Annotated in this window: 52 protein-coding genes and 1 pseudogene (2 of these 53 only partly in view); 37 read left to right on the top strand and 16 right to left on the bottom strand. The window is 63.7% G+C overall.

Annotation, left to right across the window (positions count from 1 at the left end; translation table 11 throughout):
* The 14 genes from ACNFCI_RS03190 to ACNFCI_RS03125 all read left to right on the top strand — a co-directional run.
* Positions 1–232: the final stretch of an AAA family ATPase gene (locus tag ACNFCI_RS03190; protein WP_368829316.1), read on the top strand. It extends 749 nt beyond the left edge of the window; the window shows 232 of its 981 coding nt (coding positions 750–981); the start codon falls outside the window, past its left edge; the stop codon is at positions 230–232.
* 9 nt (positions 233–241) lie between these two features.
* Positions 242–1,189, top strand: a complete 948-nt coding sequence (locus tag ACNFCI_RS03185) for a DUF58 domain-containing protein (RefSeq protein ID WP_324812886.1) — start codon at positions 242–244, stop codon at positions 1,187–1,189.
* Positions 1,186–1,692: a DUF4381 domain-containing protein gene (locus ACNFCI_RS03180; RefSeq protein WP_368829315.1), complete on the top strand. Its 507-nt coding sequence runs from the start codon at positions 1,186–1,188 to the stop codon at positions 1,690–1,692. Before ACNFCI_RS03185 ends, ACNFCI_RS03180 begins: the two co-directional genes overlap by 4 nt.
* Entirely contained in the window at positions 1,679–2,680 is a 1,002-nt protein-coding gene (locus ACNFCI_RS03175; protein ID WP_324812483.1) for a vWA domain-containing protein, read from the top strand. Before ACNFCI_RS03180 ends, ACNFCI_RS03175 begins: the two co-directional genes overlap by 14 nt.
* A 1-nt stretch (position 2,681) precedes the next feature.
* Positions 2,682–4,280 (top strand): VWA domain-containing protein, encoded by a 1,599-nt coding sequence (locus ACNFCI_RS03170; RefSeq protein ID WP_416767395.1) that lies wholly within the window; start codon positions 2,682–2,684, stop codon positions 4,278–4,280.
* Positions 4,277–5,584, top strand: coding sequence for a hypothetical protein (locus ACNFCI_RS03165; protein WP_368829313.1), 1,308 nt, complete (start codon positions 4,277–4,279; stop codon positions 5,582–5,584). The genes ACNFCI_RS03170 and ACNFCI_RS03165 overlap by 4 nt, the downstream gene beginning before the upstream one ends.
* Before the next feature lie 39 nt (positions 5,585–5,623).
* Positions 5,624–6,637 carry an HAD family hydrolase gene (locus ACNFCI_RS03160; RefSeq protein ID WP_084858889.1) on the top strand — a complete coding sequence of 338 codons (1,014 nt, stop codon included), beginning with the start codon at positions 5,624–5,626 and terminating at the stop codon, positions 6,635–6,637.
* 96 nt (positions 6,638–6,733) lie between these two features.
* A complete protein-coding gene (locus tag ACNFCI_RS03155) occupies positions 6,734–8,311 on the top strand; it encodes an arylsulfatase (RefSeq protein ID WP_084858888.1) in 1,578 nt (525 codons plus the stop codon).
* A 163-nt stretch (positions 8,312–8,474) separates the two neighbouring features.
* A complete protein-coding gene (locus ACNFCI_RS03150) occupies positions 8,475–10,949 on the top strand; it encodes a fused MFS/spermidine synthase (RefSeq protein ID WP_368829312.1) in 2,475 nt (824 codons plus the stop codon).
* Between the two features lie 68 nt (positions 10,950–11,017).
* Positions 11,018–11,608: a paraquat-inducible protein A gene (locus ACNFCI_RS03145; RefSeq protein WP_368829311.1), complete on the top strand. Its 591-nt coding sequence runs from the start codon at positions 11,018–11,020 to the stop codon at positions 11,606–11,608.
* On the top strand, positions 11,605–12,231 hold the full coding sequence (locus tag ACNFCI_RS03140) for a paraquat-inducible protein A (RefSeq protein ID WP_070573549.1): 627 nt from the start codon (positions 11,605–11,607) through the stop codon (positions 12,229–12,231). The genes ACNFCI_RS03145 and ACNFCI_RS03140 overlap by 4 nt, the downstream gene beginning before the upstream one ends.
* On the top strand, positions 12,231–13,871 hold the full coding sequence (locus ACNFCI_RS03135; RefSeq protein WP_368829310.1) for an intermembrane transport protein PqiB: 1,641 nt from the start codon (positions 12,231–12,233) through the stop codon (positions 13,869–13,871). The genes ACNFCI_RS03140 and ACNFCI_RS03135 overlap by 1 nt, the downstream gene beginning before the upstream one ends.
* An 18-nt stretch (positions 13,872–13,889) precedes the next feature.
* Positions 13,890–14,444 carry a PqiC family protein gene (locus ACNFCI_RS03130; RefSeq protein ID WP_084858884.1) on the top strand — a complete coding sequence of 185 codons (555 nt, stop codon included), beginning with the start codon at positions 13,890–13,892 and terminating at the stop codon, positions 14,442–14,444.
* 36 nt (positions 14,445–14,480) lie between these two features.
* Positions 14,481–16,391, top strand: coding sequence for a diguanylate cyclase domain-containing protein (locus ACNFCI_RS03125; protein WP_368829309.1), 1,911 nt, complete (start codon positions 14,481–14,483; stop codon positions 16,389–16,391).
* A gap of 71 nt (positions 16,392–16,462) precedes the next feature.
* Here ACNFCI_RS03125 and ACNFCI_RS03120 read toward each other — a convergent pair whose 3' ends face one another.
* Positions 16,463–16,867 carry a MerR family transcriptional regulator gene (locus ACNFCI_RS03120; RefSeq protein WP_368829308.1) on the bottom strand — a complete coding sequence of 135 codons (405 nt, stop codon included), beginning with the start codon at positions 16,865–16,867 and terminating at the stop codon, positions 16,463–16,465.
* A gap of 73 nt (positions 16,868–16,940) precedes the next feature.
* On the opposite strand from ACNFCI_RS03120, the gene ACNFCI_RS03115 reads away from it, so the two are divergent.
* From ACNFCI_RS03115 to tcuB, 4 genes are all read left to right on the top strand, one after another.
* Positions 16,941–17,996: an SDR family oxidoreductase gene (locus ACNFCI_RS03115; protein ID WP_084858881.1), complete on the top strand. Its 1,056-nt coding sequence runs from the start codon at positions 16,941–16,943 to the stop codon at positions 17,994–17,996.
* 76 nt (positions 17,997–18,072) lie between these two features.
* Positions 18,073–18,993: a LysR substrate-binding domain-containing protein gene (locus tag ACNFCI_RS03110; protein ID WP_368829307.1), complete on the top strand. Its 921-nt coding sequence runs from the start codon at positions 18,073–18,075 to the stop codon at positions 18,991–18,993.
* A gap of 148 nt (positions 18,994–19,141) precedes the next feature.
* Entirely contained in the window at positions 19,142–20,596 is a 1,455-nt protein-coding gene (gene tcuA / locus ACNFCI_RS03105) for an FAD-dependent tricarballylate dehydrogenase TcuA (RefSeq protein ID WP_416767390.1), read from the top strand.
* Positions 20,577–21,758: a tricarballylate utilization 4Fe-4S protein TcuB gene (tcuB, locus tag ACNFCI_RS03100; RefSeq protein ID WP_368829305.1), complete on the top strand. Its 1,182-nt coding sequence runs from the start codon at positions 20,577–20,579 to the stop codon at positions 21,756–21,758. Before tcuA ends, tcuB begins: the two co-directional genes overlap by 20 nt.
* Before the next feature lie 48 nt (positions 21,759–21,806).
* On the opposite strand, the gene ACNFCI_RS03095 is transcribed toward tcuB, so the two are convergent.
* Positions 21,807–22,700 carry a LysR family transcriptional regulator gene (locus ACNFCI_RS03095; protein ID WP_084858877.1) on the bottom strand — a complete coding sequence of 298 codons (894 nt, stop codon included), beginning with the start codon at positions 22,698–22,700 and terminating at the stop codon, positions 21,807–21,809.
* 147 nt (positions 22,701–22,847) lie between these two features.
* Between ACNFCI_RS03095 and ACNFCI_RS03090 the strand changes: the two genes are divergently transcribed.
* The 5 genes from ACNFCI_RS03090 (at position 22,848) to ACNFCI_RS03070 (ending at position 28,813) form a co-directional block, all read left to right on the top strand.
* Entirely contained in the window at positions 22,848–23,927 is a 1,080-nt protein-coding gene (locus ACNFCI_RS03090; RefSeq protein WP_084858876.1) for a 4-oxalomesaconate tautomerase, read from the top strand.
* A 63-nt stretch (positions 23,928–23,990) separates the two neighbouring features.
* Positions 23,991–25,304, top strand: a complete 1,314-nt coding sequence (locus tag ACNFCI_RS03085) for a dicarboxylate/amino acid:cation symporter (protein ID WP_084858875.1) — start codon at positions 23,991–23,993, stop codon at positions 25,302–25,304.
* Between the two features lie 122 nt (positions 25,305–25,426).
* Complete coding sequence (locus ACNFCI_RS03080) at positions 25,427–26,731, top strand: CitMHS family transporter (RefSeq protein WP_084858874.1); 1,305 nt, start codon at positions 25,427–25,429, stop codon at positions 26,729–26,731.
* 59 nt (positions 26,732–26,790) lie between these two features.
* Complete coding sequence (locus tag ACNFCI_RS03075) at positions 26,791–28,044, top strand: OprD family porin (protein WP_368829304.1); 1,254 nt, start codon at positions 26,791–26,793, stop codon at positions 28,042–28,044.
* A 133-nt stretch (positions 28,045–28,177) separates the two neighbouring features.
* Positions 28,178–28,813: a LysE family translocator gene (locus ACNFCI_RS03070; protein ID WP_368829303.1), complete on the top strand. Its 636-nt coding sequence runs from the start codon at positions 28,178–28,180 to the stop codon at positions 28,811–28,813.
* 60 nt (positions 28,814–28,873) lie between these two features.
* On the opposite strand, the gene gstA is transcribed toward ACNFCI_RS03070, so the two are convergent.
* On the bottom strand, positions 28,874–29,479 hold the full coding sequence (gstA, locus tag ACNFCI_RS03065) for a glutathione transferase GstA (protein ID WP_368829302.1): 606 nt from the start codon (positions 29,477–29,479) through the stop codon (positions 28,874–28,876).
* Between the two features lie 311 nt (positions 29,480–29,790).
* Complete coding sequence (locus ACNFCI_RS03060) at positions 29,791–30,762, bottom strand: GlxA family transcriptional regulator (protein ID WP_084858871.1); 972 nt, start codon at positions 30,760–30,762, stop codon at positions 29,791–29,793.
* 138 nt (positions 30,763–30,900) lie between these two features.
* Between ACNFCI_RS03060 and ACNFCI_RS03055 the strand changes: the two genes are divergently transcribed.
* Entirely contained in the window at positions 30,901–31,542 is a 642-nt protein-coding gene (locus tag ACNFCI_RS03055; protein ID WP_084858870.1) for an HD domain-containing protein, read from the top strand.
* 127 nt (positions 31,543–31,669) lie between these two features.
* Here ACNFCI_RS03055 and ACNFCI_RS03050 read toward each other — a convergent pair whose 3' ends face one another.
* Genes ACNFCI_RS03050 through ACNFCI_RS03040 form a run of 3 tightly spaced genes read right to left on the bottom strand, consistent with a single transcriptional unit; the run spans position 31,670 to position 34,544 of the window.
* The gene (locus ACNFCI_RS03050) at positions 31,670–32,914 is read right to left on the bottom strand and encodes an MFS transporter (protein WP_368829301.1); all 1,245 of its coding nucleotides are present in this window, start codon (positions 32,912–32,914) and stop codon (positions 31,670–31,672) included.
* Positions 32,911–33,120 (bottom strand): hypothetical protein, encoded by a 210-nt coding sequence (locus ACNFCI_RS03045; RefSeq protein WP_084858869.1) that lies wholly within the window; start codon positions 33,118–33,120, stop codon positions 32,911–32,913. The genes ACNFCI_RS03050 and ACNFCI_RS03045 overlap by 4 nt, the downstream gene beginning before the upstream one ends.
* Positions 33,117–34,544 (bottom strand): amidase, encoded by a 1,428-nt coding sequence (locus ACNFCI_RS03040; protein ID WP_416767386.1) that lies wholly within the window; start codon positions 34,542–34,544, stop codon positions 33,117–33,119. Before ACNFCI_RS03040 ends, ACNFCI_RS03045 begins: the two co-directional genes overlap by 4 nt.
* Before the next feature lie 188 nt (positions 34,545–34,732).
* On the opposite strand from ACNFCI_RS03040, the gene gcvA reads away from it, so the two are divergent.
* The gene (gene gcvA / locus ACNFCI_RS03035; protein ID WP_084858867.1) at positions 34,733–35,608 is read left to right on the top strand and encodes a transcriptional regulator GcvA; all 876 of its coding nucleotides are present in this window, start codon (positions 34,733–34,735) and stop codon (positions 35,606–35,608) included.
* Positions 35,609–35,630: 22 nt separating this feature from the next.
* Here gcvA and ACNFCI_RS03030 read toward each other — a convergent pair.
* From ACNFCI_RS03030 to ACNFCI_RS03015, 4 genes and pseudogenes are all read right to left on the bottom strand, one after another.
* Positions 35,631–35,798 (bottom strand): annotated as a pseudogene (locus ACNFCI_RS03030) (DUF3363 domain-containing protein); the annotation flags it as partial.
* Positions 35,799–35,993: 195 nt separating this feature from the next.
* Complete coding sequence (locus ACNFCI_RS03025) at positions 35,994–36,554, bottom strand: dihydrofolate reductase family protein (protein ID WP_416767385.1); 561 nt, start codon at positions 36,552–36,554, stop codon at positions 35,994–35,996.
* Between the two features lie 52 nt (positions 36,555–36,606).
* The gene (locus ACNFCI_RS03020; RefSeq protein ID WP_416767384.1) at positions 36,607–37,113 is read right to left on the bottom strand and encodes a GNAT family N-acetyltransferase; all 507 of its coding nucleotides are present in this window, start codon (positions 37,111–37,113) and stop codon (positions 36,607–36,609) included.
* A gap of 20 nt (positions 37,114–37,133) precedes the next feature.
* On the bottom strand, positions 37,134–37,610 hold the full coding sequence (locus ACNFCI_RS03015) for an Lrp/AsnC family transcriptional regulator (protein WP_416767383.1): 477 nt from the start codon (positions 37,608–37,610) through the stop codon (positions 37,134–37,136).
* Positions 37,611–37,717: 107 nt separating this feature from the next.
* On the opposite strand from ACNFCI_RS03015, the gene ACNFCI_RS03010 reads away from it, so the two are divergent.
* A complete protein-coding gene (locus ACNFCI_RS03010) occupies positions 37,718–38,086 on the top strand; it encodes a hypothetical protein (protein ID WP_416767382.1) in 369 nt (122 codons plus the stop codon).
* A gap of 20 nt (positions 38,087–38,106) precedes the next feature.
* Here the strand turns inward: ACNFCI_RS03010 and ACNFCI_RS03005 are convergent, their stop codons facing one another.
* A complete protein-coding gene (locus ACNFCI_RS03005; protein WP_416767381.1) occupies positions 38,107–38,808 on the bottom strand; it encodes an EthD domain-containing protein in 702 nt (233 codons plus the stop codon).
* Between the two features lie 286 nt (positions 38,809–39,094).
* Here ACNFCI_RS03005 and ACNFCI_RS03000 point away from each other — a divergent pair, with 286 nt between their 5' ends.
* Entirely contained in the window at positions 39,095–40,474 is a 1,380-nt protein-coding gene (locus tag ACNFCI_RS03000) for a purine-cytosine permease family protein (protein WP_084858863.1), read from the top strand.
* Between the two features lie 218 nt (positions 40,475–40,692).
* Here ACNFCI_RS03000 and ACNFCI_RS02995 read toward each other — a convergent pair whose 3' ends face one another.
* Complete coding sequence (locus tag ACNFCI_RS02995; RefSeq protein WP_084858862.1) at positions 40,693–41,523, bottom strand: alpha/beta fold hydrolase; 831 nt, start codon at positions 41,521–41,523, stop codon at positions 40,693–40,695.
* 117 nt (positions 41,524–41,640) lie between these two features.
* On the opposite strand from ACNFCI_RS02995, the gene ACNFCI_RS02990 reads away from it, so the two are divergent.
* The 5 genes from ACNFCI_RS02990 (at position 41,641) to ACNFCI_RS02970 (ending at position 48,272) form a co-directional block, all read left to right on the top strand.
* A complete protein-coding gene (locus ACNFCI_RS02990) occupies positions 41,641–42,117 on the top strand; it encodes a MerR family transcriptional regulator (protein ID WP_368829297.1) in 477 nt (158 codons plus the stop codon).
* 57 nt (positions 42,118–42,174) lie between these two features.
* On the top strand, positions 42,175–43,401 hold the full coding sequence (locus ACNFCI_RS02985) for an NADH:flavin oxidoreductase/NADH oxidase family protein (RefSeq protein ID WP_368829296.1): 1,227 nt from the start codon (positions 42,175–42,177) through the stop codon (positions 43,399–43,401).
* 134 nt (positions 43,402–43,535) lie between these two features.
* Positions 43,536–44,255 carry a TorF family putative porin gene (locus ACNFCI_RS02980; protein WP_324812575.1) on the top strand — a complete coding sequence of 240 codons (720 nt, stop codon included), beginning with the start codon at positions 43,536–43,538 and terminating at the stop codon, positions 44,253–44,255.
* A gap of 348 nt (positions 44,256–44,603) precedes the next feature.
* Entirely contained in the window at positions 44,604–45,953 is a 1,350-nt protein-coding gene (locus ACNFCI_RS02975) for a hypothetical protein (RefSeq protein WP_416767379.1), read from the top strand.
* Positions 45,954–46,067: 114 nt separating this feature from the next.
* Positions 46,068–48,272: an OsmC domain/YcaO domain-containing protein gene (locus tag ACNFCI_RS02970; RefSeq protein ID WP_368829295.1), complete on the top strand. Its 2,205-nt coding sequence runs from the start codon at positions 46,068–46,070 to the stop codon at positions 48,270–48,272.
* A gap of 132 nt (positions 48,273–48,404) precedes the next feature.
* On the opposite strand, the gene ACNFCI_RS02965 is transcribed toward ACNFCI_RS02970, so the two are convergent.
* On the bottom strand, positions 48,405–49,526 hold the full coding sequence (locus ACNFCI_RS02965; protein WP_084858856.1) for a sensor histidine kinase: 1,122 nt from the start codon (positions 49,524–49,526) through the stop codon (positions 48,405–48,407).
* Positions 49,527–49,682: 156 nt separating this feature from the next.
* Entirely contained in the window at positions 49,683–50,696 is a 1,014-nt protein-coding gene (locus ACNFCI_RS02960; protein WP_084858855.1) for a helix-turn-helix transcriptional regulator, read from the bottom strand.
* A gap of 208 nt (positions 50,697–50,904) precedes the next feature.
* On the opposite strand from ACNFCI_RS02960, the gene ACNFCI_RS02955 reads away from it, so the two are divergent.
* The 3 genes from ACNFCI_RS02955 to ACNFCI_RS02945 all read left to right on the top strand — a co-directional run bounded on the left by ACNFCI_RS02955 (position 50,905) and on the right by ACNFCI_RS02945 (position 52,979).
* Positions 50,905–51,237, top strand: a complete 333-nt coding sequence (locus tag ACNFCI_RS02955; protein WP_084858854.1) for a hypothetical protein — start codon at positions 50,905–50,907, stop codon at positions 51,235–51,237.
* A 2-nt stretch (positions 51,238–51,239) separates the two neighbouring features.
* Complete coding sequence (locus ACNFCI_RS02950; protein WP_368829294.1) at positions 51,240–51,884, top strand: Dabb family protein; 645 nt, start codon at positions 51,240–51,242, stop codon at positions 51,882–51,884.
* 114 nt (positions 51,885–51,998) lie between these two features.
* The gene (locus tag ACNFCI_RS02945) at positions 51,999–52,979 is read left to right on the top strand and encodes an NADP-dependent oxidoreductase (protein WP_324812585.1); all 981 of its coding nucleotides are present in this window, start codon (positions 51,999–52,001) and stop codon (positions 52,977–52,979) included.
* Positions 52,980–53,060: 81 nt separating this feature from the next.
* Here ACNFCI_RS02945 and ACNFCI_RS02940 read toward each other — a convergent pair whose 3' ends face one another.
* Complete coding sequence (locus ACNFCI_RS02940; RefSeq protein WP_368829293.1) at positions 53,061–54,440, bottom strand: DUF1329 domain-containing protein; 1,380 nt, start codon at positions 54,438–54,440, stop codon at positions 53,061–53,063.
* Positions 54,441–54,685: 245 nt separating this feature from the next.
* On the opposite strand from ACNFCI_RS02940, the gene ACNFCI_RS02935 reads away from it, so the two are divergent.
* Positions 54,686–55,549: a diguanylate cyclase domain-containing protein gene (locus ACNFCI_RS02935; RefSeq protein ID WP_368829292.1), complete on the top strand. Its 864-nt coding sequence runs from the start codon at positions 54,686–54,688 to the stop codon at positions 55,547–55,549.
* A gap of 89 nt (positions 55,550–55,638) precedes the next feature.
* Positions 55,639–56,589, top strand: partial view of a potassium transporter Kup gene (locus ACNFCI_RS02930; protein ID WP_368829291.1) — the 5' portion only. The gene runs 951 nt beyond the window's last position; the window shows 951 of its 1,902 coding nt (coding positions 1–951); the start codon lies at positions 55,639–55,641; its stop codon lies beyond the right edge, outside the window.

Below are 56,589 nucleotides of genomic sequence, written 5' to 3'. Positions count from 1 at the left end.
GCGCTGGATCAAGGTCGGAGCCAGCCCCCGTGGCGGCATCAGCCTGGACCGGGTCGCCCGGGCTCATGCCTGGTTGGCGGGCAGCGACTATGTGACGCCAGACGATGTGCGCGCGGTGTTGCACCCGGTGTTGCGCCACCGTCTGCTGTTGTCCTATGACGCCGTGGCCGATGGCATCAGCGCCGACCAAGTGCTGGACCGCCTGCTCGACACCGTCGCGGTCCCGGCCTGAGGGGGCGCCATGCACAAGCCCGTGGTCGCCGACGGCGCCGTCTACGCCTCGCTGGAGCAGCTGATGCTGCTTGAGCATCGCGTGCGCGGCCTGAGCTTCCTGTCACGCCAACCGCTGTCCAGCGTGCTCTCCGGTAGCCATGCCGCGCGCCTGCGCGGCCGTGGGCTGAGCTTCGACGAACTGCGCCAGTACACCCCCGGGGACGACCTGCGTCACCTGGACTGGCGGGCATCGCTGCGCTACAGCAAACCGTTCGTGCGCAGCTACACCGAGGAGCGCGACCGCCCGACGCTGCTGCTGGTGGACCAGCGCATGAGCATGTATTTCGGTTCGCAGCGCAGCTTCAAGTCGGTCACCGCTGCCGAACTGGGGGCGATCGGGGCCTGGATGGCGCTGCATGCCGGCGATCGGGTGGGCGGGCTGGTGTTCGGTGACCAGGCCATCGAGACGATCCGCCCGCTGCGCAGCCGGGCGCGGGTGGAGGCATTGTGCGCGGCGATCGTGCGCCACAACCAGGCACTGCATGCCTCGCAAACCGACGAGGAACAGCCGGGTCAGCTCGACAGGGTGTTGCGCCAGTGCCTGGGCATCGCCGGGCACGATCACTTGATCGTCATCGTCAGCGACTTCGCCGGCGTGTCGCCGCAGACCCTGCAACTGCTGCGTCAGCTGGGCGCGCACAACGATGTCCTGGCCCTGCAGGTGTTCGATCCGATCGCTCTGCAGTTGCCCGACCGCGGGCGGGTGACCGTTACCCAGGGCCAGGTCCAGGTGGAGTTGGAGATCGAACGGCGCCAGGTGCACCGCCCGCTTGGGGATTTCCTCTCGGGGCGGCTCAAGGACGTCGCCACGCTGCTTCGGCGCAGCCAGGTACCGCTGATGATGTTCAGCACCGGGCGCGACAGCCTGGAGCAGCTGCGTGCGGAGCTGGGACGGCTTTCGGCGGTGACGCGATGAGCCAGGTGAGCACGCCGAGCATCGACCAGTTGCGCGAACTGCCGCTGCCGGCGATCGACGTCAGCTATTGGCCGCAGACCTGGGGGTGGTTGGTGCTGCTGGTGGCGGTGTTGGCTCTGGCCGGAGGCCTGGCCACTTGGCGCTACCTGCGCTGGCGGCGCAATCTCTATCGCCGCGAGGCCCTGGCTCGCCTGGAGGTGCTGGCCCAAGCGCTGAACGATCCTGTGCAACGCCTGGCGGCCCTGCGCGAAGTGCCGCAACTGCTCAAGCGCGTGGCGCTCTCGATGCCCGGTCAGGGGCCGGTCGCGACCTTGGGCGGCGATGACTGGCAAGCCTTCCTGCAACGCCATAGCCGAGTACAGCTGCCCGGGCAGCTGGCGCGACGGCTGGCACTGCTGGCCTATGCCCCGGCGGACCAGATAGTGGCAATGGCCGACAGCGACATTCAGGCATTGATCGCGACCTGCCGGCAATGGATCGAGGTGCACCATGTGGCAACTTGAGTACCCCTGGCTGCTGTTGCTGCTGCCCTTGCCCTGGCTGGCCTGGCGTTACCTGGCCACCTACCGCGAGTCGCGCAGCGCCTTGCGCGTGCCGTTCTTCGCTGCCATGAGCCGTGCCGTGGGCCAGGAGCCGGGCACCGCCCGTGCGGGCGGCGGACGCTGGCAACTGCTGCTGAACCTGTCGGTGTGGGTGCTGCTGCTGGTGGCCTGCGCGCGGCCGGTGCTGGTGGAAAAGCCCATCGAGCGCGAGCGACCGGTGCGCGACCTGATGTTGGCGATCGACATATCCCAATCCATGGCCACCACCGACTACACGGACCCATCCGGCCAACGCGTGGACCGGCTGCAGGCGGTCAAAGGGGTTGTGCGGGATTTCATCGCCCGGCGCAAGGACGACCGTATCGGCCTGATCGTGTTCGGCACCGGTGCCTACCCCCAGGCGCCGCTGACCCTGGACCACGCCAGCCTGGGCATCCTGCTTGATGAGGTCGGTATCGGCATGGCCGGCCCCAATACTGCCCTGGGTGACGCGATCGGGCTGACCATCAAGCTGCTGGACAAGGCCAAGGAGCAGGAGAAGGTGCTGATCCTGCTGACCGACGGCAACGACACCGGCAGCGCCATCACACCGGACCACGCCGCCCGCATGGCCCGGGATCGCGGCATCGTGGTGCACACCATCGGCATTGGTGACCCCGAAGCCAGCGGCGAGGCGAAGGTCGACCTGCAGGCACTGCAGGACATCGCCCAGGCCACTGGCGGCCGGTTCTTCCGTGCCGGTGACCGGGACGCGCTGCAGCAGGTCTATGCCACGCTCGACCACATCACGCCGCACCGGGTGAAGACCTTCAGCCACCAACCCAGGCGCGACCTGTTCTGGTGGCCTCTGGGTGCTGCGCTGCTGGCCCTGTTGCTGGGCCATGGCGTGGCTGCCCTGGCCACTGCGCGCCGGGCGAGCCCTGCACACCTGACCAGGACCGAGCGTTGATATGGACATCGATCTGAGTGCCTTTCATTTCCTGCGGCCGCTCTGGTTGCTGCTGATCGTCCCGGGCCTGCTGCTGCCCTGGTTGTGGGCACGCCGCCACAACCTGCTGCGACGCCTGGAGGGCATCATCGCCCCGCACCTGGTCGAGCATCTGCTGATCACGCCCGGGGAGCAGCAGCGTTTTCGCCCGGTGCACCTGCTGGGAGCGATGCTGGCCCTGGGTGCGGTCGCCATGGCCGGGCCGACCTGGGAGCAGGACAAACCGGCCTTCCTCGACAATCGGGCAGCGATGATCCTGGCCCTGGATCTTTCGCCCTCGATGGACGCCGACGATGTCCCGCCTTCACGCTTGGCTGCCGCGCGCAACAAGCTGCATGACCTGATCCAGCGGCGCGCCGGCAGCCGCACGGCGCTCATCGCATATGCCGGCAGCGCCCACCTGGTGCTGCCACCGACCGACGACCCAGCCTTGCTCGACAGCTTCCTCCAGGCCTTGTCCACCACGCTGATCGACAAACCCGGCAAGGATGCCCTCGGCGCGGTGGTTCTGGCCAAGCGCCTGCTGGTGGCCGAGAACGCCCCCGGCACGCTGGTGCTGGTCACCGATGGTGCCGACGCCAGCCAGTTCGACGCGATCGGCAAGCAGGTGCGCGGCAGTGGTTTGCAGGTGCTGGTGCTTGCCGTCGGTACCCCTCAGGCCGGGGTGGTGCATGACGCCCAGGGCCGCCCCAGCACCGACGCCAGTGGCCGGACCCAGCGCGCCACCTTCGATGCCGAGGGTTTGAAGCAGCTCGCCGAGGCCGCGGACGCGCCCCTGGGCAGCCTGACCCTGGACGATGACGACCTCGACTGGATCGAGCTGCATGCCCAGCAGCATTTCCAGGCCGCCCAGGACGACGGGCAGCCACTGCACTGGAAAGACGCAGGCTACTGGCTGTGCTGGCCGTTGCTGACGTTGGCGTTGCTGGGCATGCGCCGTGGCTGGCGCGTGCACTGGCTGGGAGCCTGGCTGGTCGCGTTGGGCGTTGCTTCAGGCCCGCAGCCGGCCCACGCCGGCGCGCTGGCCGACGCCTTCTTCACGCCCGACCAACAGGGGCGCTGGGCATACGAGCAGCAGCACTACCCCGAGGCGGCCGAGCACTTTGCCAACCCTTACTGGAAGGGCGTGGCGGCCTACCACGCGGCCGACTACGACACGGCCCTGGACAGCTTGGCGCAGCTGGACACGGCCATTGCGTACTTCTACCAAGGCAATGCCTACGTGCGCTTGTCGAAGTTCGACCAGGCGATCGCGGCCTATCAGCAGGCTTTGCAGCGCCAGGCGCAGTTCCCCGAGGCCAGCGCCAACCTGGCCCTGGCCCAGGCGCTGCTAAAGGACCGCGAAGGCCAGCAGGAGGCGGGGCCGCCAGACGAGAAGGCCGACAAGGTGCTGCTCGACAACGCCTCCGGGAAAGGCAAGGACGTCCAGCGCACCGCGGCCGGACAGGGCTCAGACCAGGCGTGGCTGGACAACCTCAACACCTCGCCGGCCCAGTTCCTCAAGCGCAAGTTCCTGCTCCAGGACGCCGCTCGCCCAACCGCCACGGAGGCTATGCCATGAAACGCCTGTTGTGGATACTGCTGGTGCCACTGTTGGTGCAGGCCGCAGAGCCCGAGGTGCGCGTGCGCAGCCAACTGCTGCCGGCCGATACGGTGCTGGTCGGCGGCACGGTGAGCTTGCAGGTCGACCTGCTGGTCGATACCTGGTTCGATGCCGCGCCGCAGCTGCCGGCCTTGAAACTGGACGGAGCCGTCGTGGCCGCGCCCAGCAGTGAAGCCACGCACCTGAACGAGCGGATCGATGGCAAGGCGTTCTTTGGTTTGCGCCTGAGCTACCAGATCACGCCGCAGCAGGCCAAACCCTTCGATATCCCGGCGTTGGCCATCCAGGTCACACCAGGGCAGGGCAGTGGGCCGGTGATGGTGAAGAGCCCGCCACAACACTTCGTCGCCCGGCAGCCCGCCGGGGCCGGGCAGGGGCGGCATCTGGTCGCCCGCGCGCTGCAGTTCACGCAGCAACTGGAACATTCCCACCAGCCGCTGCGCGTGGGCGACAGTGTCACCCGGCGGCTGCAGGTACGGGCCGAAGGTGCCCAGGCGATGTTGATTCCTGCGCCGGCCTTCAGCGAGATCGACGGGCTGCGACGCTATGTGCAGCCTCCGGTGGTCGCGCCGTTGAGCGATGGCCGTGGCGGTATCAGCGGCGGCCAGCGCGAAGATGCCGTCACCTATGTGGTGACCGAGGCCGGGCACTACCGCCTGCCGCCCATCGAACTGCAGTGGTGGGATGCCGACAGCGGCGAAGCCCACTCGGCGAGCGTGCCCGCGCTGGAACTGGAGGCTTCGGACGCCGCGGTATACCAGGCACCGTTTTCCATAAGCGACGACTTGCGTGCGCTGGGCCGGACAGCTCGGGTTCATATCGCCAGCCATTGGCTGCTGGCGGCCTGTGCGTTGGTGCTGCTGGGCGGCCTGGTCTATTTCGGGCGGGGTTGGTATCTGACGTTGCGGGACGCTTGGGGGCGCTGGCGGCAACGGCGCAAGGCGGCCTGGTTGGCCAGCGCCGAGCATGCCTGGCGGCAGATACCCGGTCAGTTGCGCCAGGAACCGCCACAACTGAGCGCCCTGTACCTATGGATCAGACGCACGACAGGGTGTCGCGAAATGAGTACAGGTCTTCCTTCGTTACCCGCTGCTGTTTCCAAATGTTTGCTAGCTTTCTTGGGAGCCCGTTACGGCGCTTCGCTTCGGCAGGCCGCCACAGCAGCCCAGGTGGTAGACACGTTGCCGGCGCTGCGACGTACGGTTACCGAGCAAAACCGGCCATCATCCGGCCGACATGGCCTGAAGAAGCTCAACCCCTGAATTCGGCGTCATGCCAGCTGCATCGATCAAGGAAGTTACATGCACTTGAATTTCGCTTCGCGCCCGGCGCGCTGGTTGTTCACCCTCTGCCTGCTGCTGCCCTTGGCGGCCCACGCGGCCGAGCCTCTGCCCTCGTGGAACGACGGCGCCTCGCGCGAGGCGATCGTGGCGTTCGTCGAGGCGGTGACCGATGAGCAGGGCAAGGACTACGTCCCGAGCGCCGAGCGTATCGCCGTATTCGACAACGATGGCACGCTGTGGAGCGAGCAGCCCCTGTACTTCCAGGTGCTGTTCGCCCTGGCCGAGGTCAAGCGCCTGGCCCCGCAGCACCCGGAGTGGAAGACCCAGCAGCCGTTCAAGGCGGTGCTCGAAGACGATCGCAAGACCCTGGCCGAAAGCGGTATGCGTGGCCTGATGCAGATCGTCACCGCCACCCACACCGGCATCAGCAACGACACCTTCGAGCAGAACGCACGTCGCTGGCTGGCCAGCAGCGTGCACCCGCGCAGCCAAAAGCCCTATACCGAGATGGTCTTCCAACCGATGTTGGAGCTGTTGGCCTACCTGCGCGCCAACGGTTTCAAGACCTACATCGTCTCCGGCGGTGAGGTGGCGTTCATGCGCACCTTCGCCGAGGAAGTCTACGGCATCCCGCCGGAGCAGGTGATCGGCACCACCTTCGCCACCCGCTTCCAGGACCAGGACGGGCAGCTCTCCATACAGCGCCTGGCCAAGCTCACCCACAACGACGATGGCGCCGGCAAGCCGGAAAGTATCGACGCCTATATCGGCCGTCGGCCGATCCTCGCCTTCGGCAACTCCGACGGCGACCTGCAAATGCTGCAGTGGACCATGGCCGGCCCCGGCCGCCGGTTCGCAGGCCTGGTGCACCACACCGATGCCAAGCGCGAATGGGCTTATGACCGTCAGAGCCAGGTCGGCCGGCTGGACAAGGCACTGGACGAAGCCAGGAACAAAGACTGGGTGATCGTGGATATGGCCAGGGAGTGGAACCGGGTCTATCCCTTCGATCAGGACGTCAACCAGCACTGATAACCACAGCGACATCGAGAGAGCGCCAGTGTGCGGTCGGGCCTCTCGACTGAGCAGTCGTGGATCACGACAAGTCACTGGAACGGAGAAGCACCAATGAAACGCAGAGGAAGGTGGTTATCGCAGTTCGCACTCGCGGCGACGGCGATAGTGGGGTGTTCGATGGCGGTGGCCGCGGACAAGCCGAACATTCTGGTGATATTCGGCGATGACATCGGCCAGACCAACATCAGTGCCTATTCGCATGGGGTGGTCGGCTACAAGACGCCGAACATCGATCGTATCGCCAAGGAAGGCATGATGTTCACCGACTATTATGCCGAGAACAGCTGCACGGCAGGGCGGTCGACATTCATCACGGGCCAGTCGGCTTTGCGTACCGGCCTCTCCAAAGTCGGCATGCCTGGCGTCAAGGTCGGCCTGCAGGACCGCGACGTGACCATCGCTCAGGCACTCAAGGCCCTGGGCTACGCGACCGGCCAGTTCGGCAAGAACCACCTGGGCGATCGCGATGAGTACCTGCCGACCAACCATGGCTTCGACGAATTCTTCGGCAACCTCTATCACCTCAACGCCGAAGAGGAGCCTGAGCGTCCCTACTGGCCGAAGGACCCCAACGACCCCTTCGTCAAGGCTGCTTCTCCACGTGGGGTGATTCATTCCACGGCCGACGGCAAGATAGAAGACACCGGTGCGCTGAACAGCAAGCGCATGGAAACCATCGACGACGACACTACCCAGGCCGCGATCAACTTCATCGACAAACAGGCCAAGGCTGACAAACCATTCTTCGTCTGGATGAACACCACGCGCATGCACGCCTTCACCCACGTACGCGAAGCAATGAAAGGGCAGAGCGGCATGGTGGGCAACGAGTATGCCGACGGCATGCTCGAGCACGACGGCGATGTCGGCAAGTTGCTCAAAGCGCTGGACGATCTCAAGCTGACCGACAACACCATTGTCGTTTACACCACCGATAACGGGCCAAACCAGTGGTCTTGGCCGGATGCGGCCACCACGCCGTTCCGTAACGAGAAGAACTCCAACTGGGAGGGCGCCTACCGGGTTCCGGCCATGGTGCGCTGGCCTGGCAAGATCAAGGCGGGTGAAGTGACCACGCAGATGTTCTCGGGGCTGGACTGGTTCCCCACCTTGCTGGCAGCGGCAGGCAGCACGGACATCAAGGAGCGCCTGCTCAAAGGGGCTGATGTGGGCGGCAAGAACTTCAAAGTGCACCTGGACGGCTACAATCAGCTGGACTTCCTGACGGGCAAGAAGGACAAGAGTGCCCGCGAGGAATTCTATTACTTCAGCGATGACGGTGACCTTGTGGCCATGCGTTACAACGACTGGAAGCTGGTGTTCTGCGAACAGCGCGCGCCCGGTGGCTTCAAGGTCTGGAGCGAGCCTTTCACCTGCCTGCGGGTGCCGAAACTGTTCAACCTGCGCATGGACCCATATGAGCGGGCCGATGTGGTATCTGACCAGTACTACGACTGGGTGGCGAAGAACGATTACCTGATCTTCGAAGGCACCCGCCGAGCGGCCGCCTTCCTGCAGACGTTCGTCGACTACCCACCCAGCCAGCGTCCGGCGAGCTTCAGCATCGACCAGATCCGTGCCGACGTGGACAAGCAGATCGAGGCCAAGATGAACAAAGGCGCCAAGTAAGCGCCGACCTGGACCGGGCGCAGGCCATGCCTGCGTTCGCCTTCTGGCCTGCGGCGGTGTACCGACGCAGGCCTCTTTCGCACGATAAGGCGTCCCAATGTCTTCAGCCGCCAGTCAATCCCGTTCACGCCCTCGTGGCGCGGCAGTTCAGGAAACCTCGACCATGGCGCGACCCCAGCTGGCGATAGCCGCCTTGCTGATGTTCCTTTCCGGCGCCGCGGCCCTGGTCTACCAGGTGCTGTGGGTCAAACAACTTTCCCTGGTGGTGGGAGTGGAGGTGTACGCCGTCACGACCGCCATCAGTGCCTTTTTCGCGGGCCTTGCGCTGGGCGGCCTGGCGTTCGGCCGCTGGGCCGATCGCCTGCGTCGCCCCGTATTGCTCTATGCCGGGCTGGAAGTGCTGGTGGCGATCCTCGGGGTAGCCGCCACCTTGGCGCTCGGCGCCGCGGCAGGCCCCTTTGCCCGGCTGGAGGACAGCCTCGGGCCGCTGGCCTGGGGGCTGCCGTTGCTGTTGGTGGGCCTGCCGGCTTTCTTCATGGGCGGCACCTTGCCTGTGCTGGTACGTGCCCTGGCCCCGGTGCAGGGGCAGGTGGGGCGTGCCGGCGGCGGGCTGTATGCGGCCAACACCGCTGGTGCCATCGCTGGCACCCTGGCTGCCGCATTCATGCTGCTGCCATCGCTTGGCGTGCTGGCCAGTGCCTGCGCCGCCGCGCTGCTCAATGTGCTAGCCGCCGGGGCGGCATTGCCGCTGGCCCGCACTACCGCCGAACCGTTGCAAGGCACTGCCGTCAGCCCGGTCTCGCGCAGCCCGTCGGCCCGCATGGCCATCGCCCTGTATTGTCTGGCCGGTGGCGTGGCGCTGGGCTATGAGGTGGTCTGGACGCAATCGATCGTACAGTTCATGAGCACCCGGGCGTTCGCCTTCGCCGTGGTGCTGGCCACCTACCTCTGCGGCCTGGTGCTGGGCAGTGCGCTCCATGCCCGGCATGCCGACCGTATCCGTGACCCTTGGGGGGCGTTCGGCCTGCTGATCGCCTCGGCCGGGCTGCTGGCGATCCTCCAGGTGGCCGGGCTGGGCCAATGGTTGGTTGGCGCGCAGAGCCAGGCCGAGCGCTGGGTGCTGGCCCTGGGCGGCAGTGAACTGGCCGGGATGTCGGCGCGTTTCGCGGTTGCCGGGCTGAGCGTGGTGTTCCTGCCGACCACCCTGCTGGGCGCGGCGTTCCCCCTGGCCCTGCGCCTGGCGGTGGACAGCGCCCATGTGGGGCGTGACGTCGGCGCGGTGGTCGCGCTCAATACCCTGGGCGGGATCCTGGGCGTGATGCTCACAGGGTTCGTGCTGGTCCCCGAACTGGGGCTGGTGCGCAGCCTGGCCGTGCTCGCTGTGCTTGCGGCGGCCATCGGCGCCCTGGCTGCCTGGCGCGGTGTCCAGGTGAGCCGGCGCCTGCGCGTGGGTGTCGCGCTCGCCGGTGGCGCCACCCTGGCCTGCGGGCTGCTGGTCTCGCCCGAGCACCTGGCGCAGTTGATGCCGGCGACTCGCAGTGGGCAGTTGAGCTTCTACGAGGAAGGCCGGGGCGGCACCGTGGCCGTGGTGGAGCAGGGGGCAGGGCAAAAGCGGTTCAGCCGCCTGTACATCCAGGGGGTATCCAATACCGGCGATGCCATGCCGTCGCTGCGCTACATGCGCCTGCAGGCGCTGCTGCCGCTGCTGGTGCACCGGGGCGAGCCACGCTCGGCGCTGGTGATCGGCTTCGGCACCGGCATCACTGCCGGTGCCATGCTCCGATATCATGGCCTGCAGCACCCGGTGGTGGCCGAGCTGTTGCCGGAAGTGCTGCGGGCCGCGCCGCATTTTCGTGGTACCTTCGACGCGATCGCCGATCCGCGCCTGGACATCCGCCTGCGCGACGGTCGTCGCGAGCTGCTGCGCAGCGCCACCCGCTACGACATGATCACCCTGGAGCCGCCGCCTCCCTCGGCCGCCGGCGTGGTCAATCTCTACTCCCGCGACTTCTATGCCCTGGCCGCCAGCCGCCTTGACGAGCATGGTCTGGTGGCCCAGTGGCTGCCGTTGCCGACACAGAACGACGAGGACAGCCGCTCGCTGGTGCGCAGCTTCATCGATGTATTCCCCCACGCCGCGTTGTGGACCACCGAGTTCCACGAAATGCTGATGATCGGTTCGTTGCAGCCGCTGGAGCTGGATGCCGTGCGGATCCAGGAACGCTTCGCGCAGCCGGAGGTGGCCGCGGCACTGGCCGAGGTGGGTGTCGACTCCCCTGCGGCCCTGCTGGCGACCTGGATCACCGATCGCCAGGGCCTGGAGCGCTATGCCGGCGATGCGCGCCCGGTGACGGACGACCAGCCGCGCATCGAATACGCACCGTGGGTGCGCAGCCGCGAGATCACCCGGGTGTTGCCGGTGCTGCTGGCACTGCGCCGCGAGCCGCCTTTGCTGAACGCCAGCCCGGCCTTCCTGGGCGAGGTCGATGACCAGTGGCGCAGCCTGCGCCGGTTCTATGGCGTGAGCCTGCTGGCCTACCGCGGGGACCGCCAGGGCTGGGCCCGGGAGGTGAGGGCGGTGATGCGGGAGGATGGCGATAATCCGTACTACCGTTGGTTCCTGCCCAGCCAGCCATAACGCCGCATGCCATACGGGGAATCCTTGGCTAGCCTTGCAAGCGAGCACCACGAGCGATGGAGAGGACGGTGAAGCAAAACGTGATCATCTGTGAGTACTGCGACGCGGTGTACCAGCGCAATGCACTGGGCAAGCACCAACGGGCAGTGTGCCTGCGCTGCGCCGGCGTGCTCGACCGGCACACCGCCCTGAGCGTGCAGCAACGCCTGGCCCTGGGGGTGACTGGCGCGATCCTGCTGGCCTTCGCCAACCTCTACCCGGTGATGACCATCAGCATGCAAGGCCTGAGCAACAGCGCCACGCTGTGGGACTCGGTGCTGATCCTCAGCCATGGCACCATCACCTTCATCGCCCTGGTGGTGGCGCTGGCGGTGATCCTCGCCCCGACGCTGCAAGTCGGTTTGTTGATCTGGGTGCTCGGCTTTGCCGTGGCGGGCAGGCGTGCGCCGGCATTCGCCTTGTGCATGCGCGGCCTGGAGGCATTGCGCCCTTGGAGCATGCTGGAAGTGTGCCTGTTGGGGGCCCTGGTGGCGGTGATCAAGCTGGCTGGCCTGCTAGACGTGATCCCGGGCATCGGCCTGCTGGCGATGGCGGCGCTCAGCGTGTTGCTGATCGCTATCGCCGGCCGCGACATCCGTGACCTGTGGAAGCTGGTATGAGCCTGCCGCCGCGGGCATCCGAGCTGGGCCTGTGCCTGTGCCATGGCTGCGGTCATGCCTGCGACCTCGGCCTGCGCCTGCACCATTGCGAGCGCTGCGGCGCGCCGTTGCATGCGCGCAAGACCCAGGCCGTCGCCCGGGCCTGGGCCTACCTGCTGACAGCCCTGGTGTTCTACGTGCCGGCCAACCTGTTGCCGGTGATGCATACCGAGATGCTGGGGCAGGGCAGCGACAGCACCATCGGCGGTGGCGTGCTGGAGTTCTGGGAAAGCGGGGCTTGGGACATTGCCCTGATCATCTTCATCGCCAGCATCGGCGTACCGGCGATCAAGTTCATCGCCATGCTGATGCTGCTGGTCACCGTGCAGCGCCACAGCGCCTGGGCGTGTCGGCAGCGTACCAAGCTCTATCGTTTCGTGGAGCTGATCGGCTACTGGTCGATGCTCGATGTGCTGGTGGTGGCGTTGGTCGCGGCACTGGTGCAGATGCGCGAACTGGGCACCATCGAGCCGCGTGCCGGCATCCTGTTCTTCGGCTTGGTGGTGGTATTCACCATGCTTTCGGCCATGAGTTTCGACCCGCGACTGATCTGGGACAATGCTTCACACACGGAGGACTCCTGATGGAGCAAGGCAGCGAACGGCAGCCCACGGCGGGGCCGGCAGATATCCATACCCGGCGCTGGAATGTCTCGTTGGTATGGATCGTGCCGATCATCGCGCTGTTGATCGGCGCGTCCCTGGTCGTGCGCAGCTGGATGCAGGAGGGGCCGGTGATCACCCTGTCCTTCAAGACAGGCGAAGGCCTGGTGGCACACAAGACGCCGGTCAAGTACCGCAGCGTGGTGATCGGCGAAGTGACCTCGGTCGAGCTGGCCGAGGACAAGAAGAGCGTGGTCGCCAAGGTGCAGTTGTCCAAGGAGGCCGAGTCGTTCGCCACCGAGGGCGCGCAGTTCTGGGTGGTCAGGCCGCGCATCGGTGCCGGCGGCGTCACGGGGGTCGATACCTTGTTGTCGGGCAACTTCATCGGCGCCGACGCTGGCCAGTCGACCAAGCCGGCCAAGGTGTTCACCGGGCTCGAGTCGCCGCCACCGATCACCTACGGCGAGAAGGGCAAGCGCTTCACCCTCCATGCCAAGGACCTGGGGTCGCTCGATATCGGCTCGTCGATCTATTACCGCAAGATCCCGGTGGGGCAGGTGATCTCCTACGCCTTGCAGCCGGACGGCAAAGGGGTGGACATCGGCATCTTCATCCAGGCCCCCAACGATGCCTTCGTCACCCGCAATACGCGATTCTGGAATGCCAGCGGCATCGATGTGGACCTGGGCGCCAATGGCCTCAAGGTCAACACCGAGTCCTTGTCGTCGATTCTGGTCGGTGGCCTGGTGTTCGGTGAGCCAGAGTCGGCCGGCCAGGCCGAGCCGGCCCAGGATCAGCAGGCGTTCGAGCTGTATGCCGACCGCGATACCGCGCTGGCCCCGCCGACCGGCAAGCAGCAGTTTCTACGTTTGCGTTTCGACCAGTCCATGCGTGGCCTGGCGGTGGGCGCCCCGGTGGAGTTCATGGGCGTGGAGTTCGGCAGGGTCACGGCGGTGGAGCTGGACTACGACGAGCAGAAGCAGAGCTTCCCGGTGATGGTCGATGCAGTGGTCTACCCGCAGCGGCTGGGGGCGGTCTACCAGAAAATGTTCAAAGGGCTCAAGCGTCCACCGGGCGACGAGGAGGCGGGCAATCACCTGATCGGCAGCTTCGTCGAGCATGGCCTGCGGGCACAGGCGCGTACGGGCAACCTGCTGACCGGGCAGCTGTATGTATCCCTGGACTTCTATGCCGACGCGCCCAAGGTCACGTTCGATGCCTCGCAACGCCCGCTGCGGATCCCCACCGTGCCCGGCAGCCTGGACAAGCTGCAGGAGCAGTTGCAGCGGGTGATCGCACGCCTGGGCGAGCTGCCGATCGAGAGCATCGCCGGCAACCTGGATGCCAGCCTGCGGGAGCTGCAGGCCAGCCTCAAGCAGTTCAACAGCCAGACCCTGCCAGGCATCAGCCGTACCCTGGAAGAGGTGCGCAGCACGCTCAAGAGTGCGGACTCGGCATTCGCGCAAGGGTCGCCACAACGCGAAAAGATGAGCGACACCCTCAACGAACTGGAACGCATGTCACGTTCGCTGCGCGACTTGTCCGACTACCTCGGCCGGCATCCCGAGTCGCTGATCCGCGGACGCCCCAAAGCCATCGACGCCACCCGACTGCGGAACTGAACCAAGGAGTGACCTGACATGCGCAAGATGCCAAAGCTGTTGTGGACCTTGATGGCCATCGCACTGCAGGGGTGCAGCAGCGCGCCGATCAACTACCACACCCTGGTGCCTGCCCAGCCGGCGGCACGCCCGGCTGGGGTGAACATCGAGATCGAGAAGGTGCTGATGCCTCCGCAGGTCGATCGCGCCCAGATGGTGGTGCGCCAGGGCGACAGCGGGTTGGCGATCCTGGAGACCGAATGGTGGGGCGCCAACCTCGTCGACGAGTTCCGCAACGCTCTGGAGGACCAGTTGGGCGCGCCGACCGGCGCCTCACCTCGAACAGCGTTGCGCGTGGAGGTGCAGCGCTTCGATTCGGTGCCCGGGCGCTATGCCCTGCTGGACGCGACCTGGCGACTGAGGCCTGCGGGTACGGACACCGGGCTGACCTGTCACAGCACGCTGCAGGCACCGGCCGATGCCACGATCAGTGGCCTGGTCGCGGCCCACCAGGCCAACCTGAGGCAGCTGGCTGCGACGATCGCGCAAACGAGCCGGGCAGGTACGACACACTGCCCGGCGTCGGCTCGCTAGCGGCAGGCGCTTGCAGGTACTGGGCAGGAGCCACCGATGACGCTACGCAAAAGATTGTTCTGGCTGTTCGGGCCTCCGCTGGCCGTGGCGCTGCTGGTGGTCTACCTGCTGGCCCATGGCTTGATCCTGAACCGCCTGGACCGTGAGGACGACACCCTGCTGGTGGCCGAGGCGGAACAGGTGCGGGCGTTGTTGGACAATCTGTTCGAGCGCGACCGTGATCGGCTGCAGAACTTCGTCTCCTCGCTGGCGCCTGCCGCGACGGATATCCTGCCGGTGACGCCCCGGCTGTTGAGCCGCATGAACTTCGACTTCCTGGTCCACCTCGATGGGCAGGGCAAGGTGAGCGCGGCCCAGTGGCAGGCCCTGGAACCCTCTGCCATCGCGACCTTGGAAGGCGTGCCGCAGCCTGGCGTGCAAGCTCTGCACGACGACGTGCTGCGGTTGGTCCAGCACTTGGAGCGGGCGGGCAACACCCGGCACTACAGGGGCCAGCTGGTGGCCGTGCAGGGCGCGGCGATGATCCTGGTGGCGGTGGACATCGGCCAGTTGCAGCCCGGCGCGAGCGGTACCCTGTTCGCCGGGCATTTCCTGAGCAGCACGCGCACCCTGGACCTGGAGCGCAAGCTCAACGGCAAGCTGCGCTTGCGCCCGCCTCCGGCGAGCCCTGCGCAAAGCGCGTTGTTCGAAGGCCAGGAACAGATCACCATCAGCCCCCGCCAGGTCGTGGACGATAATCGCCAGCGCATCTTCCTGCAGTTCAGCGACAGCCTGGACGAGCCGCAACTGATGCTCGAGCTGCCTCGCGAGCGGCATCTGTATGTGGAGGGGCGCCAGCAGATCGACCTGTTCCTCGGGGTGATCACCCTGGTTGTGGTGCTGGCCTGGTTGCTGGTCTACCTGGGGCTGGATGTGGTCCTGCTGCGGCGGGTCTCGAGGATGCACCAGGAGTTCCTGGCCATCGGACCAGAGTCGGCCGGCCGGCGCCTGAGCGACCGGGGGGCGGACGAGCTGGGGGCGCTTGGCCGTGAAGCCAACCGCATGCTCGACCGCCTGGAGCAGAGCGAAGCGCGGGACCGGGCGATTCTGCAGGCCATGCAGGAAGGCTATTTCGAGCTGGACCGCGCCGGGCTGCTGCTGACCGTCAACCCGGCATTCTCCAGGCGCCTGGGCTTGCCGGGCGAATCACTGGTCGGCCGCCCGGCCAGCGACTGGCTGGAGGGCTGCGATGAAACCCGGTTGCGCGAAGTGTTCGGTGCCCACCGGGCCCAGGGCGCGCCGGTGCTGGCGGGGCGCATGCACCGCGCCGATGGCAGCCTGGGGCACTACGAGACGCACCTGTCGCAGATCATCGACGCCCAGGACCAGCTGCGTGGCTACCGGGGCATCCTGCATGACATCAGCGACCACGTCGAATACCAGAACCAGCTGTTCGACATGGCGTACCGGGACGCCTTGACGGGGCTGGGCAACCGCAAGGCCTTCTACGAACACCTCAAGCGCTGCGTGGCTGCGAGCACAGGGCCGCTGGCACTGCTGTTCATCGACCTGGACCGCTTCAAGCAGGTGAACGATACGTTCGGCCATGACATTGGCGACAGCCTGCTGGTGCAGATGGCCAACCGCCTGCGCGAGGGCGTGCGCAAGCCTGATCGCGCCTACCGCCTGGGCGGGGACGAGTTCACTTTGATCCTGCCCGGTACCCACGCCGACGAAGCCCAGCGCCTGGCCATTCGCCTGTTGAGGGCACTGGGCGAGCCGGTGCAGGTGGGGCAGCAAACCATCGACTTCGTCACCCCCAGCATCGGTATCGCGCTGTACCCTCAGCATGCGGGCGACCTCGACGGCCTGGTCAAGGCTGCCGACCAGGCGATGTACGAGGCCAAGCAGCAACGCAACCAGGTATGCCTGTTCAGTGCGCAAGACACGCCGATCGATGGGCGGTGAACGCGATAATGAGGGCCCCGTAGGTCGCCAGAAACCCGTTGGAGACGGCATAGCACAGGGTGTTCTGGAGCCTAGGGTGGCGAAGCATGCCCAGGGATGGAAGGCTGGGGAATCGTCTGCCCGTTGGCAATGGCACTGGCCTCGAGCTTCGCACGCTCCGCTTCCAGAAAAACATACGTGGCCTGCAGGGTGACTATCTTCGTTTGAATGTCAGCCATCTTGCTGGCGACCAGGGCCGCGCCTTGCGCGCAATTGATCGTGTTACCCCGCTTGGCCGTGAGGATCTCGCCAATTTCGGCGAGTGAAAACCCCGCGCCCTGGGCACGCTGGATGAACACCAGGTCGACAACGGTCTGCTCGCTGTAGTTGCGGTAGTTGTTGGCCTGCCGATGGGCCACGATCAGCCCGAGCTGCTCGTAGTAGCGCAATGCGTGGCGGCCGAGACCACTGCGGCGCTCCAGCTCTCCAATGTTCACGGAAAAAACGCCTTGACTGTAGAGTAGGCTCTATACCTTAGCCTGCGCCCATCATCCAGACAAGGAATCGAGCATGAGCGTGGAATGCTTCGTCACAGGCGGCAGTGGGTTCGTGGGGCAACATCTGCTGGCCCGTCTTACTGCGACAGGGCACAAGGCCTGGGTGCTGATGCGCAACCCTGGGAATATCGAGCGCCTCAGGGAGCAGGTAGGCCGATTGGGCGGCAACCCTGCGCATCTTCAGGCCGTTGAGGGCGATATCGGCAGGGAAGGGTTGGGGCTCAGCGAGGCGGACAAGCAGCGCGTGTCTTCCGCCGCTGTGACCTTCCATCTCGCGGCGGAGTTCTCCTGGGGCCTGTCCCTGGAGCGCGCCCGCGCAATCAATGTGCAAGGGGCGTTGAGGGTCGCCAGGCTTGCGGCGAGCCAGCGCATGCGATTGCTGATGGTCGGCGGCTTCATGCTGCAGAATCTGCCTTACCTTGCCCGCATCGGAATCGATAGCGAGCACCCTGAAAACACCGATTGGCCTGCAGTCTACGGCCGTGTGGGTGGCTACGAAGGCAGCAAGTTCGAGTCCCATTTCGAGGTTATCCGTTATATGCAGGCCGCGGGTGCGGATTACACGATCGTGCACCCCGCCACGGTATGCGGCCACAGCGAGAGTGGGCACATCGTGGAAGGGCAACCGCTGGCCGAACTCATCCGGAACCTGGCACAAGGCCGGTTCAAGGCGGTTCCCGGTTCCGCCAGGCACTGGTTGCCATTGGTCAGCGTCGATTACCTGGTGGCGATGATCACCTGCGTGGCGTTCGACCCTTCGATGGCCAACCGGCAGGTCCTGGCGCTCCATGAGCACACGCCGAGCCTGAAGGAGATGCTCGAGCAGATGGCAGGCACGCTGGGGGTCAAGGCGCCTCGGCGCCATGTGGCGATGGGGGTACTCAGGTGGCTGTTGGCGATTCCCGGGCTGGCGGCGCGATTGGCAGTCAATGCCGAGTCGTTGAACTTTATCCAGACGCAGCGCTTCGACATGCGTCATAGCGAGCAACTGGAACGAAAATATCGGTTGGCACACCCCGATATGGCCCGAGCGTTGGAAAAGACGGTGCGCTACGTCATGGGCACTTGATCCATCGAGGCAACCCAGGTGATCTTCGATGATTCCCTGAGGGCAGATCGGCCCCCTATCGCTGAAAGAGACTTGTATGGAGCTACGTCAACTTCGCTATTTCCTGAGTGTATTGGAGCACGGCAGCCTTGGCAGGGCTGCGCTCGAGCTTGGGGTCGGCGCCTCTGCATTGAGCCAGCAACTGTCGAAGCTGGAGAGCGAAGTGAGCACTCGGTTGCTGACCCGTTCCAGCACCGGCGTATCGCCGACGGCGGCGGGCCTGGCTTTCGAGTACCACGCGCGCCTGGCTCTTCGCCAGGCGGAGCATGCGGTCCTGGCGGCGCAAAGCGGTCGCATGAGCGGGTATGCCAGCGTTGGGCTGGCGCCTACCACCGCATCGATCCTTGGCCTGGCGTTGATCCACAGGATGCGTGAACGCTACCCCGACATCCGTCTGCACCTGGTGGAAATGCTGTCGGGTTACCTGATGAACCAACTCAACGCCAGGCACCTTGACCTGGCGGTGCTGTTCCAGGCGGAGACGGGGCCTAGGCTGGATGTTCGCCCGCTTCTGAATGAGCGATTGTTCGTGCTGGTTCCGGCCCCGCTGGTCCAGGGCGATTGGGGCGAGGCCCTTACCCTGGGGCAGATCGCGACGTTGCCGCTGGTGATGCCCAGCACGCAGCACGGTTTGCGCTCGACATTGCGCTCGATCTTCGAGCGGGCGGGGCTGGAGGCCCGCATCGTGATGGAGGTCGATGGCTTGTCGCTGTTGATGGATTGCGTCTGTGCAGGCCATGCCGCCACCATCCAGCCCGGTGCGACGGTGGCCAGGGCGCACCAGGCGGGCTTGCGCGTGTTTGCCATCGATCAGGCCCAGGCGCAGCGTCGCAATGTGATCGTCAGCCTGACCGAGGACGAACTTTCGCCGGCGGCGTTGGCGACCCGGATCGTGCTGCAGGATGTCGCTCGCGACCTGGTGGAGCAAGGCCGATGGCCGGGAGCCCGGTTGCTTTGAAGCTGGCCTGTGGTATCTCCAGGGTCGCGCTTTAGAAAAACTGAATGCCTCCCCCCGGCAATCGCGTTTCGCCCCCTTTGCCCGCTCATTAGAGTCCGTGGTCACGAGGAGCACCCGAACATTCGACTCCTCATGACCTGGAGGCGAAATGATCGATGTGCTAGTCATCGGAGGGGGCAATGCCGCTCTCTGTGCCGCGCTGATGGCGCGGGAGGCTGGGGCCAGCGTGATGCTGCTCGAAGCAGCCCCTCGCGCTTGGCGAGGCGGAAACTCCCAACACACCCGCAACCTGCGCTTCATGCATGACGCGCCGCAGGACGTGCTGGTCGGGGCCTACCCGGAAGAAGAGTTCTGGCAGGACCTGCTCAAGGTCACCGGTGGCCAGACCGACGAAACGCTCGCACGCCTGGTGATACGGGCGTCCTCGACCTGTCGCGGGTGGATGCGCCGCCATGGCGTGCACTTCCAGCCATCGTTGTCCGGCGCGCTGCACACTGCACGGACCAATGCCTTCTTCATGGGCGGTGGCAAGGCACTGGTCAATGCCTACTTTCGCAGCGCCGAGAACCTGGGTGTACAGGTACGCTACGACACCCCGGTTGCCGATATCGAATTGCAGAATGGACGTTTCGTTGCCGCACAGGTGCCGGCGCGGGAGGTTCGTGGGCAGCCATTGCCCGCCGAACGTATCGAGGCGCGCAGCTGCGTGCTCGCTGCCGGTGGTTTCGAGTCCAACCGCCAGTGGCTGCGCGAGGCCTGGGGGCAGAACGCGCGAGGGGAGTGGCCTTCGGACAATTTCCTGATCCGCGGTACGCGATTCAATGACGGGGTTCTGTTGCGCCGCATGATCGAACAGGGCGCCGACACGATCGGCGACCCGACCCAGGCGCACATGGTGGCGATCGACGCCCGTGCGCCGTTGTACGACGGCGGCATCTGCACGCGCATCGATTGTGTGTCGCTGGGCGTGGTGGTCAACCGCGACGGGCAGCGCTTCTACGACGAAGGCGAGGATTTCTGGCCCAAGCGCTACGCCATCTGGGGGCGTCTTGTGGCCCATCAGCCTGGGCAGGTGGGGTTTTCGATCATCGACCAGAAAGCCCTCGGTCGCTTCATGCCCCCGGTCTTCCCTGGCGCCACCGCCGACTCCCTGGAAGCGCTGGCCGGCCTGCTCGGTCTGCCCGTGCAGGCCTTCGTCGAGACCGTGCGTGCCTACAACCAGGCCTGCCAGGTCGGCACCTTCGACCACACCCGGCTGGACGACTGCCATACCGTGGGCCTGGAGCCTGTGAAAAGCCATTGGGCGCAGCCGATCGATACGCCGCCTTACTACGGCTACCCACTGCGCCCTGGCGTGACCTTCACCTATCTGGGGCTGCGTACCGATGAAACCGCCGCTGTGCATTTCGGTGGCCGGCCCAGCCCGAACCTGTTCGTCGCCGGCGAGATGATGGCGGGCAATGTACTGGGCAAGGGCTACACCGCAGGTGTCGGCATGTCCATGGGCACCGCCTTCGGCCGCATCGCCGGCAACCGCGCTGCAGCGGCTGCAGGGCACGCATATCCAAAAGAAGAGAATCGCCATGACCGCGCAACTGCCTGACCCTCGCCAGCCTGCTCCTGCCCAGCCGGCCCTCGATCTGATTCCGGTGCTGAACCTGGAGGAGCAGGAAGTGGACCGGCAAATGCGCATCTGCAATGCCTGCCGTTATTGCGAGGGCTTCTGCGCCGTGTTCCCGGCGATGACCCGCAGGCTGCAGTTCGGCAAAGCCGATATCCATTACCTGGCCAACCTGTGCCACAACTGCGGCGCCTGCCTGCATGCCTGCCAGTATGCCCAACCTCACGCGTTCGCCGTCAACGTACCCCAGGCGATGGCCAAGGTGCGTGGGCAGACCTACGCCGAGTATGCCTGGCCGAGCCCGTTCGGGCGCTTGTATCGGCGCAACGGCGTCTATGTCGCCAGTGCGCTGGCAGTGGCCTTGTCGCTGTTCCTGCTGCTGGCATTGCTGGTCAACGGCACGCTGCTGCCTGGGCGGTTGGCAGGGAATTTCTATGCGGTCTTCCCGCACAATACCCTGGCGCTGATGTTCGGCAGCGTCTTCGCCGTAGCAGCGCTGGCGCTGAGCGTGGCAGTGCGTCGCTTCTGGCGCTCGGTGTCGCCCGCCAACATGCAGGCGCAACCGGCCAAGGGGGCGGTGTTCGAGGCGTCACATGCCGCTCTGACGCTCAAGTACCTGGACGGCGGGCATGGCCAAGGCTGCAACAACGCCGACGATCGCTACACCCTCTGGCGTCGACGCTTCCACCACTTCACCTTCTATGGCTTTCTGTTGTGCTTCGCCGCTACGGTGATCGCCACCGGGTATCACTACCTGCTGGGCCACCCGGCACCGTACCCGCTGCTGAGCGCACCGGTGCTGCTCGGAACCTTGGGCGGTGTTGGCCTGATCGTCGGGCCGGCCGGGCTGTTGCTGCTGAACCTGCGCAGGGCGCCGGAGCAGGGCGATGTTGCCCAGCGGCCCATGGACCGCGCGTTCATCCTGCTTCTGCTGTTGGTCAGTGCCACGGGCCTTGCGCTGCTGGGCCTGCGCGATACCGCCGCGATGGCGATCCTGCTGGCGATACACCTGGGCACGGTCATGGCGCTGTTCATCACGCTGCCCTACGGCAAGTTCGCCCATGGCCTGTTCCGCAGCGCGGCACTGTTCAAGTTCGCGATCGAGAAGCGCCGGCCCAACGACCTGGGTCTGGGAGGGGAGTGAGCTATGAATGCAGCTGGTTTCTCCCCTGTACCGTCCTGCGCGTTTCGTTCACCGGTTGGGCCATTTGTCCAACAGGATCGACACGAACTTCTCTGCCGCCGGCGACAGCGATGCCCCGCGTCGGTAGACCAGCCCCAGGGTGCGGGTGACCTGGGGTTCGATCAGCGGCACGCTGACCAGCGTCGGGTGGTCGGCGCTGGGCATGGCCAGGCTGGGCATTGCCGATACGCCCAGCCCAGCCTCGACCATGCCCAGTGAGGTGGACAGGTGCTGGACCTCATAGAACCACTTGGGCCGCAGGTTGAGCCCGGCCAGGGCATGGTCCAGCAGCATCCGGTTACCGCTCAGGCGACCCACGCCGATCAGGCGGTAGTCGGCCAGCTCGGTCCAAGTGACGGCCTCACGGTTCGCCAGCTTGTGGTCACGACGGCAGGCCAGGACGAAATGCTCCTGCACCAGCGAGACGAACTCGATGTCCGGGTGCTGGCCGCTCATCATGTTGATGCCGAAATCGGCCTCGCCCCGCAGCACGGCCTCGAGCCCGTCGTTGGCACTGAGGTCCAGAAGGCGGATGCGGATCTTGGGGTATTGCTCGTTGTAGTCGCGGATCACCGACGGCAGGAAATAGAACGCTGCAGTCGGGATGCAGGCCAGGGTGACCTGGCCGGTCTGCCGTTCGGCGAGCTCGCGAATGCTCAGGATCGAGTCTTCGAAGTCATCCAGCAGGCGCCTGGCCTTGGGCAGGAAGTCGCGGCCGACGCTGGTCAGGCTGACGCGACGGGTCGTGCGCTCGAGCAGCGACGTACCCAACCCTTCTTCGAGCTTCTTGATCCGCCGGCTCAAGGCTGGCTGGGATAGGTGCAGCGCTTCTGCGGCCTCATGAAAGCTGCCGAGTTCGGCGATTTTCACGAAAGATCGTATGTCTTGCAGCTCATATTCCATCTTGAATCTCGCTTTGACCCTGATCGTTGATTGATTAACCAATCGCAATAATACCTACGATATTTGCATTGGATTGATTTATCCATCCCTGTCAGTCTTGTGTCTACAACATCAATGATCGTTATTGATCAACAAGAGTGCGAAATCATGCAACGAATTCCTTGCGTACTCATGCGCGGTGGCACCTCAAAAGGGCCTTTTTTCCACGCCTGGGATCTTCCTTCCAATGTGGTCGAACGCGACGAATTGCTGATCAACCTGATGGGGTCCGGGCATGAACTGGAAATCGACGGCATCGGCGGCGGTAGCCCGCAGACCAGCAAGGTGGCGATCATCAGCCCGTCGCTGCATGCCGACGCCGACGTCGACTACCTGTTCGTGCAGGTCATGGTCGCCCAGCGCCGTGTCGATACCGCGCCCAACTGCGGCAACATGCTCTGCGCCGTAGGCCCCTTCGCTATCGAGCAAGGGTTGGTCAAGGCCCAGGATGGCAAGACCTTGGTACGCATCCGCAACCTCAACACCAACACCTTCGTCAACTCGCTGGTGGAAACACCCGGCGGCATCGTGCGCTACGAAGGCCGTACTGCAATCGACGGTGTTCCAGGCACCGCCGCCCCGGTGCACCTGACCTTCCTCGACGCGGTGGGCAGCAAGACCGGCAAGCTGTTCCCCACGGGCCGGGCCCAGGATGTAATCGACGGTGTGCCGGTGACCTGCATCGACATGGCCATGCCGATGATGATCGTCGAGGCCAGCCAGCTGGGCGTGACCGGTTCCGAGACCCCGGCACAGCTGGATGCCGACACGCGCTTGCTGAAGCGCCTGGAGGCCTTGCGCCTGAAGGCCGGCAAAGCCATGGGGCTGGGTGATGTCAGCGGCATGGTGATCCCCAAGCCGGTGCTGGTTTCTCCAGCTCGTCATGACGGCACGCTGCAGGTGCGCTACTTCATGCCTCACAATTGCCACCGCGCCTTGGCCATCACCGGTGCGATCGGCCTGGCAACGGCCTGCGTCAGCCCAGGCACGGTGATCATGGACATGCTGGGAGAACAAGCGCAGCACCTGGAGGAAGTCCGCCTGGAGCACCCGAGCGGTGGCATCGACGTGGCGCTTTCGCGCAGCGGTGCCGATGGCAAGACGCTCCAGGCCTCTGTGGTACGAACCGCCCGCCGGCTGTTTTCAGGCTTCGTCTACGCCCCGACCATGCGCAGGCGGGCGGGGTAGGCAGGGCCTGCAGCACACCGGCACCTCGCACATCCGCACAATTTCAACAATGGGTGATGCCTCATGAAACTCGCGAAGTCACTGTATTTCCAGATCCTCTGCGCCGTCCTGCTGGGCGTGGTGGTCGGTCACTTCTGGGCGCAACAGGCCGTTGCGCTCAAGCCGCTGGGTGACGCGTTCATCAAGCTGATCAAGATGATGATTGCCCCGGTCGTCTTCTGCACCATCGTGACCGGCATCGCCGGCATGACCGACAAGCGCACGCTGGGTCGGTTGATGAGCAAGACCTTGCTGTTGTTCCTGGGGTTGACGATCGTCAGCCTGGTCATCGGCCTGGCAGCGGTGTACCTGTTCCGTCCGGGCGTTGGCATGAACATCGACCCGGCCACCCTCAGCACCGATGGGCTCGGCCAGTACGCTGCCTCCGCGGCCAAGCTCAGCGTGGTCGACTTCTTCATGCACATCATCCCCGACACGTTCATCGGTGCGTTCAACAAGGGTGAAGTGTTGCCGGTGCTGTTCATTGCAGTGCTCAGCGGTTTTGCCCTGTCGTCGATGGGCGAGAAAGGCAAGCCGGTACTCGACGTACTCGAGTCTGCCTCGACCATGGTGTTCCGCATCTTCGGCTACCTGATGCGCTTTGCCCCGGTCGGTGCCTTCGGTGCGCTGGCCTTTACCGTCGGGCAGTACGGCGTGACCTCCCTCGGGGCATTGGCCAAGCTGGTGGGGACGCTGTACATCGCCTGCGCGTTCTTCGTACTGGTGGTGCTCGGCGGCATTTGCCGTGCCCATGGCTTCAGCCTGTGGAAGCTGCTGCGCTATTTCCGCGAGGAGTTTCTGGTGGTGCTCGGCACCTCGTCCACCGAGCCCGTGCTGCCGCGCATGCTGGAAAAACTGGAAAAGCTTGGCTGCAAGAAAGGTGTGGTCGGGCTGGTGCTGCCAACCGGCTATTCGTTCAACCTCGACGGTACCGCCATCTACCTGTCGTTGGCGGCGGTGTTCATTGCCCAGGCCTGTAACATCGACCTGAGCCTCGGCCAGACGGTGACGATGCTGGCGATCATGCTGCTGTCGTCCAAAGGCGCCGCGGGCGTGACCGGCAGTGGTTTCGTGGCGTTGGCCTCGACCTTGACAGTCATCCACGACATCCCGTTGGCGGGGCTTGCCTTGTTGATCGGCATCGATCGCTTCATGTCCGAGGCACGTGCCCTGACCAGCCTGGCCAGCAACGCCGTGGCCACCGTGGTCATTTCACTGTCGGAGAACGCCTGTGAACGGGAAACCTTGCTGCGCCGCCTGAACCGCACCCCGGCTGCACCGGCTGAGGCGGGCACTGTGCAGGCCGATTGGTCTGCCGAGCCTCGGCATCACAGCTGAGAGCCTCTTCCACCTCCCATCGTTGACTTAGAATCCCGCTCGACATCCCGGCGATGTCGAGTGGGGTAGGGGGCCGTCTGCCTTGCCGATGGCCGCAAAGAATAAAAACAAGAGAGAAGACCATGCTTGCACTCCTGGGCCTGATGATGGTGGTGACCTTCACCTACCTGATCATGAGTAAACGCCTGTCGCCGATCGTTGCGCTCACCGTGGTACCCATCGTCTTCGCGGTGATCGGTGGCTTTGCCCCCGAGCTGGGCAAGATGATGCTCGATGGCTTGAAGATGGTGGCGCCTTCGGCGGCCCTGTTGCTGTTCGCCATCCTGTTCTTCGGCCTGATGATCGATGCCGGGCTGTTCGACCCGCTGATCCGCAAGATCCTCAAGCGCGTCAATGGCGACCCGATCAAGATCGCCATCGGCACAGCGCTGCTGTCGCTGCTGGTGGCGCTCGACGGTGACGGTACCACCACCTACATGATCACCTGCGCGGCGATGCTGCCGCTGTACAAGCGCATTGGCATGAACCCGATGATCCTGGCCACGGTGTCGATGCTGTCGCTGAGCATCATGAGCGGCATGAGCCCCTGGGGCGGGCCGGCCACCCGGGCCATTGCCGCGCTAGGGCTGGACGCGACCGAGTACTTCATCCCGATGCTGCCCACCGTGATCGGCGGTGCGGCGTGGGTGGTGTTCACCGCCTACCTGCTGGGCCGCGCCGAGCGTCGGCGCATCGGCAACATCGCCCTGGAGTCCGGTGGCGGCAATTGCTACATCAAGGAAATCCTCGGCGACAACCCGCACAAGCGCCCACGGCTGGCATACGTGAACCTGGTGCTGGTGATCGCCGTCATGACGGCCTTGGTGATGGGCGTGATGCATTCCGCGCTGCTGTTCATGATCGGTTTCGTCGCGGCACTGATGATCAACTACCCGCAGCTGGACCTGCAGAAGGAACGCATCCTCGCCCACTCGGGCAACGCCATGACCGTGGTGCTGCTGGTGTTCGCCGCAGGCATCTTCGCCGGGATCTTCTCCGGCACCAAGATGGTCGATGCCCTGGCGCAGACCCTGGTCGACTGGATCCCCGAGGCATGGAGCCACTGGTTCCCGCTGGTGGTGGCGCTGACCAGCATGCCGCTGACCTTCGTGCTGTCCAACGATGCCTACTACTTCGGCGTGGTGCCTATCCTTGCCAACGCCGCCGCGGCCTATGGCATCGACCCGGTGGAAATCGCCCGCGCGTCGGTGCTGGGGCAGCCGGTGCACCTGATGAGCCCATTGGTGGCCTCGACCTTGTTGCTGGTCGGCATGGTCGATCGCGATATCGGCGACTTCCAGAAGGCCACCGTCAAATGGGCGGTACTCACCTCGCTGGTGATCACGGCACTGGCGTTGCTCACGGGGGCGCTGTCCTTCTTCGTCTGAGCCGCATCGGGCGCAGCCGGCGCCCACTTCCACCCAATAACAACAACAGAGTACCGAACATGTCCCGAGCTGTTTTCCGTGGGGTCACTTGTGGCCTGCTCTGCGGCTGGCTGCCTGTGGCCGGCGCTGTCGGATTCATCGACGACAGCAAGCTCAAGCTGCAGCTGCGCAATGTCTATTTCAACGAAAACTTTCGCGACGAGCAGGGCATGAGCGCCCGCGCTGCCGCGACTGCCAAGAGCGAGCGGGTGGAGTGGGCGCAGGGTTTTCTGCTCGACTACCAGTCAGGCTTCACCCAGGGGCCGCTGGGCCTGGGGCTCAATGCCCTGGGGCTGGTGGGGGTCCGGCTCGATTCGGGCCGAGGCCGCAGCGGTACCGGCCTGCTGCCGGTTCACGACGATGGCCGCGCCGCGGATGAGTTCGCCAGTGCCGGCGTGACGGCCAAGGCGCGCCTGGGGCAGACCGTGGTCAAGCATGGCACCTTGCTGCCCAAGACACCGGTGCTGGTCTACAACGATGCGCGGCTGCTGCCACAGACCTATCAAGGCACACAACTGACCAGCACCGATATCGAGGGCCTGACCCTGACCGCCGGCCACCTGGAGCGCTTCAAGCAGCGCGACTCCTCCGATAGCACCGGCCTCTACCTGGATGGCTACGGCGGCAGCGAGTCTGGCGATTTCAGCTTTGCCGGTGCCGACTACGCCGTCAGCAAGCAGCTGCGCCTGAGCTATTTCCATGGCCAGCTCGAACACTTCTACCGCCAGGACTATGCGGGCCTGGTACACGAACTGCCGTTGGCCGGCGGGGTGTTCACCACCGACCTGCGCTACTTCAAGAGCCGCGACAGCGGAGCCGCCTATGGCGGCCGGATCGACAACGACATGATCAGTGGCCAGGTGGCGTACAGCCACTCGGGGCACACCGTCGGAGCCGGTTACCAGGTGCTCGACGGCGAGGCGGGGCTGCCGTACATCAGTGGGGCGACGGTCTATTCGTTCAGTAACGTCGGCATCGGCAAGTTCATCGAGGAAGAAGAGAAGACCTGGATGGCGAGCTACGCCTACAACTTCGCCGCGGCCGGGATCCCTGGGCTCACCTTCATGACCCGCTACCTGAGCGGCGACAACGGCCGCTCTGCTGACGCTGGGCTCAGCGAATGGGAGCGTGACATGGAGCTTGCCTACGTTGTGCAATCCGGGCCGATGAAGGGCTTGGGTGTGAAACTGCGCAACTACGTCTACCGTTCTGATTTCTCCCGAGGACGTGACAGCAACCGGATCTACCTGACCTACGACATTGCTTTGTGGTAGATGCGCCGGCATGAGCAGGCGCACCTCGGTATGCCTGCTCGTGTCGGGTGTATGGCGTTTTACCAGCCAATCTGTATCTAACGCCCCGCCCTGAAGCTGCGTACCATCGTCCGCTCCCTCCAGGAGTAACGCCATGCCCGAACTGTCCAATGTGCTTGCCTATGGCCTGGTCTCACTTGGCATGGTGCTGACCCCCGGCCCGAACATGGTCTATCTCATTTCGCGGTCGATCTGCCAGGGGCGCATGGCCGGGCTGGTTTCCCTGGGCGGGGTGGCGTTGGGTTTCGTTGTCTATATGGTGTGCGCCGCATTGGGTATCACCGCCTTGGTCCTGGCGGTCCCTTATGCGTACGACGCCCTGCGCCTCGGTGGCGCGCTGTACCTTCTCTACCTTGCCTGGCAGGCGGTAAAACCCGGAGGCCGCTCGGTGTTCCAGGTGCGTGAGCTGCCCAAGGACAGCCCGCGCAAGCTGTTCATGATGGGCTTTATCACCAACGTGCTGAACCCCAAGATCGCGGTCATGTACTTGTCGCTGCTGCCCCAGTTCATCACGCCTGCCGACAACGGCAGCGTGCTTGCGCAATCCATCGTGCTTGGCGTGACGCAGATCGTCATCAGCGTGAGCGTGAACGCGCTGATCGTCATCATGGCGGGTTCCATCGCGACATTTCTCGCCGGCAGGCCCGTATGGCAGATCGTGCAGCGTTGGCTGATGGGAGCGGTCCTCGCCGGCTTGGCCATGCGCATGGCCGTCGAAGGGCGACGCTGAATCGGGCGAGGGGGGCGGGGCTCAAGCCCGCAAGGGCTGACGGCTTGAGCCCGGCGCAGGTCAGACCAGGCCTTCGGCCTGCAATGTCTTATGCACGGCGGGGCGGTTGGCGACCCGTTGCTGGAACTGCGCCACCGTTGGCCAGGGTGACAGGTCAATGCCCAACATCGGCGCCCAATTCACGATGGTGAACAGGTAGGCATCGGCCACGCTGAAGGTGTTGCCGGTCAGGTAGTCCTTACCTTGCAAGGCCTGCTCCACGAAGCCCAGGCGTTTACCGAAGGTATCGATGGTTTTGCTCCTGGCCTCTGGGGTGATGCTCGGGTTGAACAAGGCGGCGAGGGTCTTGTGCACCTCGGTGCCGATGAAGTGCAACCATTCCTGTACCCGCGCGCGCTCCAGCGAGCCCGCAGGGGGCAGCAGGTTGGCCTGTGGTTTCTGGTCGGCCAGGTATTGGACGATGGCCGGGCCTTCAGTGAGGACTTCACCGTTGTCCAGTTGCAAGGCTGGAACATAGCCCTTGGGATTGATCGTGTAGTAGTCCGCGCCGTCGGCGGTCGTGTGGCGCTTGAGGTCGACTTTTTCGACGGAGTAGGGCAGGCCCAGTTCGTTGAGTACGATGTGTGGCGAGAGTGAACAGGCACCTGGCGAGTAAAAGAGCTTCATTTCCTTCTCCCATTGTGTGGGTCAGCCGTGGGACGGCTGGCGAGGTGAGGCACTGTGCAGCTCGCTGGTTATGACACCAAAGCGGGATTTCATGCAAGCTGGCTTTGGATCGGGAACGGCAGCTGTTGGTCATTGGGCAGGGTTGGGTGCAGAGTCCGTTTCGGGGCGACAAATAACGGTCATGGATGGTCGCTTTTGACCCAAAGCAGACGTTCAGCAGTGGGCAGCGGTCCACTCAACATCGGTAGGCCTTGGCAGTATTTCTTCGGCAGCAACTGACTTTGAGCTTTTTATCAAACAGCCCCCTGTTCTCAACAAGGTCGCGCATAGCGTTTGCGGTATTCCGCAGGGGTAACGCCCATATGACGGACGAAAGCTCGGCGTAATGTGTCTGCGTTAGCAAATCCACACATGGCAGCTACCTGCTTAGGCGCATCATTTCCAGCTTCCAGCCGTTCGCGAGCCGCATTCACCCTCGTCTGCTCCACCCAAGCTGCCGGCGTCATGCCCACATCATTTTGAAAGATCCGGGCGAAATGCCTTGGGCTTACGCCCATACGCTCTGCCAGATTCGCAACCCCATGATCCAGAGCCGGGTTAGCCGTGACATACCGCTGCAATGCCTGTAGAGCAGAGCGCCCTGTGGGTGAAGTAGATCCTTGACGGCTGAACTGCATCTGCCCACCGGTTCTCTTGAAGTACATGACCAGGTGGCCTGCTACGTCCTTCGCGATCTCATCGCCCAAGTCCTCCTGAACCAACGTCAGCGCAAGATCCAACCCAGCCGTTACACCCGCAGCTGTCCTCAAATTACCGTCATGGACCTGAATGGCATCCGCCTCCACGGTCACTCGTGGGTACTTTTCAGAGAGAGGCTGCGCCACAGCCCAGTGGGTAGTGACCCGGCGGCCATCAAGTAGCCCCGCAGCTGCTAGCGCAAATGCTCCAGTGCACACCGAACCGAAGCGCCTACTCAACGGAGCACGCTGGCGGAGCCAATCCAGAATCCCCGATCGAAGATACTGGTCGGCTGCTTGCGGAGTTCCGGCAACGAGCAGGGTATCAATTGCATCGATCTCTTCTCCGATCCAAGCATCCGGAATCAACCGGGTACCTGAAGAGCTCACTAACGGCCCAGGTTCACAAGCGAGTAGAAGTAACCGATAGGCTTCGTACCCGGCTTGTCGGTTGGCTTCAGCGAAGACGTCCAAAGGACCGCAAGCGTCCAGAAGTTGAACCCCTGGCATGCCCAGGATAGCGAGAGTTACTTGGGGGCGGGACATAACGGCTCCTAAACGGAGGGCAGAGCGCCCAGGTCTGATACCGGCTGAAAATGGCAGAATATGACGTAACAAGTCAATTGATGCCATGTGCGTGGCCACTCAGACTGGAGTCCTCACCCACCTCCCCTGGATCTCTGTATGACAAACGCTATTGCTGGCATTCACGTACCTGACAGTTCGATGGCCCGAGAAATCACCGAGCTTGTTCGGGACACCGCTTCGCCCCTTCTTTTCCACCATTCGAGCCGCGTCTTCTATTTCGCATCGCTTGCTGGTAAGCGACTGGACCTGAAGTACGACGATGAGCTTCTCTACGCGGGTTGCATGTTCCATGACATGGGACTGACCCACCAGCACAGCAGCGATTGCTGTCGTTTCGAAGTCGATGGAGCGAATGCTGCGCGTGCTTTTCTCGAAGGTCACGGCATCAATGAACGCGACATAGAGCGGGTGTGGACTGCAATTGCTCTTCACACCACTCCAGGGATTCCAGAGCACATGCACCCGCTCATTGCATTGGTTACTGCTGGTGTGGAGACCGATGTCCTCGGGTTACACCACGAGGCGCTAAGTGCAGCCGACCGGGATGCCGTGGTTCAAGCACATCCACGTGGCGATCAATTCAAAGAAGCCATTATCCAGACGTTCTATAACGGCATCCGCCACAAGCCGCAAACGACATTCGGCAACGTCAAGGCAGATGTAATAGCCGACAAGGAGCCTGGCTTCCTGGCGGGTAACTTCTGCAGCATCATTCGCCAGTCCTGCTGGCCAAGCTAAATGAAAGGGGCCGCATTGCGGCCCCTTCGTTTTTGGATTGGCTAAAACAAAGTCTTGGCCACAACGATCAAGCGAGTAACCCTAAGCGCCAATTCTTCAGCCGCACGCACCGATTGAACAGGCTGCTTCATCTGCCCGCTTCCAGTGCAACTGCCCGATATGCCGCCATGGCAATGATAATCGCAGCGATGACGTTTGATGCGATGCTGGCCGCGATCGGAATGAAATAGCTATGGCTGACGTCGTGAATGAAGCCCGCTGCACTCGGCCCGATGAGTGTACCTACGGCGACGCTTGTATAGAGAACGCCAATGATGCGGCCTGCCTGCCGCGCGCCGAATAGGTCGGCCACTACAGCCGGCAGGATCGCGACCCAACCTCCATAAAACAGGCCGAAAACGATCGCGAACAGAGCGAGTGGATAGAAGGACGAGCTAACGGCCCAGATCGCGAAAGAGGCGGCCATGCCGATATACATGGCAATAAGGAACCGCTCTCGACCCATTTTGTCGGCAATGGCGCCGAGAAAGAAACGGCCGACCGTGCTGCCGACGCCGATCGCCCCAAGCAGCCACACCCCGATTATTCCGGAAACGCCGTGATCGATCGCGTAGGGCGTCAGATGGACGAAAGGCACAAATACGCCTAGCGCGCCAATGAGCGATGCAAGGTATAGCGTAATGAAACGCTGCGTTCGGATGGCTTGTCCCATGGACATGCCTGATTGCGGGGAGTGGGCTCGTAAGGTGGGTGTGTTGTGCGCAGCGTCTGGTCGCAGCCCGCGCTTCACCGGATCGTCCTCCATTAGCAAGGCCGCCAGGACACCGAGTACGACCGCGATGATGCCGAGTGTCGTGTAGGCGCTACGCCATCCAATGTGCGAGATCAGCCATGTCGCGAAGGGTGGCAAGACAAGCGTGCCAATCCCGATACCGCTGACCGCAAGGCCGGAGGCAAAACCACGACGACTGACAAACCATCGCTGCACCGCGCCAAGCGCGGGCACATAGGCACTCCCAACGCCCAGACCGATGCCGATGCTGTAGGCGGCATAGACCTGAATAATGGATTGCGCCTGCCCAGCCAGGATGAGACCCGCTCCGACGAGGATCATCCCGACTGCGGAAAGCATCTTCACGCCATACCGGTCTGCGAGTGGGGCGGACACGATACCAAGCGCGAAATAGAGGAAGCCCGCCAGCGAGAAAACCACAGACACCGTCCCGCGTGACGCACCGAACTCTTGTTGAAGCGATCCAAGAAAAGAACTGAACGTGTATGCGCTGCCGAAGCCGACGAAGGTTATGACAAAAGTGGCCGCAACGACGAACCAACCGTAGAAGATCCCGAACGGCTGCTTTGCGCAGATCACGCTTGATCTCCATTGCTCGGATAGAGCGGCCTTTGCGTGCAACGAAAGAGGGCGATGGATCGACTGGTGTCTTCGCTACGCATCCCCGCATCCCAGACTTGCGTAATACGTCCGGCATGAGCCAGATGCACTTCGAACCATCCAAAATCGAGTATGCCTGGCAGGCTCCCCGCCTTGAACGCCACGATCTGTTCGAGTGTGCTCATCGCGCCAGTCCCTGTATATGAGAAGCAGTCCGACTCCCGTCGAAATCCGGGTGGCGGCGATGCCAGTCCGTTACGCGTTGATACGCTGCGCCGAGATTGAAAAGTGAGGCTTCATCGAATGAAGCTGCGATCAGTTGCAGCCCGATCGGCATCCCATCCGTCGAGAACCCTCCAGGAAATGTGAGTGTCGGATGCCCGCTCATATCAAATGGGCAAGTGTAGCGTTGCAGCTTCGCAATAAGTTCCGGCTGCTCGCCGAGCGTCGCGATTGTGCCTATTGTCAGAGGTGCAAAGGGCTGAGGGGGGGTCAGTATGGCATCGACGGATGAGAACAATGCTTCGACCTGTCCGCGGAACATCGCTCGTCGGAGCAATATCCGTTGATACTCCATCGCGGAAACGCCCCTCCCGCTTTCGATGACCGACGATAAAATGGGACCATACTGCTCCTTGTGGAGCGGATAGGTCGATTGATGTGCAACGGCTGCCTCGACCGCACAATTCGGCGTCCAATCGGCCACGATCTGTCGAACATCAGGAAATGACAGTTCAACAACTTCCACGCCTAAATTGGAGAAGACCGTGCAGGCTTCGGTCAGTGCCGTTTGTATCTCGGGATCGACATCTTCGCTATTCCAACGTCGGTCGATACCGATCCGCTTGTCCCGTACATCGACGATCGTATCGGCTATGTAATCGCCAACCGGATGAAGGCTTGTCGTGGGATCATGGCTATCATGCCCGGCAATTACATTGAGGATAGCCGCGACATCGGTCACGCTTCGAGCGATTGGACCAATATGATCCAGCGAAGGGGCGAGATCGAACGTTCCATAGCGACTGACGCGCCCCCAAGTGGGTTTGAGGCCGGTTACACCGTTGGCAGCCGAGGGCCAGCGAATGGACCCGCCAGTATCAGAGGCAATCGATCCGAAGCATAGGCCCACTGCGACTGCGACAGCCGAGCCGCTAGAGGATATGCCCGTCCAATAATCAGTGTTCCAAGGGTTGCGCACTGGAGGTATCGAAGGGTGATAGTCAGAATAGGCCCCCTCGGTAAGCTGCGTTTTGCCGATCAGTACCGCGCCCGCGTCCTTCAGCTTTCGGACTACGGTCGCGTCATGTGTTGGAACAAAATTCTTATGGATCGCGGTCCCTGCCGCAGTAGGGATGCCCTCGATCCAGCAGAGATCCTTTACAGCAATCGGAACGCCGTGGAGCGGCCCTCTATATAATCCTTCCGCGATCTCCCGATCTGCCTTTTTTGCTTGCTGGATTGCGCTGTCGCCTAAGATTCGCGCATACGCGTTCAAACTGCCGTCTATCCGTTGAATGCGCGCGAGAAGCCCTTCAGTGACCTCTACAGAGGTAAGCGCTCGCCGGGCGATAAGCCCCCCAACATCAATCAGGTCACGGAATTCCACGTCAGGAGACATTCGCCTAGGCCCTTTTTGTTAAAACGCGATCATCGGCGTTTTCATATGATTTAGAAAATATTGGCACCATTCCAGCCAACCCTGCGTTGACGCCTTTCAATGACAAAGGCTAGTCTGCTGAAGTGTCGCTACACAAACCATAAGAGTTAAATTTTAAGAGTCAGATTTTCTAAATCATGAGCCGCAGACTTCCTCCTCTCAATGCGCTCAAGGCGTTCGAGGCCGCTGCCCGTCACCTATCGGTCAAGCTGGCCGCAGAGGAGCTTTGCGTGACGCCTGGAGCCGTCAGTCAAATGATCAAGGTTCTGGAGGAAAATCTGGGGGTCAGGCTCTTTGATCGGGTGACCCGGGGAATCTATTTGACAGACGCGGGCCGCGATTACCTGCCTTCCATACGCAATGCGTTCCGGCAGATCGCGGACGCATCCGAGCGGATAGCGGCCCAGATCGGGTCCGGTCTGCTCACCGTTAGCGCGACACCCTTCTTCGCGTCCGCCTGGTTGGTCCCGCGATTAGCGTCCTTTCGTGAGGCGCATCCTGACATCGATCTCCAGATCGTTACGAGCAATGCACTCGTCGATTTTTCTCGGTCGGACGCGGATGTTGCGATTCGACACGGGGCGGGCCGCTATCCCGGTCTGCGCAGTGATCGCATCGTGACCGTCGAGATGATCGCGGTCGCGGCACCCTCCTTGGTAAAGAAATTGGGTGCTCCTGCTCGCCCGTCTGACCTCGCACGCTGGCCGCAGGTTCACGATGCAGAACGAAAGGGGTGGAGTCTGTGGTTTGAGGCTCACAACATATCCGAGCGAATAGCTGCGCGAGGCCCTTCCTTTGATGACAGCGGACTTTTGCTCAAGGCGGTGCTTGCAGGTCAAGGCGCAGGCCTTTTGCCTGCTGCCCTTGTCGAGGACGAACTCACGAATGGGCGATTGATCCAGTTGCTTCCGGCTACGAACATAGAGGAGTTCGCTTATTATCTCGTCTGTCCGGACAACAAACAGCAAATACCGAAGATAGCAGCCTTCCGCGATTGGATATTGAGCGCGTAAGGCGAAGCACGAACCTTCTTTGCTAAAGCCCCAATCCACGCTGCCGTCCCAACTGCCACGACACCGATCCACCTTGAACGACGCCACTGACCTCGCGGCCGAGCTGGCGGTCGATGATCGGCCGCCACGGGACAAGCGTGAACTCGTGGCTCTGCTCGATCATCGCAAACGGGCCGCCCGATAGCTTCACATCGATTCCGCAGCACCCTGGGATAGGTCATCCAGCATTCGGCCGCGGTGGATGGCACCGGCTTTGCCGGTGTTCGCGGGTGAACTCGCTCCCACAAAGATCACCTCTTACACGACTGGCAGCGACGGGTCGACAGCTGACGGACGTGAAATGACAGCTTTCAACCGAAGCTGGCTTTAGGGAACGCGAAACAAGTCAGTGGCGATCCTTCAGTACCCGGTAGGTCAACTCCGCGAACCCAGTACCAACCATCGTTGCCGAAAGCAGGGTAAGGCCGGGGCTCAGGAGCCGTCGCGGAAACAGCGGTTTCCCGGCGCCAAGCGTTACGGAGCCGATTTGCACGATGATCTCGTCCAACAATCCGGCGTCATGGAACTGCGCGGCAAGGTCGCCGCCGCCCATGATCCATACATTCCTGCCATTGGCAGCCGCGATCATTTGAGCGTGAGCCGCACGCACGTCGCCGTTGGCAAACGTCACATTGGCACCTTCCATCGTGGGCAACCTGCGGCTGGTAAAGACCCAGGTCGGTTGGGTGTATGGCCACGCCGTGCCTGTTTGTTCGGAGACGGTACCTGCATTGCGCAGGATCCATTCGTAGGTCGACGACCCCATCGCGATCGCGCCTACAGCCTCGATGAAGGATGGGTAGCTGGTCTGGTTGATGTCGCCAAGCGGAAACAGCCATTCCAGTGAATCATCTTCAGTGGCAAGAAAGCCATCGAGGCTGGCTGAGGTGTAGTACTGCGTCTTCAACGTAGCATCCTCCTTGAGAGCAGATCTGGAAACCGACCTGAAACCACCTGGCCTACTCGGTTGCACCAAAGGCCTCGTGATACGCCACGACCCCTTCAGGCACCTCGCCCGAAAAAGCCAGCGCCTGGAAGTACTCAGGCGCAACGCCGGGCAAGGTCAGCCCGGCGCTGGCCTGGAAGCCGAAACGCCCATAGTAGCCAGGGTCGCCCAAGACCACGCAGCCCGCGCCGCCCAGGTGCTGGAGCTGGGTGAGTGCAGCTTTCGTCAACGCCGCGCCGATACCTTGGCCTTGGCGGTCCGGCCGTACGGACACCGGGCCGATGCCATACCACCCGGTTGCGCCGGACGAAACCGTGACGGGGGAGGCGGCGATATGACCGACGATGGCGTCGTTCTCGACCGCGACCAGGGAAACGGTCAGCTGGCCTGCCCGGCGCAGGGCATCGACAATGAACTGTTCGGTATGGCTGGTGTGGGACGCCTGCTCGAACGCCGCTTGGGTCAGCCGGGCGATGGCATCGATGTCCTGGATGCGCTCGCTACGGATCGTCATGGTCATGCTGATGTTCTCCCTGGTATTCATATCGGAACGGACAACCCCACTTTCACCTTGTCGAGCATGATGAGTGTCCGGTAGGTCAGGATATCTTCGTTGCCTGCGAAGTGCTTCCTGACCAGCTTTTCGAAGTGCGCCACGTCGCGGGCGACCATGACGATGATGAACGACACGCCGCCGTTGACGAAATAGCACTGCTGCACCTCGTCCACCCCTGCGAAGTAACGTTTGGCGCGGTCCATCACGATCGAGCGGTCTTCGCGCAGGCGTGACTCGACGATGGCGGTCAGGTGCTGGCCCACCGCCTCCGGGGCGAGCACGGCAGTGTTGGCGAGGATGACCCCGCTGGCCTCCATCTGGGCGACGCGGCGTTGAACGGCCGGGGTGGACAGGCCGATGGCCTCTGCGATGACTCGTTGCGAGGTCTTGTTGTCCTGCTGGAGCATCTTGAGTATTGCGTGGTCGAAAGCGATCAGCGGACGCTTGGTGAGGTCGCTCATGTGTCCTGCCCAAAAAAAGCAATTGGCTCGTCAAGCGGCTATTTTCACAGCAATTCGATCAAAGGCCGAGCACTAAAATGGCCCATCGAAACGTGCTGGAGATTTGCGTGGACTCACCTGACGCCCGCGCTTTCGCGCCCATCGGCGCCGCCCTGGCGGCGCTCGTGTCCGTACAGACAGGCGCTGCCGTGGCCAAGACCCTGTTCCCCATGATAGGCCCCGATGGTGTGGCGGCACTTCGGCTGGGGTTGTCGGCCGTCATCCTGCTGGCGGTGCTGCGGCCATGGCGCATCTGGCGGCGGGCGAGCATGCCGCGGCTTGTGGCCTATGGGCTGATGATGGGCCTGATGAACATCCTGATCTACCGGGCCTTCCTCCATGGCCGCCAGGCCGTTGCCTCCGGCATGCTGTTCGGGGCGTTGCTGGGGGTGCCGCTTGGCTTGAGCCAGGCCGGCAGCCAGTTGTTCGAGCCGTGAGGCAATGCCTTGGCCTCCTTTTACAGTGGGTACTGGCTGGTAGGCAGCACGCCCAACTGGTCGAAGTCGATGAACCGTTGGCAGCTGTCCATCATCACCGCGAGATTGTGCTGGAACTTCGCCGCATCGCCCGGTGCATCGAAGAACGCCTGCGGGTCGCCCATGGCGGCGGGTGGGAAGCACTCCTCGACGATGGCCGCCAGCGGCACGGCGCCGGGGGTGAGCACCTGCACCACCAGGTTCTGCACATACTCGAAGTTGTCCTGGGTATCGATGGCTACCCGGGTGTGGTGGTTCTGCCACACCTCGAGCCAGGCCTCGTGGGTCAGGTGTGCCGGCCGCTGAAGGAAGGCCAGTTGCGAGAACCCATGGGTGCGCTGGCCGGCGTGGGCAGGGAAGCGGGTGTTGCGGATAGGCACCGATTCGCAGACCAGGTACCCGGCGATGCGTGCACAATGGGCTTGCAGGAGGTCGTCGAACGGGCGACGGAATTCGGCGATGGCGGTGTCGAGCCAGAAGCTCAGCACGGCCTGGGGCAGGGGGCCAGCCTGTTCCTGGCGCAGGCCCTGGGCGGGGCTGACGTCGGCATCGGCGAGGTTCAGTTGCAGGTGTCGGGCGCCGAGGGTCTGCAGACGGTCGGCGAGGGGGCCGGCCAGGGCGGTGGCGAACGACTCGAAGGTGTCTTGCTCAGGTTGCCAAAGCAGGTAGATGACTTTCTGCACGACGTTCTCCTTACACACGGCGTGGTCGGGAATGACCTTGAGCGGGCCATGGTCGGCCTTCGATGTGGCGTGGGAATCCTCTGAACGGACTAGACGGTGAAACTGCTTTCCAGAGCCATGGCAGGGAGCAGCACGATCCGCTCCAAGAGGCTTTGCGCATGGCGGTGTGAAGTCGACGAACTGCACCTGTAAGTCGTTGATAGCTATGAGGTGTTCGTCGTCAGGCTGAATGTCGTTCGGTTGCCCGGCTGATAATCCGCCGAATAACAACAATTAGGAAACGCCCGTGAAGCTGGAAACGCGAAGTATCGAGTTCGTCCCCCACGCCGAACGCTATGGTTCACCCAAGCGGCTGTTCACGATCTGGTTCAGCTCCAATTTCCAGGTGACGGCGCTGATGGTCGGCACCTTGGGCATCGCCTCTGGCTTGAGCTTTGCCTGGACGTTGCTCGGCCTGCTGGTCGGCAACCTGGTGGGCACCATCTTCATGGCCGCGCACTCCGCCCAGGGGCCTCACCTGGGTGTGCCGCAGATGATCCAGAGCCGGGCGCAGTTCGGCGTTCATGGCGCTGCGATTCCATTATTGGTGATGGTCACGGCAGCGGTGCTGTTCCTGGCCGCCAGCGGCGTGCTCATGCGCGACGCCCTGAAGGCGCTGCTGCCGATCAGCGACGACCAGGCGATCATCCTGGTCGGTGTGCTGACCTTCGTCATCGGCTTCATCGGCTACGAGCTGATCCACCGCCTGGGCGCGTGGATGAGCCTGCTGTCCACCTTGGTGTTCGGCGGTGCCCTGGTGCTGATCCTGCTGCACCCCGGCGAGGCCGCGGTAAATACCTCGCTCAGCAGCGGATTCTCCTGGACTGCCTTCAACCTGGTGGTGGCGCAGGCGGCCTCCTGGACGCTCGGGTATGGCCCCTACGTAGCTGACTACTCGCGCTACCTGCCGGCCAACGTGAACACCCGCACCACGTTCTGGACAACCTATTGCGGCTGCGCGCTGGGCTCGTTCGCCATGATGGCCCTGGGCGCCTTGCTGGCCGTCGCCATCCCGTCCGCGCTCGGCCACGACCCTGCCACCGCCATCGCCACCTTGTTCGGGCCCTGGGCACCGCTGGCGCTGGGCGTGATTGCGCTGGGCGTCATTCAGTACAACGTGCTCTGCCTGTACAGCGCCTACATGTCGACGGTGACGATCTTCGGTGCCTTCGGTGAGCTGCGCCGTGTCACGTCGTCGGCAAAGGCGCTGATCATGGCCTTGCTGACCGTCGCGGCGACGTTGATCGCCATCGCCACCCAGTACCGGTTCGACACCTTCTTCGCCGACATCCTGATCGGCCAGCTCTACCTGCTGATTCCGTGGAGTGCGATCAACCTGGCCGACTACTACTGGGTCTGCCGCGGCCAGTATGAAGTCGGTGAGCTGTACAACGCCAAGGGGCGCTACGGGCGCTTCAATCGCCGCACGCTGGCGGTGTACGCCGTGTCGATCATCGGCACCATCCCGTTCATGAAGCTGTCGTTCTACACCGGCTTCGTCGCCAACTGGCTGGGGGCGGACATCAGCTGGGCGGTGGGCCTGGTCCTGGCGGGGGCGCTGTATTGCATGGTCAACAGCCAGCCTGCGGCCAAGGCTGCAGCGCTGCGGGCGTCCGTTCCGGACTGAGGGCCAACCTGGCGCCGCTGCCCCTCTGTGGGAGTGGCGGAGCCTGCGATGGGTCGCAAAGCGGCCCCTTGAGTCTAAGGCTCTACCGTTTGAGGGCTTGGGGCTGCTTTGCAGCCCATCGCAGCCCATCGCAGGCTGTCGCCAGCTCCCACCGAGATTGCGCCGCTCTCAAGGCCTGCGAAATCACTGTGGGCTTGGCCCGCGATGGCTGCGAACGCTTAGCTACGGATGAACGCCAGCAGGTCGGCGTTTATCACCTCGGCATGGGTTGTCGGCATGCCGTGAGGGAACCCTGCGTAGGTTTTCAATGTGCCATTGCGCAGCAGCTTGGCCGATAGCGGCCCCGAGTTCTCATAAGGCACGATCTGGTCGTCGTCACCGTGCATCACCAGCACCTGGGCGGTCACGCTTTTCAGGGCTTCGGTGAAGTCGGTCTGGGAGAAGGCGACAATGCCATCGTAATGCGCCTTGGCGCTGCCCATCATGCCCTGGCGCCACCAGTTCAGGATCACGCCCTGGGACGGTTTCGCGCCCGGACGGTTGTAGCCGTAGAACGGGCCTGACGGAATGTCATGGTAGAACTGCGCCCGGTTGGCCTGAACCTGAGCCTGGAAGTCATCGAACACCGACTTGGGCAGCCCGCCGGGGTTGCTGGCAGTCTTCACCATCAAGGGTGGGACGGCTGCGATGATGACCGCCTTGGCCACCGGGTCCTCGGCATGCCGGGCCAGGTAGTGAATGACTTCTCCGCCTCCCGTGGAGTGCCCCACATGCACCGCGCCCTGCACGCCTAGGTGCTGGACCACGGCCGCCACGTCATCGGCGTAATGGTCCATGTCGTGCCCGTCCCAGACCTGGCTGGAGCGCCCGTGGCCGCGCCGGTCATGGGCGACGACCCGGTAGCCGTGGGCGAGGAAGAACAGCATCTGGGCGTCCCAGTCATCGGCACTCAGTGGCCAGCCGTGATGGAAATGGATTACCTGGGCATCGCGCGGACCCCAGTCCTTGTAGAAGATCTCTACACCGTCTTGCGTTGTGACGTATCCCATTTCGCGTCTCCTGTGATGAGGTGTGCAGGCTGCCGCCACGCCGGTCAAGAGGCTTGGCCGCCGAGTGACTGTAGGATTAAAGTGCACTTCAAGGTCAACCCACTTTCAAGGTGCCTCATGAGAATAGGAGAGCTTGCCAAAATTACCGGTCTTGCACCTTCTCGCATCCGCTTCTACGAAGCCAGTGGCCTGATTCAGTCGGTCGCACGCAAGGCCAATGGTTACCGTGATTACGCGGCAGACGCCGTCTGGGTGCTGGAAATGATCACCTGCGCCCAGGCGGCGGGGTTCTCGTTGGAGGAAATTCGCCATCTGCTGCCTGACGATAGCAACGGTTGGCCGCACGACGAACTGCTCGCCGGTCTCAAGCGCAAGGTCGAGGAGATCGAGGTACTGCAACAGCGCCTGGCCCGTAACAAAGAACAGCTGTTGCTGGTGATCGACGGCATAGAAAGCAAGCCTGACGGCATGGCCTGCGCAGACAACTCGCAACGGGTGCTGGGCCGGTTGCGTCAGGACATCGCGGCGGGCAAGACAGCCGACACCAGCGCCGACTCACAGGGGCTTGGGCTGGGTTCGAAAAGCACCTGTTGACCTTGAAGTTGACTTTAAGGATAAGGTCCGCAGCACCATTCCTTCGAGGTGCTTGCCATGAACCTGTTCGCCCCCCTGACGCTCCCCAACGGCTCCACCCTCGCCAACCGCATCGCCAAGGCGGCCATGGAAGAAAACATGGCCGATGCAGCCCATGCTCCATCCCCCCAGTTGATCCGCCTGTACCAGGCTTGGGCTGAGGGCGGGGCGGGTTTGCTGATTTCCGGCAATGTGATGGTGGACAACCACGCCATGACCGGCCCGGGTGGCGTGGTTCTGGAAGATGACCAGCACATCGAAGCATTCCGACAATGGGCCCAAGCCGGGCAGTCCCGGGGCGCTCAGTTCTGGTTGCAGATCAACCACCCGGGCCGGCAGATGCAGGCCAACCTCGGGCAACCGACCTGGGCGCCTTCGGCCGTACCGTTGACGTTGGGCTCGATGTCCAGGCTTTTCAATACGCCCCAGGCCATGACCCCGCAGGTCATCGAAGCTGTCATCGGTCGTTTCGCCAACACGGCGCGGCTGGCGGAACTGGCCGGGTTCAATGGCGTACAGATCCATGCCGCCCACGGCTACCTGCTCAGCCAGTTTCTCTCGCCCATGACCAACCGGCGCAACGACCAGTGGGGCGGGACCCTGGAAAACCGTGCCCGGCTGCTGCTGGATATCGTCGAGGCCGTGCGTGCCGTGGTATCCCCCGGCTTTGCCGTAGCGGTCAAGCTCAACTCGGCCGACTTCCAGCGTGGCGGATTCACCGGCGACGACGCCCGGCAGGTGGTGCGCATGCTCAATGGGCTCGCGGTGGACCTGGTGGAGTTGTCCGGCGGCAGCTACGAAGCGCCTGCCATGCAGGGGCAAGCCCGGGACGGTCGTACGCTGGCCCGCGAGGCGTATTTCCTGGAGTTCGCCCGCGACATTCGTGCGGTGGCGACCCTGCCGGTGATGGTGACCGGTGGCATTCGGCGGCGGCCGGTGGCCGAGCAGGTGATCGCCAGCGGGGTGGACATGGTGGGCATCGGCACGGCACTGGCGATCGACCCCGCATTGCCCCGTGACTGGCTGGCAGGCAAGCCCAGCGCGCCCGAGCTTGTGCCGATCACCTGGAAGAACAAGGCACTGGCTTCCCTCGCCAACATGGCGGTCGTCAAGTTCCAGCTGAGCCGGCTGAGCCGGGGCAAGGCAAGCCATCCCCGGGTTTGGCCCTGGTGGGCGTTGCTGGTGCAGCAGTGGGGCAACGCCCTGCGCACCCGCCAATACCGGCGGCGGATGGCTGGCCATTGAACAAGGCAGATAGGTAAGGCATCTGTAACTGGGAATGGCACACACCGTGGCATGACCAAATGGCCACGGTTCCCCCAGGCAACCAACCCCGTTATCCTCTTGCACTTCAAAGCAGGCACTCCAGGACGGTGACCATGACCAGGCACTGGCTGGTGCCGAGCATGGCGCTGCTTTTCTGCCCCATGCTGTTGGCCCAGCAGATCCAGCGCGAACTGGGCGACTTCGACTTCAAGCTGGGAACGACCGCTTCACGCACCATGGCCCAGGGGCTGATTTCCCCCAGTGCCATTGGCGCCTTCCACGGTGGCCTGGACCTCAGCCACCCCAGCGGCTGGTATTTCGGCCAGTACGCCCCCAGCGTGGGCCTGACCCCCAACTCGACCTTGCGCCTGGACAGCTACCTGGGCTACAAGCGGCGCTTCGACGACAGCCTGGGCCTGGAGGCCGGGTTGATCCACTACAGCCAGCCGAACCTCGCCGACAGCGACAGCTATGCGCTGTACGGCGGCATTTCGGTATTCGGCAGCCGTTTCGGCGGCGCCCTGCGCGACAACCCCGGCAACCATACCGGCACGTTGTTCGCCGATTTCGGCCGGTTGCCGCTGTTCGATGTCGACGTCTCCGTCAAGCTTGCCCATCACCGCCTCGGCACGCCTTTCACCATTGGCGACGGCAGCCATGTCGACACGTTCAACGATTGGTCCTTGGAACTCTCGCGCCCCTGGCTGGGCATTGACCTCAACCTGATCTACAGCAGCTCCGACCTGCGCGGCGGCGGCTGCGACGCCTATGCGGGCATCAACAGCTATTGCGAAGGTAGGGTGACACTCAAGGCGCAGCGCAGCTTCTTCTGAGGTAGCCGCGGTCGGTTGCGGTCCTGCTCACAGTTTGATGTGAAAAGGATGGCACTTTTCCCAGGATGGCCTACACCTGTTAGCAAGGAAGACGGTCAATGATCGACAGGAGTCGACATGCGCCATTTCTCGTCTCTTCATGTCCTTTCCCTTCTGGTCGCCCCCGTTCTCGTCACGGGGGGCGGCCACGTTCGTCCCGGCGGCACCGCCAAGGAGGCCTACGACCCAGCCCAGCCGTGAAGCCGGCCTTGGCCTACGCCAGGGCCCACCAACAACAATGATGGAAGCCCCGCATTGGTGGGCAAGGGCCCGAGCGATGCCCGGCTTGTGCGATCAAGGAGATCCGTGATGAACCCATTCCAAGGAAAGCCTGCAGCCTTGGCCATGACGGCCGCCCTGTTCAGCCTCGCGGCCCAGGCCGGTACCTACCCGGACTATGGCTATGCACCGCCCGAGAGCTACAAGGGCCCCACCTTCACCCTCAGCCAGAGCTACCCCAGCACGCCACCCCAGGGCACCTTGCCAGCATTCTTCAAGCTGCTGCCGGGCAAACCGGACAACAACTTCGAGACCTGGCGCGCCTACATGGACGCGGCGAAGGCCTATTGCCTGGAAGGCAACGTCGAGGCCGACTGGTACGTGCAGAACAACAAGGTGCGCAACTGGTACCACATGCCCTGGCAGCACTACGGGCCGCTGGGGCGCGAAGGAATTCACGGCCTGACCAAGGAAGCGCAGATCCAGGCCAGGCAACTGGCAGCGGGGCAGACCGCGACCGGGCAGACCTACGCGGTGGGTATCTACAACGACATCGGCGCCTACACCCTCGGCCAGGTCTGGAAGGACCCGCAGAACCCCGACCCGAGCTTCACCTCCAAGCCCAACAGCTTCGCCAACGGCACCGTGGTGTGCAAGGCGCTGTTCGCTGATATCGACCGCAGCACGGTGCCGTTCCTCGCCAACCCGGTGCTGTGGCAGGGCTATATCACCGAGACGTTCCAGTCCGCCAACCGCCAGGTGAAGGAGGTGGCGCTCATCCAGATGGACATCGCCGTGCGCGATACCCGCATGAGCGACACCGGCTGGCTGTTCGGTACATTCCAGTACAACGGCGCCAAGACCGGCAAGGCCGGTTGGGACAACCTGGTGCCGGTGGGCATCATGTGGGGCAACGACCCGCAGGTCACCAGCAATGACCACACCAACCCGGAGCCGACCGTCACCAAGATCAACCCCGCGCTGCAGCAGACCGCGATCAACGCCGACACCCAGGAGTTGCCGCCGACCCACCTGGGCTGGAACGGCCGGCTCAACGGGCCGGTGGACAACCCCAACAGCTCCTGCCTGAGCTGCCACATGACCGCCGAGGCGCCCCAGGTGGCGATCATGAATCCACTGTTCCAGGCGAACCCGCCAGCGGTGGGGGCGGATGAGTGGATGAAATGGTTCCAGAACATCCCGGCGGGGGTACCGTTCACGGCAGGCACCCAGAGCACCGACTACAGCCTGCAGATGTCGGGCGGCCTGGTGAACTTCTACCAATGGAAATGTGACATGAGCGGCATCTACGCCGACGGCGCCAACGCCTGTGCCAAGGTCGCGAGCATGAAGCTGAAGATGGCCAAGCCCGGCCATGCCGAGCCGCAGCCGATGCAGCGGGTGATCCGCGACCCGAGCCTGGAACAGTTGCTGGAATGACCCAGGCATGCCTCCGGGCACGGGTTGCCCGGAGGCATGAAAGGTTAGCCGTTTCGCCGCAAAACCCGGATAATGGCAGCCATTTTGTTCTGCTTTTTATCACGGTATTCCCGCATGGAAATCAAGGTCAACTTTCTCGACAACCTTCGTCTTGAAGCCAAGTTCGATGACTTCACGGTCGTGGCCGACCAGCCCATCCGCTACAAGGGTGATGGTTCGGCCCCTGGCCCGTTCGACTACTTCCTGGCGTCGTCGGCCTTGTGTGCGGCGTACTTCGTGAAGGTGTACTGCAACACGCGCAACATCCCCACCGATAACATCCGCCTGTCGCAGAACAATATCGTCGACCCGGAGAACCGCTACAACCAGATCTTCAAGATCCAGGTCGAGCTGCCGGCCGACATCAGCGAGAAAGACCGTCAGGGCATCCTGCGCTCCATCGACCGTTGCACGGTCAAGAAAGTGGTGCAGACCGGGCCGCAGTTCATCATCGAGGAAGTCGAGAACCTGGACGCCGACGCCCAGGCGCTGCTGATGGTGAACCCTGGCGACGACACCCGCACCTTCATCCCGGGCAAGGACCTGCCGCTGGAGCAGACCATCGCCAACATGTCGCAGATCCTTGCCGACCTGGGGATGAAGATCGAGATCGCCTCCTGGCGCAATATCGTGCCCAATGTGTGGTCGCTGCACATCCGTGACGCGCAGTCGCCGCTGTGCTTCACCAACGGCAAGGGCGTCACCAAGGAAAGCGCCCTGGCGTCGGCCTTGGGTGAATTCATCGAGCGCCTGAACTGCAACTTCTTCTATAACGACCAGTTCTGGGGCGAGGAGATCGCCAACGCCGATTTCGTCCACTACCCGGATGAGCGCTGGTTCAAGCCGGGCCGCAAGGATGCGTTGCCGGCAGAGATCCTCGACCCGTACTGCCGGGAAATCTACGATCCGGAGGGCGAGCTGCGTGGTTCTCACCTGTACGACACCAACTCGGGCAATGTCGAGCGCGGTATCTGCTCGCTGCCGTACGTGCGCCAGTCCGATGGCGAGGTGGTGTACTTCCCGTCCAACCTGGTCGAGAACCTGTTCCTGAGCAATGGCATGAGCGCCGGCAATACTTTGGCCGAGGCGCAGGTGCAGTGCCTGTCGGAGATCTTCGAGCGGGCGGTCAAGCGTGAGATCCTCGAGGGCGAGCTGGCCCTGCCGGATGTGCCGCAGGAGGTCCTGGCCAAGTACCCCGGCATCCTGGCCGGTATCCAGGGCCTGGAAGAGCAGGGCTTCCCGGTGCTGGTCAAGGATGCCTCGCTGGGCGGCGAATTCCCGGTGATGTGCGTCACCCTGATGAACCCGCGCACCGGTGGCGTGTTCGCCTCGTTCGGCGCCCACCCAAGCTTCGAGGTGGCGCTCGAGCGCAGCCTGACCGAGCTGCTGCAGGGGCGTAGTTTCGAAGGGCTGAACGACCTGCCGCAGCCTACCTTCGAAAGCCATGCGTTGACCGAGCCGAACAACTTCGTCGAACACTTCATCGATTCCAGCGGCGTGGTGTCGTGGCGCTTCTTCAGTGCCAAGGCCGACTTCGAGTTCGTCGAGTGGGACTTCTCCGGCCAAGGCGAGGACTCCAACGCCGAAGAAGCCGCGACCCTGTTCGGCATTCTCGAGTCGATGGGCAAGGAGGTGTACATGGCGGTATACGAACACCTCGGGGCAACCGCCTGTCGCATCCTGGTACCGGGCTATTCGGAAATCTACCCGGTGGAAGACCTGATCTGGGACAACACCAACAAGGCCTTGGCGTTCCGTGCCGACATCCTCAACCTGCACCGCCTCGACGACGCGGCCCTGCAGGCGCTGGTCGAGCGGCTGGAGGACAGCGAGCTGGACGACTACACCGACATCAAGACTTTGATCGGCATTGAGTTCGATGACAATACCGCCTGGGGGCAGCTGACCATCCTCGAGCTCAAGCTGCTGATCTACCTGGCCTTGCAGGAGTTCGAAGCGGCCAAGGAGCTGGTCGAGGCGTTCTTGCAGTTCAACGACAACACCGTCGAGCGCGGGCTGTTCTACCAGGCCTTGAACGTGGTGCTGGAAGTGACGCTGGACGATGAGCTGGAGCTGGCCGATTACGAGGTCAACTTCCGCCGGATGTTCGGCGATGCGCGGATGGATGCGGTGCTGGGTTCGGTGCAGGGCAGTGTGCGCTTCCATGGGCTGACGCCGACCAGCCTGAAGCTCGAAGGGCTCGATCGGCATCTGCGTCTGGTCGAAAGCTACAAGAAGCTGCACCGCGCCCGGGCCAGTGCGGTGGCGCACGCTCGCTGACGCAATAGCCCAGGCGCCGCCCTGATCGTGCTGGCCACGGTCATGACTGCATGGCGCAAGGCTTCGGTGCACTGAGGCGCTTGCAGTCCAATCGCCGGCTTGCCGGCGATTGGGCACAGGAAAGCGTCTGGCTCAGCCTGCCGGCAGGATCACCCGGAAGCAGGTGCCGTGGGCATGGCTGGACTCCACCTCGATACGCCCACCGTGGCCCTCGACGATCTCCGAGACGATGAACAGGCCCAAGCCCAGCCCGCTGGGCTTTTTCTGTTTGTCCGTGTACTGGGTGTAACGCGCCTTGGGGCTGAACAGTGAGGGCAGGGCGCTGGCGGGAATCGGTTCGCCGAAGTTGTGCACCTCGAGGATCACCCGGTCGACGTCGCCGCCAAGCAGGACCCTGATCGGCCTGCGCGCTTCGCCATGACGGACCGCATTACCTATCAGGTTCGAGAACACCTGGGACATCCGCGCGCCGTCGAATGCGCCGATGATGGTCCGCTCATCGACCTGCACGATGTCGAGCCCGGGATTGCCAGCCTTGATTTCCTCGATGACCGCCTTGCAGACCCGGTTCAGTTCCGTGTGCGCGCGAACGATCGGGATGCCGGTACTCAGGTTGCAGTGCGCAAGGTCCAGCAGGTCCTTGACCATCTGGTTCGCCCGTTGTGCGCTAGCGGCGATCTGGGCCGCGATGTCTTTCTCGCGGCTACTCAATTGTGGGCTCTTGGTCAGCAGGGCCGAGCCCATGAGTACGGCGGTCAAGGGGGAGCGCAGGTCATGGCCGAGCACGCCAAGCACGGTTTTGCGTGTCGACTCGACTTCCTGCCCATAGGCACCGATCGATTCGACCAGGGCCTGGTCGATCGCCTCGTTGAAGCGGATCATGTCGTCGACCTGGTAGCTGTGCTGCGCCGGGTCTTGTGCCAACCACAGGCGCAAGACGCTCGATCTCAGGGCGCGATACTCCGACACCATCTGGTCGAGGGTGAAGCCGTCGATGAGGCGAAGCACCGCATGGGTCTGGGCGGCGGTCTCATGGCTCGAAGACGGCCCCAGGCCATGGGACTTGGCGATCTGCTGCTGCTCTGTCTGCGGCGTGCGCATGTCCTGGGCTACCGTGCGCAGGATGTACTCGGCATGGTTGCGCAGGCCATTGGCGCTCAAGCCCCGGTTCGGTGTCTCTACGGACCTGGCGAACGCTTCCCACGTTTGCAGGATGCTTTCCATGTTGTCCAGGATAAACGTTGAAAGTCGCATGGCAGACCTTATGCATCAATGCGTCAGGTGATCGTGTGTCTTGCTCGGTGCATGAACAGTGCGCGCTACCGCTCATGGGCACAGGCGTGCTGGAGACAGGTTGTTAATGCTAGAACGAGTTTATGTGCCGAGCCATATTGTCAAAGTGATATCACGCTAGCCGTTCGCGCCGCCCTGTCGGGCGCGATAACGGCTGGGCGCCATCCCGGTCCAGCTGAGGAAGGCCCGGCGAAATGCTGCTTCACTGGCGAACCCCAAGTGGCCGGCGATACGGCCTATCGTCCAGTCGGTGTCGCGCAGGCAGCGCTGCGCCGACTCGCACAGGCTGAGCCGGCGCAGTGCCTGGTAGCTGGAACCCTCGGCGGCCAGGCGTCGACGCAAGGTCGGTTCGGTGGTGCCCAGCGCGGCGGCGATTGCGCTTAGCGCCGGCACCTCCTGTTCATGGCTCAGGGCCGCATCGAGGAAGCCGCGCACTTGCTGGGTGATCGCCACTGCGCTGGGGGGCGCACCGATCAGGCGGAACGGAAAGTCCACCAGAAACAGCGCAAGCTCTGCTGGCGTGCGTATCACCTGGCGGGACAGCAGTGCGGCATCGAAGCTGAAACCATAGGTGCGCTTGCCGACAGTGACCGGCGCATCGAACAGGCCGAGGAAGGGGGCAGCATCCTCGCGCTGGGGGTGGGCGAGAAAGACCTGGTCGGGCCGTAGCGGCTGCCCGATGAGCCAACCAAACAACTGCAGGTAACAGAACAGCCCAGTCAGGTCCACCAGGCATGCCGCACTGCTGCGCTTGTGGCGCAACGAGTCCATGTGGAAGGTGGCCGTGGCGCCTTGTATCTCCAGGCTCAGGCAGCCTGCGCGCGGGTCGAGCATGGCGCAGAACTGCGCGGCGCAGGCAATGGCTTCGTCCAGGTGCCCGCAACTGAGCAAGCAACGGCACATCAGGTCGACCTCAGCCTTACGCATCGGCGGTTGCCCTTCGCCCTGGGCGACTTTCGCCTCCAACTGCTCGATGGCTTGGCGATACAGGGCGACGAAGCGCTGCGCCGAGGACAGCAGGGCCGATGGCGGCGGCTCCAGGGCGATTTTGTGGCGCTGCAGCTCCGCCAACAGTCGGGTATCCAGGCCCTGGGGAACGCGAACCGGTGCTGTGGAACGCAACGCCATCATCAACCTCGCCTGCTGATCGTTTTGGTGGTGGTGGGTGATCGAACCTGTGGCGGTCTGCCCCCGGCCGCTATGGCTCAATGGAGGGCAAGCCAGCGCTGAAACCGCGGCGAACCCTGCAACTTTCGCGGAGTACCCGGAACATGGGCCTTGCTCTCACTCGCTTGTCGAATCGCACCAGCCTGTCACCTGAACGGAGGATCGGCAAGTCGTGATCCAGATCCTCGATGAAATCCTGCTCGAGCCCCAGCAGCTCCCAACGGTGCTCGAGGCGTTGGACGAGCTCTACCTGCCGCACAGCGTCGCCCGTGGGCTGACCCTGCTGCAGCGCTGGGTGTCACCGCCGGTGGCTGTGGCTGGCGAGGCCAACCGCCTCTGGTTGTTATGGCAGGTGCCCGATGTGTGGGGCTACTACGGCATGCGCCTGGGCGCCGGTGCCGAAGTGCTGGCGTTCTGGAGCGTTGTCGATGGCCTGTGCCGACAGCGTGCCCGGCATGTGCTGGGAGACGCAGGCCAGCCTTTTGAGCACTGCGCAGGAGCATGACGATGTGGCATGAAACCGCGCAGCTGTACCTGGCACCGGATTTTGCAGCCAGCACCCTGGAGAGGCATCTGCGACCTCACTTGCAGGCCCTGCCGGGCCTGGTTTTCTTCAACCTGGGGCAAAACCTGCCCGGCAGCTGGGGCAGCGGTGATTTCACCCTGGACCTGTGCTTTGCCAGCAGTGCCTTCCAGGCGGACGCCGAGGCTTGTCTATCGCAACTGACCGGCGTCGCCCAGGTAGACCGGGTGGCTTATCAGCGCGTGGCCGGCGGCCAGCGAGCTCCCGGGCTGCGCGACGGCACCTGGCGCACCTTGCTGTTTCGTCTGCGTGAGGGCCGCAGCCCAGCCATCGTCGAAGCCCTGGAACGGGACCTGCTGCGCATGCCTGCCTACATGAAGGGCATCGGCAACTGGCAATTGAGCCGGGTCCGCTCACCGGGCCGCTGGACCCATGTCTGGCAGCAGGAGTTCGCCCGCCTGGAAGATCTCCAGGGGGAATACCTGACTCACCCCTTCCACTGGGGCTGGGTGGATCGCTGGTTCGACCCGGAATGCCCCGAGTGGGCCGTCGAGGCCATATCCCACGCGTTCTGCCCCTTGCCCGGCAGCCTACTGACGCGTCCCCATCTTCTGGACCACAACGCATGACAAATTTTCTGAAAACGGGCTGCGCCGTCACGCAGCGAACCATTGGTGAGCACCGCTCCCACAATGGGCCCGCAAAAACAATCAGTTATGAGTTGTTCTGAAAGAGGTGTTGCTATGCGTGCTGTAGTGATCGATCAACTGGGAAGCTCGCAGGTGTTGCGGCTCGCGACACTCGAGCAGCCGTTGCCGGGGGCTGGTGAGGTGTTGGTGCGGGTGCATTGCGCCGGGGTCAACCCGGCCGACTGGAAGTGCCGCGAAGGTTACCTGGGGGGCTTTCTGACCTATCGGTTCCCGTTCGTCCTGGGCTTCGACCTGGCTGGGACCGTAGCGGCAGTGGGTGAGGGCGTTACAGGTTTCACCCCCGGGATGCGGGTGTTCGCGCAGAGTGATGTGGGAGCCGGTAACTGGGGTAGCTATGCCGAGTATTGCTGCGTGAGGCAGGACTCTGTCGTGCCCATCCCTGAGGGCCTGGGCTTCGCCCAGGCGGCGTCGGTACCGACCCCGGCCTTGGCGGCCTGGGCCGGGCTGTTCGACGATGGTGGGTTGCAGGCCGGGCAGAAGGTGCTCGTGCATGGCGGGGCAGGGGCTGTCGGGACCTTCGCCATCCAACTCGCCAAAGCCGCCGGGGCGCACGTCGTGGCAACCTGCAGTGGGCAGAACCTGGACTATGTCGAGTCGCTGGGCTGCGACCAGGCGATCGACTACCGCACCCAGGACATCCTGGCCGTCGTGAAGCAGTGGTCGCCCGCAGGCGTGGACCTGATCCTCGACTGCGTGGGCTGCGCCAGCCTGCCGGGCGCCCTGGACATGCTGTGCCCTGGCGGGCTGTTGGTGGCGATCCTGACCCTGGCCGTAGGCGATGCCGGCCCTGACCATGGTGCGGCGGCCCAGCGCGGGCTGCGCACGGCTGTTACCTACAGCAAGATGCCCAGCGGCGCCAACCTTGCCCGCATCGCTGCCTTGCTGGCCACTGGGCAGGTACGCACGCCACGTATCCAGACCCTGGCGCTGGAGCAGGTGGCCCACGCCCACGACCTGCTGCAGCATGGCGGCGCGAAGGCCAAGTTGGTGTTGCGGGTGGTGGACGGCGACTGACTCGCCACCAGGCCTGTTGCATGAAAAAGAAAGCGGCCCCGGCCAGGCGATCTTCCATCGCCTGGCCGGGGCCGCACGGTTTCACTGACCGAGCTTGCGCAGGTTGCCGGCGGAGAAATAGCCCGCATCGAAGCGCGCATCGTTGAGCCGGGCGGTGGCGCCCATGCCGTTGACCAGGCGGTCCACCAGGTAGGACCCGGCGATCAGGTCGTGGAATACCGCGACCCGGGCGTGGAAGGCCTGGACTTCATAGGCGTAGACCGACGTCTGTACGTTGGTGCGCCAGAGCTGGCCCTTGGCGTCGTAGTTGTCGGCGAGGGCGGCGGTCCAGCTGTCCTCGTCCAGGTACAGACGGCGCTTGGCATACGTGTGCCGGCTTCCGGGGCGCAGCTCGGCCTCCAGCACCCAGACACGATGCAGCTCATAGCGCACGGCATCGGGGTTGAGGTGGCCGTGCTCGGTGAGCAGCGTGTCCAGGGGCTGGTCGGGGTCGTCGAGCGTGTAGTTGTTGTAGGGGATGTACATCTCCTGCTTGCCTACCAGCTTCCATTGGTAGCGGTCCGGGGCGCCGTTGAACAGGCGGTCCTCGTCCATCACCCGGAAGCCTCCCACGCCATAGGGTGTGTCATAGCCGACCGTGGGCGCACGGCGCACGCGCCGGGTACCTGGGATGTACTGCCAGCTCTGGCGGGGCTGGGCGACCGGGTTGCTGAATTCGTTGGTGAGGATGATCTCGCCCTTCTTGCGGGTCGGCTCCAGGGTACTGATCATCGCGTAGGCCTGTATGCCGTCGTAGGTCTCGGCTTCGCCGCTGGGGTTGTCCCAAGGCGAGAGGATCTGGTAGCGGACCTTCTCGAACACCTGGTTCTGGTTGGAGAGGGTCAGCGCCATTAGGTAGGTGGCTTCCTCTTTCCAGGCGCGGCTGGGCAGGTTGTGGTTCCAGATCAGCTCATAGCCGTTTTTCGGAATCGGGAACGGCGAGGCGCCGTAGGCGTTGGTCACGCCGTAACCATCATTGACCAGCTGCGCATTGAGGGCGTTGTAGCGGATGTTGCGCTCCACCTCCGGCGCATAGCGAAAATCCCGGTGGCTAGGGTAGACGACGATCCGATAGGTTTGCGGGTAGCGCTTGAACAAGGCCTTCTGCCCGTCGGACAGGCGGTTGGCATGCTCGGCCATGTTCTGCGCGGTGATGGTGAACAGCGGTTTTTCCCCGGCATAGGGGTCGGGGCGCTTGTGCCCGGTGCCGGCGAAGCTGACATGGGGCGGCGTACCGCGCCATTTGCCGGTCCAGGCCGGGATGCTGCCGTCGGCATTTCCTGTTTTCTCGGCCCCCATTGGGGTCAGGTCGTTACCCAGGCGGGCGGCTTCGTCGGCGCTGACCTGGGCCAGGCCCGGGGCACTTGCGCTGGCAAGGCCTATGGAGAGCAAAAGGGGCAGCAGGCGGGGTGTGCAAGTCATCTTGTTGTTCTCGTCTGTTTTGGGGGCACGAAGGCCTGCACCGGGCGCAGGCTCGCCGCCATTGAGCCATAGGGCCCCAGAGGGCACCGCCACCGCTTCGCTCAGCCATCATCACCGAAACGCTCACGGCACCCGATTGCAGGCGTTGGCGTCGGCTTGACGTCGCCTTGGCACATGCACTAGAAACACACACACCCTCGCCGTCGGGCTATGCTCAAGCCCGTATAACCGGACCCCGCCGCCCTATGCCCGTTGACCTGCAAGCGCTGTACCCACGGCTGATCCACCTGATGCTGGATACGGTCTTCGTGGTCGATCGGGACAACCAGATCGTGTTCGTCAGCGATGCCTGCCAGGCGCTGCTGGGCTACCGGCCCGAGGAGCTGGTCGGCACGCCCATCACCCAATACATGCACCCGGACGACCTGGCGGCGACTCGCGCGTCGATCATCCGCATCATGAACGGCCACCCCCACATCGATTTTCGTAACCGTTACATTCGCAAGGATGGCGCTATCGTGCACATCCTGTGGGCGGCTTCCTGGTCGGAGGAGGTGGGTGCGCGGATCGGCGTTGCGCGCAACGTGACGGCCCTGACCCACGCCGAGGAGGAGCTGCGGTTCCTGGCCCACCACGACCCGCTGACGAAGCTGACCAACCGCGCGGTGTTCAATGTGCGCCTGGACGCAGCCCTGCGCGCGGCGCGCCGCCACGGCAGCACCCTGGCGTTGCTGTTCCTCGATATCGATGACTTCAAGGGCATCAACGATGTTCACGGCCATGCCACGGGCGACCGGGTGCTGTGCGAGGTCGCCCGGCGCCTGGAGGGCTGCGTGCGCGAGACCGATACCGTGGCGCGGATGGGCGGCGACGAGTTCACCGTGTTGTTGACGGACCTTGATGCCCCAGGCGCCGTCTACGAGAAGGTCGAGCAGATCCTCGCCGCCATGGCCGAGCCGCCGGGCGGCGAGCTTGGCGGGTTGAAGATGCCGTCTTGCAGCATCGGTGTGGCCTGCTACCCGGGCGATGGCGAGGACGCCGATACCTTGCTTAGCCGTGCCGATGGCGAGATGTACCGAGTGAAGCGGTACCGTTCAGCAGCGGGATGAACCCGCGTTTTTTACGCTCTTTTTACGCCTAGGCTCATGGCGGGAAGCGATACTGTGCGCGGTTTACCGTCTGCCCAGAGAAGTCATCCGTGAGCGAAGCCGCGACTGCTGCGAATCATTCCCCTTCTTCGAAAACCACAGGCCTTGGCCTGCTCGTCGCCGCTGCTGGTGTGGTCTATGGCGACATCGGCACCAGCCCGTTGTACACGCTCAAGGAAGTGTTCGCCGGGCATTACGGCGTGCAGCCCACCCCGGAAGGCGTGCTCGGGGTCTTGTCGCTGGTGTTCTGGTCGCTGATCTGGGTCGTGTCGATCAAGTATGTCCTGTTCATCCTGCGCGCCAGCAATCAGGGCGAGGGCGGCATCATGGCGCTGACCGCGCTGGCGCGGCGGGCCGCGGCGCCCTATCCGCAGCTGAGCCGAGTGCTGGTGCTGCTGGGCCTGTTCGGTGCGGCGCTGTTCTATGGCGACAGCATGATCACCCCGGCCATTTCCGTGCTTTCGGCCGTGGAGGGGCTGGAGCTTGCCTTCGACGGGATCGGGCATTGGGTCGTGCCGCTTTCGTTGATCGTGCTGGTGGGGTTGTTCCTGATCCAGAAGCACGGGACCGCGCGCATCGGCATCCTGTTCGGGCCGGTGATGGTGCTGTGGTTCGTCGTGCTGGGGGCGTTGGGGGTGCATGGGATCGTGCAACGCCCCGAGGTGCTGCAGGCGCTCAACCCGGCCTGGGCGGTGCGTTTCTTCGTCCTGCACCCAGGCGTGGGCGTGGCCATCCTGGGGGCGGTGGTGCTGGCCCTGACCGGCGCCGAGGCATTGTATGCAGACATGGGGCATTTCGGTCGCAAGCCCATCGCCCGGGCGTGGTTCATGCTGGTGCTGCCGGGGCTGGTGCTGAACTACTTCGGGCAGGGCGCGCTGATTCTCGGCAACCCCGAGGCGGTGCGCAACCCGTTCTACCTGCTGGCCCCCGGTTGGGCATTGCTGCCGATGGTCGCCCTGGCCACGCTGGCCACCATCATTGCCTCCCAGGCGGTGATTTCC

Origin of the sequence: Pseudomonas sp. NY15356 (genome assembly GCF_048068175.1) — a bacterium.
Lineage (GTDB): Bacteria > Pseudomonadota > Gammaproteobacteria > Pseudomonadales > Pseudomonadaceae > Aquipseudomonas > Aquipseudomonas putida_K.
The sequence above is the reverse complement of the archived record's forward strand: the minus strand, read 5'-3'. Positions and strand labels throughout refer to the sequence as shown.

Bases quoted from the DNA above. Each gene is read 5' to 3' on its own strand.
- ACNFCI_RS03185 (WP_324812886.1), top strand. From the start codon at position 242: ATGCACAAGCCCGTGGTCGCCGACGGCGCCGTCTACGCCTCGCTGGAG.
- ACNFCI_RS03180 (WP_368829315.1), top strand. From the start codon at position 1,186: ATGAGCCAGGTGAGCACGCCGAGCATCGACCAGTTGCGCGAACTGCCG.
- ACNFCI_RS03175 (WP_324812483.1), top strand. From the start codon at position 1,679: ATGTGGCAACTTGAGTACCCCTGGCTGCTGTTGCTGCTGCCCTTGCCC.
- ACNFCI_RS03170 (WP_416767395.1), top strand. From the start codon at position 2,682: ATGGACATCGATCTGAGTGCCTTTCATTTCCTGCGGCCGCTCTGGTTG.
- ACNFCI_RS03165 (WP_368829313.1), top strand. From the start codon at position 4,277: ATGAAACGCCTGTTGTGGATACTGCTGGTGCCACTGTTGGTGCAGGCC.
- ACNFCI_RS03160 (WP_084858889.1), top strand. From the start codon at position 5,624: ATGCACTTGAATTTCGCTTCGCGCCCGGCGCGCTGGTTGTTCACCCTC.
- ACNFCI_RS03155 (WP_084858888.1), top strand. From the start codon at position 6,734: ATGAAACGCAGAGGAAGGTGGTTATCGCAGTTCGCACTCGCGGCGACG.
- ACNFCI_RS03150 (WP_368829312.1), top strand. From the start codon at position 8,475: ATGGCGCGACCCCAGCTGGCGATAGCCGCCTTGCTGATGTTCCTTTCC.
- ACNFCI_RS03140 (WP_070573549.1), top strand. From the start codon at position 11,605: ATGAGCCTGCCGCCGCGGGCATCCGAGCTGGGCCTGTGCCTGTGCCAT.
- ACNFCI_RS03135 (WP_368829310.1), top strand. From the start codon at position 12,231: ATGGAGCAAGGCAGCGAACGGCAGCCCACGGCGGGGCCGGCAGATATC.
- ACNFCI_RS03130 (WP_084858884.1), top strand. From the start codon at position 13,890: ATGCGCAAGATGCCAAAGCTGTTGTGGACCTTGATGGCCATCGCACTG.
- ACNFCI_RS03125 (WP_368829309.1), top strand. From the start codon at position 14,481: ATGACGCTACGCAAAAGATTGTTCTGGCTGTTCGGGCCTCCGCTGGCC.
- ACNFCI_RS03115 (WP_084858881.1), top strand. From the start codon at position 16,941: ATGAGCGTGGAATGCTTCGTCACAGGCGGCAGTGGGTTCGTGGGGCAA.
- ACNFCI_RS03110 (WP_368829307.1), top strand. From the start codon at position 18,073: ATGGAGCTACGTCAACTTCGCTATTTCCTGAGTGTATTGGAGCACGGC.
- tcuA (WP_416767390.1), top strand. From the start codon at position 19,142: ATGATCGATGTGCTAGTCATCGGAGGGGGCAATGCCGCTCTCTGTGCC.
- tcuB (WP_368829305.1), top strand. From the start codon at position 20,577: ATGACCGCGCAACTGCCTGACCCTCGCCAGCCTGCTCCTGCCCAGCCG.
- ACNFCI_RS03095 (WP_084858877.1), bottom strand. From the start codon at position 22,700: ATGGAATATGAGCTGCAAGACATACGATCTTTCGTGAAAATCGCCGAA.
- ACNFCI_RS03090 (WP_084858876.1), top strand. From the start codon at position 22,848: ATGCAACGAATTCCTTGCGTACTCATGCGCGGTGGCACCTCAAAAGGG.
- ACNFCI_RS03085 (WP_084858875.1), top strand. From the start codon at position 23,991: ATGAAACTCGCGAAGTCACTGTATTTCCAGATCCTCTGCGCCGTCCTG.
- ACNFCI_RS03080 (WP_084858874.1), top strand. From the start codon at position 25,427: ATGCTTGCACTCCTGGGCCTGATGATGGTGGTGACCTTCACCTACCTG.
- ACNFCI_RS03075 (WP_368829304.1), top strand. From the start codon at position 26,791: ATGTCCCGAGCTGTTTTCCGTGGGGTCACTTGTGGCCTGCTCTGCGGC.
- ACNFCI_RS03070 (WP_368829303.1), top strand. From the start codon at position 28,178: ATGCCCGAACTGTCCAATGTGCTTGCCTATGGCCTGGTCTCACTTGGC.
- gstA (WP_368829302.1), bottom strand. From the start codon at position 29,479: ATGAAGCTCTTTTACTCGCCAGGTGCCTGTTCACTCTCGCCACACATC.
- ACNFCI_RS03060 (WP_084858871.1), bottom strand. From the start codon at position 30,762: ATGTCCCGCCCCCAAGTAACTCTCGCTATCCTGGGCATGCCAGGGGTT.
- ACNFCI_RS03055 (WP_084858870.1), top strand. From the start codon at position 30,901: ATGACAAACGCTATTGCTGGCATTCACGTACCTGACAGTTCGATGGCC.
- ACNFCI_RS03045 (WP_084858869.1), bottom strand. From the start codon at position 33,120: ATGAGCACACTCGAACAGATCGTGGCGTTCAAGGCGGGGAGCCTGCCA.
- gcvA (WP_084858867.1), top strand. From the start codon at position 34,733: ATGAGCCGCAGACTTCCTCCTCTCAATGCGCTCAAGGCGTTCGAGGCC.
- ACNFCI_RS03020 (WP_416767384.1), bottom strand. From the start codon at position 37,113: ATGACCATGACGATCCGTAGCGAGCGCATCCAGGACATCGATGCCATC.
- ACNFCI_RS03015 (WP_416767383.1), bottom strand. From the start codon at position 37,610: ATGAGCGACCTCACCAAGCGTCCGCTGATCGCTTTCGACCACGCAATA.
- ACNFCI_RS02995 (WP_084858862.1), bottom strand. From the start codon at position 41,523: ATGGGATACGTCACAACGCAAGACGGTGTAGAGATCTTCTACAAGGAC.
- ACNFCI_RS02990 (WP_368829297.1), top strand. From the start codon at position 41,641: ATGAGAATAGGAGAGCTTGCCAAAATTACCGGTCTTGCACCTTCTCGC.
- ACNFCI_RS02985 (WP_368829296.1), top strand. From the start codon at position 42,175: ATGAACCTGTTCGCCCCCCTGACGCTCCCCAACGGCTCCACCCTCGCC.
- ACNFCI_RS02980 (WP_324812575.1), top strand. From the start codon at position 43,536: ATGACCAGGCACTGGCTGGTGCCGAGCATGGCGCTGCTTTTCTGCCCC.
- ACNFCI_RS02975 (WP_416767379.1), top strand. From the start codon at position 44,604: ATGAACCCATTCCAAGGAAAGCCTGCAGCCTTGGCCATGACGGCCGCC.
- ACNFCI_RS02970 (WP_368829295.1), top strand. From the start codon at position 46,068: ATGGAAATCAAGGTCAACTTTCTCGACAACCTTCGTCTTGAAGCCAAG.
- ACNFCI_RS02965 (WP_084858856.1), bottom strand. From the start codon at position 49,526: ATGCGACTTTCAACGTTTATCCTGGACAACATGGAAAGCATCCTGCAA.
- ACNFCI_RS02960 (WP_084858855.1), bottom strand. From the start codon at position 50,696: ATGATGGCGTTGCGTTCCACAGCACCGGTTCGCGTTCCCCAGGGCCTG.
- ACNFCI_RS02950 (WP_368829294.1), top strand. From the start codon at position 51,240: ATGTGGCATGAAACCGCGCAGCTGTACCTGGCACCGGATTTTGCAGCC.
- ACNFCI_RS02945 (WP_324812585.1), top strand. From the start codon at position 51,999: ATGCGTGCTGTAGTGATCGATCAACTGGGAAGCTCGCAGGTGTTGCGG.
- ACNFCI_RS02940 (WP_368829293.1), bottom strand. From the start codon at position 54,440: ATGACTTGCACACCCCGCCTGCTGCCCCTTTTGCTCTCCATAGGCCTT.
- ACNFCI_RS02935 (WP_368829292.1), top strand. From the start codon at position 54,686: ATGCCCGTTGACCTGCAAGCGCTGTACCCACGGCTGATCCACCTGATG.